Origin of the sequence: Flavobacterium soyangense, from assembly GCF_015277675.1 — a bacterium.
Taxonomy (GTDB): Bacteria; Bacteroidota; Bacteroidia; order Flavobacteriales; family Flavobacteriaceae; genus Flavobacterium; species Flavobacterium soyangense.
Window position 1 is genome coordinate 1 of sequence record NZ_JADHEC010000016.1, and the last position, 57,671, is coordinate 57,671.

The window sequence follows — 57,671 nt, forward strand, 5'->3', positions numbered from 1 at the left end:
TGCAATTCTTCTGAAATATAGGGAGGTAGGTTTTTTATTTTACAAAATAATCCTAGCATTTACTAGGGTTAAAAGGAATTTATTGCCTAAATCTTAGTTTTGTCGGTCGATAGTGATATAAAATACATGGTCAGTAACCGTTGTAAAATAGCAGTAAAAGAAGAGCTTAAAAATCTTGGACTCCATTATATCGTTGTTGATTTAGGCGAAGTTGAGATAATGGAAAATATTTCTATGGAGAAACGAAATTTATTAAAAGCTAATTTGCTTCATTCCGGTCTTGAATTGATGGATGATAAGAGAGCGATGCTGATTGAAAAAATCAAAAATGTTATCGTTGGAATGGTGCATCATTCGAATGAAATTATAAAAATAAACTTTTCGGATTATTTGAGTGAAAAAATGAATCACGATTATACCTATTTGTACAATTTATTTTCAGAGGTGCAAGGAACCACCATTGAGCAATTCATAATTTCCCATAAAATTGAGCGTATCAAAGAATTAATTATATATGGAGATCACAATATCACCGAAATTGCTTGGAAAATGGGTTATAGCAGTGTGGCACATTTATCGAGCCAGTTCAAGAAGGTTACGGGACTTTCACCTTCTCACTTTAAACAATTGAAAGATAAAAGGCGAAGTCCTATTGAGGATATTTAATTCTAAAACAGAATTAGATAATTGACAAAAATTTACTTTTACAAAAGCATTATGAAATTCATATTAGAAAAAAAATCGCAACTTTTTTATATTGTATCCTCTATTGTATTGATTACAGTTTTGGTAATTTTCTATGCAAACAGTCAAAAAGAAATAGCTTCAAGCAAAAAATTATTACACACTGAGGAAGTCATTGGCAAGAGTAATGAGGTCTTGTTGGATGTGCTTAATATTGAAACCGGTTTTAGAGGATATTTATTATCTGGAAATAAAGTTTTTTTAGAACCTTATAATGTATCTAAAACTAATGTAAAAGCTAATTTAGATACACTGGAAGTCCTAACCCAAGATAATCCTGATCAGCAAAACAATGTCTTTTTGTTGAAAAAAAAGGTTGTTGACCGGCTCGATTTTACAGAAAAATATCTTTCTGTCAAGAATCCTAGTTTATTGAGTAATTCTGAAAAAACAGGAATAATTAGCGAGGGAAAAATTATTACGGACAAAATTAGATCAGCAAAAAGCTCTATAACCGATAAAGAATCCAAACTGCTTAAAGGGCGAAAAATTGAAAACGAAAAAGACTATCATTTTTCTGAATTAATCTTTATTTTACTGCTTATTTTTCTTGCAACTATTTTTATTCTTGGATTTCTTATCATTAGAAGTCAAAAAGAAAAAAACAATGAATTAGAAAGCCATGCTGCTGACCTTAAATTGGCGTCTCATTATTCACTAAGTCTTATTGAAGCTAGTCTCGATCCATTAGTTACCATCAGCATCGAAGGAAAGATTATGGATATGAATCAGGCATTGGTAAACATTACAGGTCTTGAACGAAAAAAACTTATCGGATCTGATTTTTTTGATTATTTCACAGCACCACAAATGGCAAGGGAAGTTTATCAGGAAGTATTTGCCAAAGGTTCTGTTGCTGATTCTCCCCTTACACTTCGTCATAAAGAAGGTAAACTTACCGATGTTTTGTTTAATGGTTCCGTTTATAAAGATGAAAATGGAAATATCCTTGGAGCTGTTATAGTTGCCAGAGATATTGCTGAGCAAAAATGGGCATTAGATTTGCGAATTGCCAACCAAGAACTAGCTTTTCAAAACGAAGAGAAGGAAAAACGTGCTAATGAGTTGAGTATTGCTAACAATGAACTGGCCTTTCAAAACGGAGAGAAGGAAAAAAGAGCCAATGAATTAAGTGTTGCCAATGAAGAATTAGCATGCCAATATGAAGAAAAAGAGAGTCGGGCTGCAGAATTAATAATTGCCAATGAAGAATTAGCATTTCAAAATCTCGAAAAAGAAAATCGTGCAGCAGAATTAGTCATTGCTAACGAAGAACTCGAGTATCAAAACAAGGTTAAAGAAAAACGTGCAGCAGATTTAATCATTGCCAATAAAGAATTGGCATTTCAAAATGAAGAAAAAGAAAAACGTGCGGCAGAGCTGGTTATTGCCAACAAAGAATTAGCATTTCAAAATCTCGAAAAAGAAAATCGTGCTGCAGAGTTAGCCATTGCCAACAAAGAATTGGCATTTCAAAACAATGAGAAAGAAAATCGCGCCAATGAATTAATTATTGCGAACAAAGAACTTCAATTTCAAAGCGAAGAGAAGAAAAAACGTGCAGCAGAGTTAGTTATTGCGGATAAAGAGCTTGATTTTCAAAACATTGAAAAAGAGAAACGGGAAATAGAAAACAAGGAGCTTGAAGCACTCAGTTATTCGGCTAAATTAGCTTCCCAGTATTCTCTCAGTCTTATCGAGGCCAGTCTTGATCCACTAGTGACCATCAATATAGAAGGAAAGATTACTGATATGAATGAAGCAACGGTTAATATTACCGGAATGACGCGAAAAGAACTAATTGGATCAGACTTTTTTGACTATTTTACAGAACCACAAATGGCTCGCGGAGTGTATCAGGAAGTATTTGCCAAAGGTTCTGTCGCTGATTCACCACTTACACTTCGTCATAAAGAAGGCCAGCTGACCGATGTTTTATTCAATGGTTCTATTTATAAAGACGAAAATGAAAATGTAATGGGCGTAGTAATTGTAGCCCGTGATGTTACAGAACAAAAAAGAATTGAAAATGAGTTGATAGAAGCAAAGGTTTTTGCCGAACTGGCAACAGAAATTGCAGAACAAGCACAAACTAAAGCAGAAAGCGCCACAAAAATTGCCGAAAATGCCGTAAAAGCAAAACAACAATTTTTATCGAATATGAGCCACGAAATCCGCACACCGATGAATGCCATTATTGGATTTACAAAAGTGGTTTTGAAAACAGATTTATCGACCAAACAAAAAGAATATTTATCGGCCATAAAAATGAGCGGTGATGCTTTAATCGTGCTCATCAATGACATCCTTGATTTGGCAAAAGTAGATGCCGGGAAAATGGTTTTTGAGCAAGTACCTTTTAAAATGCATCAATCTATTAAAGCAATGCTTCATGTTTTTGAAACTAAAATTCAGGAGAAAAACCTGCAGTTGGTTACCCAATATGACAACTCTATTCCCGAGGTATTGCTTGGGGATTCTGTTCGTTTGCACCAAATCATTTTGAATCTGGTGAGTAATGCCGTGAAATTTACAACCAAAGGAAAAATTACAGTAAGTGTCCGCCTGTTGAATCAAAATGATGAGAAAGTAACCATTGAATTTGCTGTTTCGGATACTGGAATCGGAATCCCGGAAAATAAAATAGACAGCATTTTCGAAAACTTTCAGCAAGCTTCCAGCGGCACTTCGAGATTGTATGGAGGAACAGGATTAGGCCTTGCCATTGTTAAACAATTAGTAGAGCCACAAGGAGGAACGATTACCGTAAAAAGCAAAGAGGATGAGGGCTCTACCTTTAGTTTTATATTGGATTTTCCAAAGACGAATGCTGTTACTGAAACTGATGCAGCAATATTGGAATTAGATGCTGTAAATAAAGATATCAAAGTATTGGTAGTCGAAGATATGGCGTTGAATCAATTGTTGATGAAAACAGTATTGGATGATTTTGGATTTGAACGTGACATCGCTGATAACGGACAAATAGCCATCGATAAACTAAAAACCAAATCTTTTGATATTATATTGATGGACTTGCAGATGCCCGTAATGAATGGGTTTGAAGCCACAGAATACATCCGGAATACCTTAAATTCAAAAATCCCAATTATCGCTTTAACTGCTGACGTAACCACTGTTGATTTAGCAAAATGTAAAGCCGTGGGTATGAATGATTATATAGCAAAACCAGTTGATGAACGATTGTTGTACAGTAAAATAATTGGGTTGGTTAAAAAACCTGTCGCTTTAAAGGACAATAGACCTAAAGTAATGACCGACAAAGCCATTCCAAAAATAAAATGTATCGATCTGGACTATTTAAACCAGCGAACCAAATCAAAACCCAAATTAATGATGGAAATGATCTCGCTTTATCTGATACAAACGCCTCCATTAATCAGTGCGATGAAACAAAGTTTACTCGATAAAGATTATACCTTGTTACGCTCCTCGATGCATAAAATAATCCCTTCGTTTTCTATTATGGGGTTTAGCCCGGATTATGAAAATATGGCAAGAAAAATAGAGGAATCTGCTGATGGACAAGAGCTCAATGAAGACGTAAATGAAATGGCCATCAAATTAGAGGCTATTTGTGAGCAGGCCTGCGAGGAATTAGAAATAGAATTCAACATAATTAAAAACAACTTATCGTGAAAAACGAAAACAAAATTAAAATTTTCCTGGTTGATGACGATGCCTTCTATCTAAAATCATTAGAAATAGAATTTCTGGAACATGCCGATTTTATAATTGAAACGTATCCTACAGGAGAACTTTGCTTGAAAAATCTATCCCATAATCCGGATATAATTGTATTGGATTATCATCTTGATGGGATTGATAAAACAGCAATGAATGGACTGGAAACCTTGGATGAAATAAAGGCTGTTAATCCGGATATTCCAGTTATAATGTTGTCTTCGCAGGACAAGATTGATGTGGCAATTAAGTGTATGCACCACAGAGCTTTTGATTATGTGGTCAAAAGCGAAACCGCTTTTATGCGTTTGCAAAAAATCATCACAACTATTTTCAGCTACAAAAAAATGGAAAAAGAATTAAGCTGGTATATGGACAGAATGTAATCATTCCGGTCTTATTCTACCTCATTGTTTAATCTGTTTTCTTCCCTACTAATGTGCAATTTTTATAGAAGATTGCACCATTTTTATGATAGCATCTGATTTTTAATACCAAATCAGAACTCTTTTTTTCTTATTGTAAAATGTGTGAATGATGTAACTTATTCTAAAAATTATGTAAGCCTTTCTTTCCTAAATCCGGTCATATTTGTAATGTCCTGAAAATTCATTCATGGCAAAAAATAAAAAGAAATGGAAGACATAACAATCCTTATGGCATCAACCTAACCGCAGAATGCTATTACAAAAAATCAAACACTGAATATTGATTTAGAAAGTCTTGAAGTTACCCGCAAAGATTCAGTGATTCCGTATTATGCAAGCGTAAAATCAAATAGAAGAGGATTATTACGATAAAGTTCGCGGATGTTCTTTAAAAGCTCAGGAAAATATTTTTTTTTGATAATCGGGCCTATCAGAAAAACTAATAAAATGACATCCAGAAAATCACATTATGATATCGAAATAAAATGAGAAAAATACAAAAGATATACAGCTCCACCGAGAAAATTTTTGAAAGACTCGTTTCTTCGGTCACCTCCATTCTTGGTAACTCCATCACTTTTATTCTGGCTTTTTGTCTAGTGTTATTCTGGTGGACCAATAATCTGTTTACCACTCGGGATGTTCATCAAATAATTGGGGACATCATTTTTGGAACAACATTTTTGAGTTTGTTTATCATTCAAAAATCATTCAACCGATTTTCAGGCTCTTTGCATTTAAAAGTTAATGAACTGGTTTCCTCGCACGAACCAGCCAATAATTCAGTTATAAATGCTGAAGAAAAAACAGAACGAGAAATAACGGAACTTTCTAAAGAGTATGCTGAACTGGCTGAACAAGTCAGGGAACTTGAGGAAGGAAATACTTAAAATTAATTTTATTCACAAGGTTAAATTCGATCTGTAATTTCTGTAAATCCAATGCAGCGTTATTGTCGAATTTCTTCTAAAATGTGTGAATATTATAACTTCTTCTTAAAATTATATAACATTTTAAGGCTGTAAAGAAACCACCTTTGTATCGTTGTGAAAATGAATTTACATCTAAATTAAATACGATGAACACCACAGAACTAAAGGGGGATTGGGAACAGCAAAAGGGTAAACTAAAACAAAAATTTGCCGCTTTAACTGATAATGATTTGCTATTTGTAAAAGGCAAAAAAGAGGAAATGCTAGGGAAACTTCAAACGAAACTAGGTAAAACCAAAGAGGAATTATTCAAAATTATTGGACAACTATAATATTTCAACTTTAAAACTTAAAAAAAAACTTAAAAATTTATAATCATGAAAAAAAATATTTTATTGGCTGCTATGCTATTTGGTTTAGTAATTAGCGCACAGGCACAAGACATTTCGAAAAACGCACTTGGTTTACGATTGGGAGATAATGACGGATTTGGAACAGAAGTTTCTTATCAGGCAAGACTATCGCAAATGAATAGATTAGAATTGGATTTGGGGTTGAGAAGCAATAACAATGAAAATGATTTGAAACTAGCTGGTTTATACCAATGGGTTTGGAATATTGACGGTGGTTTTAATTGGTATGCCGGAATTGGTGGTGGTGTTGGAAGCTGGAAATACAATGATAATCATGGAGTAACTGACAGCGGTGCTTTTGCTTTTGCAGCCGGTGATTTGGGAATTGAATATAATTTTGATTTTCCAATACAAGTTTCATTGGATGTACGTCCTGAATTGTATTTTGCTTCAAATTCTTACGTAGATAATAATTATGGATCAGATTTAGCATTAGCAGTTCGTTACAGATTTTAAAAAACTTTTTGACAATAAGCTATTCAATCTCGTTGATGGTTTCAATTTTCAAATAAAACCCAAGATTCACCTTTTCGACAAAAAAAAAATTTTTTTGATATTGTCTAAAAGTGTGAATTTTGTAATTTTTATTTAAAATCATATAAAACAATGTAATTCAGTTATTTGCATCTTTGTATTGTTAAGAAAAAGTATTCTAAACATAATATAATTAAAAATGGACACTACAAATTTGAATGGTAGCTGCGAAGTACAAAAGAGTATACTGAAACAAAAATTTGCTGCTTTGACTGAGAATGATTTGCTATTTGAAGATGGCAAAAAAGAAGAAATAATTGAAAAAATTTAAATGCAATTGGGTAAAACCAAAGAGGAATTAAATAAAAATAATTGGAGACTAGATATTACGTTTGTCAAAAACAGCAAAGAGAAACGTTTTATCAATCAGTGAATTATACAAATCTCAACAATAAATGTGTAACATATCAAGTTTATATATTTTGCATCTTTACACTATAAATAATTAAAACTAAAAAACATGAAAAAATTACCTCTTTATTTAATGATAATGGTATTGTCATTAAGTATTTTCCCTTCGACAATTAATGCTGCAGAAAAAAATCCAACAGCTATTACTGCAAATACAAAAGAAATTCCAGCAGAAGTAACAGTAATGTATAATCGTCTGGAGGAAATAAAAGCAATGGATAAGTCTTCGATGAATTTTTCAGAAAAAAAAGCACTTCGTAAAGAAGTACGTGCAATCAATGCTACTTTAAGATCATCAAATAACGGAGTTTATCTATCAGTTGGTGCCATTATCATCATCATCCTTCTATTAATTCTTCTTTTGTAATTAATTAAAAAAACGAAAAGTCAATTAATTGTTAAAACTATGTTTTTGGAACAATTCTTGACTTTTATAAAAAATATTGAAATGATTTAATATAAAATACAAAAAAAATGAAAACTTTAAAATTAATTACCCTAGGAATAATGATGTTTTTCGCATCGAGTTCGATGCACTCACAAGTTTCAATAAGTGTCAATTTAGGATTGCAACCTTCTTGGGGGCCAGTAGGCTATTCTTCAGTAAACTATTATTATCTTCCAGATATTCAAGCTTATTATGATATACAGGCTTCTCAGTTTATTTATATCAGTGGAGGGACCTGGATTCGATCAAGATATTTACCAAGACAATATAGGAACTATGATTTAGACAGAGGCTATAAAGTCGTCTTGAATGATTACCACGGTTCAAGACCTTATTCTAATTACAGATATGATAGAGTAAAATATTACAAAGGATATAGCAGACCGCAAGAATCAATAGGTCATAGAGGTGAAAATCACGGAAATGGTGGAAACTATGAAAATCACGGGAATAATGGTAATAATAGAGGAAGAGGAAATGAAGGTCACGGAAATGAAGGTCATGGAAATGGCGGACACGGACACGGAAAAAAATAATTTCCAGTTTTTATAATATAGAATGAGATTTTCTAAACACACATAAATAATATCGGGAATTTAAAAACCCGATATTTTTTTTTATACTTTTTAAGGGATAAAGTAACTATTAATCTATTTTACTGTATTTGCAAAAACATGGTTGTGTGATTTATAAGAAAAAAATTAAGCGTTCTTGTATCTGTCATTTTCGGCTAATCGATTTTCTGAATGAAGAGGTTAAATTTCGCAAAATCAAAAGTTAGCTGTAATTAGAAAAATTGAATATTTAAGTTCAATAATCCGCCAATTTTGACTTATTTTTGTACCGTTTAAAATATATAAGAAACTTTCTATGTCTACTACAATCGAAAAAATTAAATGCCTTATTATAGGTTCTGGTCCCGCAGGTTATACTGCTGCTATTTATGCTGCAAGAGCAAGTATGAATCCTGTTTTATACCAAGGAATGCAACCTGGAGGCCAACTGACAACTACTAATGAAGTAGAAAATTTTCCTGGATATGTCGATGGAATTTCCGGCCCAGAAATGATGGTGCAATTACAAGCCCAAGCACAACGTTTTGGTTCTGATATCAGAGACGGTTGGGCTACTAAGGTTGATTTTAGCGGTGAGGTACACAAAGTATGGATTAATGACAGCATCGAATTGCATTGTGAAACTGTAATTATATCTACAGGGGCATCGGCTAAATATTTAGGATTGCCATCAGAACAACATTATTTAAAAATGGGTGGCGGCGTTTCTGCCTGTGCTGTTTGTGATGGATTTTTCTACAGAAATCAAGAAGTGGTAATTGTAGGAGCGGGAGATTCTGCTTGTGAAGAAGCCCATTATTTGTCAAAAATGTGTTCGAAAGTTACGATGCTGGTGCGCAGCGAAAAATTCAGAGCTTCAAAAATTATGGAAGCCCGTGTTCGCAAAACCGAAAATATCACGATTTTAATGAACCATGATACTGTTGAGGTTTTGGGAGATGGTCAAGTAGTTACGGGTGTAAAGGCTAAAAACAAAACAACTGGAGATATTTTTGATATTCCAGCCACTGGTTTCTTTGCAGCCATTGGGCACAAACCCAATACGGAAATTTTTAAAGATTATTTGAATTTAGATGAAACGGGTTATATTATCAATGTTCCAGGAACCTCAAAAACGAATGTTAATGGTGTTTTTGTAGCCGGTGATGCTGCGGATCACGTTTATCGTCAGGCTATTACTGCCGCTGGTACGGGTTGTATGGCTGCCTTGGATGCCGAAAGATATTTGGCTTCAAAAGAATAATCCTGAAAGGATAATGTATCGCATAAAAAAGTCCGAATTTTTTTAAGTTAGGACTTTTTTGTTTGTCATTATTTTGTTGGTTTCTTGCTCAAAGTTGCATTATCCATAAATCGTTTGATTTCGACTTTTTGCTCCCCATAAATTTTAATATCTGAATTTCCGGATGCTTCAATACTAAGGTTTGTATTTGCATTGATACTACAATTCGAATAACCTTCAGCTATTAATTCTGCGGTTTTTATGATAAGATTATTTCCTGTAAATTCGGCATTGTTATCCAGACGAATAAGCGCATTGGTAACGTCTCCTTCCAGTTTTGCTTTTGATTTTTGGTATAAGTCACAATTTAATTCAGCTGAAGCAATTAAGGCTTTCAATGTAGAATTTTTACTCAATTCGATTGTTGCTTTCTCCGATTTTAAATTGAGTTCCGTTTTTGAATCGTTGTCTGTCAGCAAGGTAAAATCTTTTGAATTCACATTTAAATTAAGCTTAGAATCACCGAAAGCTTTAAAAGTAATTTTGTTCAATTCAATTTCCTGAATCGCATTTATGATGGCTTCATTTTTTGAGGTTACCATTTTCAATTCATTTGTATACGTAACTCTTACAATTAATTTTTTGTAGTTTATTGCTTTTTTTGAAGTGTTTATTCTTAGTGTATTGGAACTTAAATCGATGTTGATGATATCGTGAAGATTATCATCAGCTTCAATTTTTAATTCACTTTTTTCGCCTTTATCCAAATAAATTTCAATATTGTCGCTTACTTCAAGTGAGTCAAAAACGCCAATTTTCTTTTGTTCTATCGTCACTATTTTAGAGCCTTTTATTTTTTCATTTTTTTGTGCCAAGGCTGATGTGGAAAAGAATAGGACAAGCAATACAATAGAATAATTTTTCATTTTTGATTGAATTTTGAATATTACAAATATAAAAAAACCATCCACTTTTGATGAATGATTTTTATGATTTTTTGGCAAAAAGCGTTTCTTATTTTTCGTCGACGCTTCCTCCTGATGATTCCTCTTTTGAGATTGTTTTTGGGCTTTTATGATAATTTATGGAACTTCCGCTTGAAGCTTTTGCATCCAGTTTCACAATTGGATAAACTGAAGTGCTGCTTCCGCTTGAGGTTTGCGAAATCACTTCGTTTGCCATTAAATTTTCGGCATTAATTTCACTTCCGCTAGACGAAGAAGTTTCTAATTTTAATGCTTTTCCACCTGCTTCAATACTGCTTCCACTTGTGCTTTCCAAAGAAATAGCATCGGCTTCCACATCAATATTTATTTGACTTCCGCTACTGGATTTTATATTGATATTTTCTGTTATTAATGCATTAGAACTTTCGATTTCAGAACCACTGCTGGCACTCAAGCCATTTATAACAGGCATTTTTACATTTACAACCGGTGTTTCGGTTGAATTGTAGTTTTTATCGGATTCAATTATCAAAACGCCATTTTCTATTTTGGTAATAATGTGTTTTTGCAAATTATCATCGGCTTCGACAGTTATAGATTTAGTGTCTGATTGTTCTACATTCACTTTAATTCCCTGACTCACTTCAATGCTTTTGAAATCTTCATTCACAGCTCTTGTTTCGGTTGTAATATTTCCACTTCCTTTAATTCCATTGCCAAAAGGGAATGAAGGATTGCAGGATGAAAATAGCAATGCAATTAGAGTTGCAACAATAAATTTAGTTATTATCGTGATGATTTTAATCATGGCTAATTCGTTTTGATTATTACTCCGTCTTTGTCTACTGATAAACCTTTTTTAGTACCCGTTTTATTAACTGTTACTACTTCTCCGTTTACGGTGACTGTTGTTGTAACAACGCTGTCTTTTTCTTGAGTACTGTCAACATCGTTAAGTTCATTTTTGTTGTCTTCATTTAGACAATTTTGGCATTTTATTTTATCAGTCTCTACTTTAAAAATTTCATTTTCATTAGGATGCCAATAAAAATAATCGCTATTCGTTTCGTCATATCGCCTTACCGAGTCATCCATTTTCAATAAAGTGCCTAAAGGTAAGAATAAAGTTATTTCAATTTCTTGATCACGGAATTTTTCTTTTAAATCGGTCAATAAATAATTATCAAAAACCAATTGATTACCAATAATTTTATAAGCGTATTTTATTTTCTCTGCTCTTTGTTTGGCTTCGAACAGAGTTTTTCCTTTCGCTTCCTTTTCGATTTGAATGTAAGCTGATTTAGTATCGCTTTGCGCAATTCTGAAACTCACATTGTTCGAATAAATGACATCATTTCCTGTTGAATCTATCGTGATTTTAAAATTGTCATTGTCATCAATATTCTTTGCAAAATAATCATTGTGTTTGAATTTGATCAAAAGTGTATCTGTTGGATTCAAGTTGAAGTTTTCTTTCACTACAACTCTTCCATCAATCGCAAAAGCCGATGCTTGTTTTAATCCAATGGCTATTGCCAAGGAAATAGCTATAAGCCAAACCGCTAATAACGTAGATTTCGCAATATTTCCTATTGATTTCAAGTTAGGCGACAATAATTTAAAGCCCAATAAAGACAAGAAAAAGAATGGAATTCCTATAGCAAAAAACATAATTAATCCAAAGGTCCAAACCGGATAATCCGTGAAATTTCCAGCCTCAATAAAACCTTGCCAAGGCACATCAATTACAGAAGAAGATCCTAAAGTAAATACACCGATGAACAAAGCAGCCAATACAAACAGTCCGGTAATAATCAAAATCACCCCCAGGAATTTAGAGAACGCTCTCAAAACTGCTATTATAAAATTCCCAAAAGAACTTCCTATTTTTTCAGCACCGGTTTTTACACGGTTTCCCATTTCGTCATAATTGGCATTTTTGAATTTCTCGGAAACCGTTTCAAATTCTTCACGGACTTTTTTTTCGATATTCGAAATAGTTACAGGTTCACCTGTCATTTCCAGTTTTTCGGCTGTTGTTTTTGCCTCCGGCATCACTATCCAAAGAATAATATAAGCCAAGAAACCAGTTCCCCAAGCAAAAATCATTATCAAAAGAAATACTCGAAGCCACACTTTATCAATTCCAAAATAATGACCCAAACCAGCAAGTACACCACCAACCATTCCGTTTTCAGTGTCACGGTACAGTTTTCGGGTTTTAGAAGAAGAAGAATAATTAGGCAAACTATTTTCGGTTCCTTCTTCATCAATTCTGTAATCTTCTGGTTGACCCATTACAGCAATTACTTCATCAACATCTTTCATCGCAACAACGTGATTGTCCGTTTTTTGCTTTTCATTCAACAATTCCGAAACACGCATTTCAATATCTTTTATGATTTCGTCTTGCCCTGATGAGTTGGAAAGAGAACGTTTTATGGCGTCAAAATAGCGTGTTAATTTTTGGTATGCATCTTCGTCAATATGGAAGAACATTCCGCCTAGATTTATGTTTACAGTTTTGTTCATGACTATAGTTTTTGTTTGGTGATTAGGTTTACAGCATCAGACAATTCAGTCCAGGTGCCATTTAATTCGTTTAAAAATGTTTGTCCAATTTCGGTTAGTCCATAATATTTTCTTGGTGGACCAGATAACGATTCTTCCCAACGGTAGTTGAGTAATCCGTCATTTTTCAATCGGGTGAGCAGCGGATAAACCGTTCCCTCCACAACCAATAATTTTGCGTTTTTCAAAGTGTCCAGTATTTCTGAAGTGTATGCTTCTTTGTCTTTTAATACTGACAAGATGCAAAACTCAAGAACACCTTTGCGCATTTGGGCTTTTGTGTTTTCAATGTTCATGATTCTCTTTTTGTTTTTTTGATTTAATTAAACTGTTCATTTTTTGATTAATTGATGATGATTATTTAATAAACGGTATCGTCAGCGGATACTTGTATTTTTCTCCATTAGATGCTTTTACCGAAGCATAAATGATTAAGAAGAATTCCGCAACTTTCAGGCCAACAAATATGAAAATGGCGATTATTGCAACTATTACAATTCCGGTTATATTTTCTACACTAAGATGATTCGCCACAAATTCATGGTCATTCATTATTGCGTTTAAAGGGATATTGCTAAAAATTGTAATTATGAAAATAGGAATAGCAATCATTGCCAGTACTAAGGAGTACAATAATATACTCAATTGAAAGTTAAGTACTTGCTTACCGTGATAATCCACAAATTCCGATTTATCTTTATTGGTACTCCAAATCAATATTGGAAAAATATAATTCCCAAACGGAATGCAGTATTGACTCAATGTGCTCAAATGTGTAAATGTGGCCAGGTTTTTCTCGTTCGTTGTTTCCATAGTGTAAAAGTATATAGTAATTTCTTATGCAAATATATGTCCAAAAGACAGTATCTTGTATCGCATAGTAGTAAATATTAACAAAACATTAACATTTTTATTTAATATGTTTTTCACTTTTTTACGCTAACTTCTTATAATACAGTTATTATGTGTGTTTTAATAAAATTAAGTTGTTCCATAAATTTTATGGGTATTATTTATTATTTTTACATAAACTTAATCATTTAAAATGAAAATTTCAGTATCTAAACTCAATAAATTTCTTTTTTTTAAATTGCCATCGGCATTTATATGTGGAGTCAGGGTAAAACATATTGATGATTCTAAATGCGAGGTAACTGTGAAACATCGTTGGATTAACCAGAATCCGTTTAACTCCATTTATTTTGCTGTTCAAGCTATGGCTGCGGAACTATCGACAGGAGCTTTGGTTATGAATTATATTCAAATAAGCGGTAAAAATATTTCGATGTTAGTTGCTAATAATAAAGGGAATTTCACTAAAAAAGCTACCGGAAAAATTACTTTCGTATGCAATGATGGTCATTTGGCAGAACAAGCCATTCAAGAAGCGATATCCACTAAGGAAGGACAAACATTTTGGATGAAATCAATTGGAACTAACGAAAAAGGAGAACAAGTATCCGAAATGGATTTTGAATGGAGTGTCAGAACAAAATTGGGTTAATTTTCTATTTATAAATCCAACAAAAAAAGCTTCGTTTATTAAACGAAGCTTTTTTTAAATATAGTACATAGTGAATTAATAATAATTTAAAGCCCAGAGCTAACCTTTTAGTTCGTTTTTTAAAATCTATTATAGAACATAATTTTCACAAATTTATACAAACTAAATCGTGATAGTCTTAAAATTATATTAAAATTTCAATCCGATAAAAAGACAGTTTTTTTAATTACAAAACTCATCCTAAAGTTTCGAGATCAAATCTTAATAATTAATAGTGACAATTTGACATTTTAAAAGATTTGGCAGTACTTTTGCAATCAATAGAACAGAATAAAAATGAAGTTTAAGAATTTTTTTAAAAATAACACAAGAATGACGACTGAAAACACGCTAAACAACGAAATTGTTGATCCAACTCCAATTGAAAACAATGAAATTGATTCCGATACCTTGGATGCTTCAATCGAAGAAAGAGTAGAGGAAATATCTAAAGAAGAACAATTAACACAAGATTTAGCCTCCGAAAAAGATAAATTCCTGCGATTATTTGCCGAATTTGAAAACTACAAACGAAGAACTGCAAAAGAACGTATCGAGTTGTTTAAAACAGCAAATCAAGAAGTGTTGCTTGCTATGCTTCCTGTTTTGGATGATTTTGACAGAGCATTAACTGAAATAAAAAAAACAGATGATAACATCTTAATTCAGGGTGTAGAACTCATTCAGGAAAAATTAAAAAGCACTTTAGTTTCTAAAGGTTTAGAAGAAGTCGAAATAAAAGCAGGGGATGTTTTTAATGCTGATTTTGCCGAAGCAATTACCCAAATTCCAGCTGCATCAGCTAAAATGAAAGGAAAAATTGTTGATGTAATAGAAAGAGGATACAAATTAGGAGATAAAATTATTCGTTTTCCAAAGGTTGTAATTGGAAATTAATTCCTAAATCCCAATCGTCACCCTGAGCTAGTCGAAGGGCTAAATCCTAAATTAAGAAATGAAAAAAGATTTTTACGAAATACTTGGTATTGCCAAAAATGCCGATGCTGGCGAAATAAAAAAAGCGTACAGAAAAAAAGCACTAGAGTTTCATCCTGACAAAAATCCAGGGAATGCTGCTGCGGAAGAAAAATTCAAATTAGCTGCCGAAGCGTATGAAGTGCTTAGTGATCCTAATAAAAAAACCAAATATGATCAATACGGTCATCAAGCCTTTGACAACGGCGGTGGTGGTTATGGCGGTGGCGGTCACATGAATATGGATGATATTTTCAGCCAGTTTGGGGATATTTTCGGAAGTGCTTTTGGCGGAGGCGGAGGTTTTGGCGGCGGAGGCGGAGGTTCCCGTCGTGTAAAAGGAAGCAACCTTCGTATCAAAGTAAAACTAACTCTTGAAGAAATAGCTAACGGAGTTGAGAAAAAAGTAAAAGTAAAACGCAAAGTTCAAGCTCCAGGAGTTTCTTATAAAACCTGTTCTACCTGTAATGGTCAAGGACAAGTAATGCGCGTGACTAACACTATTTTGGGACGAATGCAATCGGCTTCAACCTGTCCAACTTGTGGAGGTTCAGGTCAAATATTAGACAAAAAACCTTCGGAAGCGGACTCTCAAGGAATGATTTTGGAAGACGAAACCGTAACCATAAAAATTCCCGCAGGAGTAGTTGACGGAATGCAGTTGAAAGTTTCCAATAAAGGAAATGATGCACCCGGAAACAGTATTCCCGGGGATCTAATCGTAGCTATTGAAGAAATTGAGCATGAATTTCTCAAACGAGAAGGCGAAAATTTACATTTTGATTTGTACATCAGCTACTCCGAAGCAGTTCTTGGTATTTCAAAAGATATTGAAGCCATCAACGGAAAAGTGAGAATAAAATTGGAAGAAGGAATTCAGTCCGGAAAAATCCTGAGATTAAAAGGAAAAGGAATCCCAAGCATCAACGGATACGGAACAGGAGATTTATTGGTTCACGTGAATGTCTGGACTCCAAAAACTCTCAACAAAGAACAAAAACAGTTTTTTGAAAAAAATCTGACAGACGAGAATTTTATTCCAAATCCTGAAAAAAGCGATAAATCCTTTTTTGAAAAAGTTAAAGATATGTTCTCCTAATTTTTAATTAGTTGAATTTTTCCCATCCTTGTGAAAACAGGGGTGGGTTTTTTTATTTTATTTAACACCTTATTACGCCCTATTTTTCTATTTTTACAAACCCTTGACCGAAAGGTTAAAAAGATGAAATAAATCAAAAAGTCAGTATGAGTAATATACTTGAAGTAAAAAATGTTGTCAAGAAGTATGGTGATTATGTTGCCCTTAATGAAGTTTCTCTTACCGTTCCCAAAGGTAGTATTTATGGGCTTTTAGGTCCAAATGGTGCCGGAAAAACATCACTAATCCGTATAATCAATCAAATTACAATGCCAGACAGTGGCGAAATTATACTCGATGGTGAAAAACTAAGTCCAAAACATATTCAACAAATAGGATATTTGCCTGAAGAGCGTGGTTTGTATAAAACTATGAAAGTGGGTGAGCAATGTCTGTATTTGGCACAAATGAAAGGTCTTTCAAAAGCAGAAGCCAAAAAACAACTCGAATATTGGTTTGAAAGACTGGGGATTCAAGGTTGGTGGAACAGAAAAATCCAAGAACTTTCTAAAGGAATGGCGCAAAAAGTGCAATTTGTGGTTTGCGTTTTGCACAAACCAAAATTATTGATTTTTGACGAACCATTTTCCGGTTTTGATCCCGTAAATGCTAATGTTATCAAAGACGAAATTCTGGAATTGAGAAATCAAGGTTCTACTATAATTTTTTCCACACATAGGATGGAAAGCGTTGAAGAATTGTGTGACCATATAGCCTTAATTCACAAATCGAACAAACTCATCGAAGGAAGATTAGACGATGTGAAACGAAAATTCAGAACCAATAGTTTTGAAGTTGGTATCTTATCGGATAATGTTGAAGGTTTAATGTATGACATCACGCAAAAATTCAAAGTGGGTCAAACGAATTTCAAATCACTCAACAACGAAATAAAACTCGAAATTCAACTTGGTAATGCAACGCCAAATGAATTATTGCACATCCTGACTCAAAGGGGACAAGTAACCCATTTTATGGAGAAAATTCCAAGTGTGACCGATATTTTTATTCAGGCAGTTAGTGAAAAGTAATTTTTTTTGGAAACCCAAAACCTAAAAACCAAGATCTAAGATGAGCATCATATCATTAATAATAAAAAGAGAATTTATTGCCAAAGTCCGCAATAAATCATTCATCGTAATGACTTTTTTAAGCCCGTTGCTTTTTGTGGGAATAGCGGTTTTTGTTGGCTATCTAAGCTCTATGAAAGCCGATACTAAAAAGGTTGCCATTCACGATGAAACGGGTTTATTCGCTAATGAATTTAAAGCATTGAATAGCAAGGATGGCGAATATGTCTATCAGGATTTGTCCTCGATTGATATAAAATCACTGAAAGACAGTATCACAAAAGAGAGTTACGAGGGCTTGCTTTATATTCCAAAAGTGACCAACGACAAGGATTTAGAAAATAAAATCCAATTCATTTCGAACGAAAGTCCAAGCATTTCATTTATTGAAAATGTTCAAGATATAATTGCAAAAAAGCTCACCAAAGACAATTTTGAAAAAGCCAAATTAGACACATTGGCCATAAAAAATGCCGAAGCCAAGGTTAATATAAGTTTAGCCAAAGCATCCGGAGAAGAAAGTTTAAAAGGACTCAACGAAATCAAGATTGCCATTGGAGGCGCATTTGGTTATCTCATTATGATGTTTATCATTATTTACGGCAATATGGTGATGCGCAGCGTTATCGAAGAAAAAACAAATCGCATTGTCGAAATCATCATTTCCTCAGTAAAACCATTCCAATTGATGATGGGAAAAATCATCGGAACTTCATTGGCAGGATTGCTGCAATTCTTTATTTGGGCCATCATCGGATTGACCTTAATGATTGCCGCTTCCGCATTTTTAGGTATCGATGCCAGTCCAGTGGCGAAACTTCCTCCCACTATAATACAAAACGCCCATCAGGAATTTACCGGAACCGCACAAATGTACATCAAGGAATTATGGGGATTGCCTATCGCCACCATCCTTATAAGTTTTGTTATATATTTCATAGGAGGTTACTTTTTATATAGTTCATTCTATGCGTCAATAGGAGCTGCAGTAGATAATGAAACCGATTCGCAACAGTTTCTTTTGCCTATAATAATGCCATTAATTTTAGCCGTTTACATCGGTTTTTTTACTGTCATCAACGATCCTCACGGAACAATTGCCACAGTATTTTCAATGATTCCGCTCACATCACCTATTGTTATGCTGATGCGAATCCCGTTTGGTGTGCCTTGGTGGCAACTCGCAATTTCGATAGCTTTGCTTTTCGGAACCTTCTTTTTCGTAGTTTGGTTTGCCGCAAAAATATACCGAGTGGGAATATTGATGTATGGCAAAAAACCTACGTGGAAAGAATTATATAAATGGTTAAAATATTAAATTAATTTGGAGCCATTTCCCGCTATGCGTTACAATCCACGCCCAAAAGCCTGGGATTTCCACTGCTATCGGGGCTCAGGGAATCCTGTTATAAATAAACTTGTGAACTTTGTGAAAAACTTTGCAAACTTTGCGGTAAAATAAAAAAAGATGTCAAAAATACTAATCATAGAAGACGAAGCCGCTATTCGAAGAGTACTTACTAAAATACTTTCCGAAGAGAATGACACGTATCAGGTTGAAGATGCCGAAGATGGTCTTGCCGGACTCCAAAAAATAAAAAATAACGACTACGATCTTGTTTTGTGTGATATCAAAATGCCCAAAATGGACGGTGTCGAAGTGCTTGAAGCGGTAAAAAAAATTAAGCCTGAAATTCCAATGGTGATGATTTCCGGTCATGGCGATATGGAAACTGCTATCCAAACGATGCGTTTGGGTGCTTTTGATTATATCTCAAAACCACCGGATTTGAATCGATTATTGAATACCGTTCGCAATGCGTTGGACAAAAAACAACTTGTGGTCGAAAATAAAATTCTAAAGAAAAAAGTTAGCAAGAATTACGAAATGATTGGCGAAAGCGAACCTATCAATCACATCAAACTGATGATTGATAAAGTCGCCCAAACCGAAGCCAGAGTTTTAATTACAGGACCAAACGGAACCGGAAAAGAGTTGGTTGCCCATCAATTACACGAAAAAAGTCAAAGAGTAAATTTTCCGTTGATCGAAGTAAATTGTGCCGCCATTCCCAGTGAATTGATAGAAAGCGAATTGTTTGGCCACGTGAAAGGGGCTTTCACATCTGCGGTGAAAGATCGAGCTGGAAAATTTGAAGCGGCCGATAAAGGAACTATTTTCTTGGATGAAATTGGCGATATGAGTCTTTCGGCCCAAGCCAAAGTTTTGCGTGCTTTACAGGAAAATATAATTACCAGAGTAGGTGCTGACAAAGACATTAAAGTCGATGTTCGCGTGATTGCCGCCACCAATAAAGACTTGAAAAAAGAAATTGCCGAAGGTCGTTTCCGCGAGGATTTGTACCATCGATTAGCAGTAATTCTGATCAATGTTCCTTCGCTTAACGAAAGAAGAGACGATATTCCGCTTTTGATTTCGCATTTTGCCGAAAAAATTGCTTCCGAACAAGGAAATACAGTAAAACATTTTTCACCAAAGGCTATTAAATTATTGCAGGAATACGATTGGACTGGAAACATTCGCGAATTGCGTAATGTGGTTGAACGCTTGATCATCCTTGGCGGAAACGAGATTTCCGAAAATGATGTGAGGATGTTTGCAAGCAAATAAAATTAATTAAAAAGATTAAAAAATTTAGACATTTAAAGATCCGATTTAGGTATTTAATCTTTCAATCATTAAATTTTTTAATCTTTCAATCTTAAAAGATGAAACTAAAAAAAATAAACGAAAACCTTCAGCAAGCACTCATCGAAAACGGTTTGACCGAAGCTAATGAAATGCAGCAAGAAACATTTTCGACCCTGAAAAGTGGTGCCGATTGTATCGTTATTGCTCCAAAAGGAAGCGGAAAATCGACCACAATAGTGCTGAATGTTATCCAGCAATTAAAAGGAGAAGGAGAGGAATCGCCTCGTGCTTTGATTATTGTGGAAGACAAAACCAAGGTTTTAGAAATGGAAGACCTTTTCGAAAAGTTTGGGAAATATACCGATTTGAGAGTGTATGGCGTGCACGACAAAGGCGATATGGAATATGATAAGAATTATATTTCGACGGGAATCGATGTTTTGATTGGTACTCCTTTTAAATTGAGTGAAATGTTTACAACTGCTGGTTACAATGTAAACCGATTGAAAATGTTTATTCTAGATGATGCTGATCCAATTTTGAAACTGCGTCACGAAACCCGGATTATGCGTATTTCGAATAGCATCAACAAAACTCAACGCATTATTTTTTCGGAAGAATTTACAGAGCGAATTGAAATTCTTGCTGAGAAAATGCTAGTTGAACCGTTTGAATTCGATTTTGAGCAAGAGGAAGATATAGAAGAGGAAGAAGAAACAGAAGAATAATTAAAAAAAATAAAGATAAAATGGGATTAATGAAAGTGTTTTCAGGAAGTGAAATTTTGGCTTTGGCTTTGCAGGGAAAAATTGAAGAAATAGGCATAACCACCGTAATTAGAAACAATAATCAATCTAATGTTTTGCCTAGTATTGAAAATGCAAAAGCAGTGGAATTATTTATTCAGGAAACTGACTTTTCAAAAGCCAATCCTGTTATTGAGGAGTTTAGATTGAGTATTTAACAATGCTCCGCAAAGTCTTCGACTTTGAGGATGTGTTTTTCAGTCTCCGACTGAAGAATAAAAACAAATTAAAGTACATAGAATGAAATATAAAATGCTGGTCGTAGATATGGACGACACCTTGTTGACAGATGATCACGAAATTTCAATTGAGAATGCAACTATGCTTTTGAAAGCACAGGAGATGGGTGTTTACGTAGTTTTAGCTTCAGGAAGACCAACTTCCGCAATGTTAGCGTATGCCAAAGAATTGCAATGTGATATTAACAATTCCTATATGATTTCTTTTAATGGTTCTACAATTACTGACCTAAAAGCAGATGAGATTATTTTTGAGCAAAAGCTGACCAAAGAACAAATTCATTCTCTGTATGATTTTAGTCAGCAAAACAACACGCATATTATTACGTATTTAGATGGGAAAATCATTAGCGAAAGTAATTCAGAATATATTGATATTGAAAGAGATATTACAGGTTTAGAGCTTATAATTGTTCCAAATTTTAAAGAAGCAGTAACCACTTCGGCGGTAAAATGTCTTTTATTGGAAGAGCCTAGTTTTCTCAAAGGTGTTGAATCAGTATTAAAAGCCGCAATGCCCGATTTGAGTGTTTGCATGTCAAAACCCTTTTTTCTTGAAGCCGCACCAAATGGCGTCGACAAAGGTGCTGCTATTCAGATTTTAGCTAAAAAATTGAATATTCATCAAAGCGAAATTATAGCCGTAGGAAATGCAGGTAATGATTTAACGATGGTGCAATATGCCGGATTGGGTGTTTGGGTAGATAATGTTGATGCTGAATTAAGAGAATTTGGCGATGTCATTGTGGCTTCAAATAATAATCACGGAGTTGCCGAAGTGGTTAGGCGGTTTATTTTGAATTAACCTATCTTTGCACTTTCAAAAAATGTTCGGTTTTTTGCGACTTCAAACTTTTGAACATTAAACTTTAAACAAAAATTAATGATTACAGTTAACGATATTTCCGTTCATTTTGGCGGAACTACTTTATTTAGCGATGTTTCTTTTGCCATAAATGAAAATGATAAAATTGCCCTTATGGGTAAAAATGGAGCAGGAAAATCAACACTTTTAAAGATTATTGCAGGGCAAAGCAAGCCTTCCACAGGAAATATTTCGGCACCAAAAGATGCTGTTGTTGCTTATTTGCCTCAGCATTTATTAGCTCAAGACGGATCTACTGTTGTCGAAGAAGCTTCGAAAGCCTTTGGAGAAATTTTTTCTATGAAATCCGAAATTGACGAAATCAATGAGCAATTAACGATTCGTACCGATTATGAAAGTGATGCGTATATGAAATTGATCGAAAGGGTTTCCGACTTAAGCGAGAAGTTTTACGCTATCGAAGAAGTAAATTATGAAGCTGAGGTAGAGAAGATTTTACTTGGTTTGGGTTTTGTACGTGAAGATTTTACGCGTCAAACCTCTGAGTTTTCAGGTGGTTGGAGAATGCGAATTGAATTAGCCAAAATCCTTTTGCAAAAACCAGACTTGATTTTGCTGGATGAGCCTACCAATCATATGGATATTGAAAGTATTCAATGGTTAGAGGATTTCTTGATTAATGCCGCGAAAGCGGTTGTCGTGATTTCGCACGATAAAGCTTTTGTCGACAATATTACCAATCGTACCATTGAAGTTACTATGGGAAGGATATACGATTATAAAGCCAAATATTCTCATTATTTAGAACTTCGAAAAGACCGAAGAGTACATCAACAAAAAGCCTACGACGAGCAGCAGCGAATGATTGCTGATAATAGAACTTTTATAGATCGTTTTAAGGGAACATTTTCTAAAACTGATGCCGTTCAATCGCGTGTTAAGATGTTAGAAAAGTTGGTTATCGTTCAGGTGGATGAAGTGGATACTTCGGCATTGAAACTGAAATTTCCACCAGCGGCACGTTCGGGTCAATATCCGGTAATTGTCAAAGATTTATCAAAATCGTATGGCAATCATATTGTTTTTGAAAATGCCAATATGGTTATCGAGCGCGGCGAAAAAGTGGCTTTTGTAGGGAAAAATGGTGAAGGAAAATCGACCATGATCAAAGCCATTATGAAAGAAATTGAAATCAATGGCGGAAGTCTGGAAATAGGACATAATGCCCAAATTGGTTATTTTGCTCAAAATCAAGCCTCTTTATTGGACGAAAACGCAACAATTTTTGAAACCATTGACGACATAGCTGTGGGGGATGTCCGAACAAAAATCAAGGATATTTTGGGAGCATTTATGTTTCATGGAGATGATGTTACCAAGAAGGTTAAAGTGCTTTCGGGTGGGGAAAAAACACGTTTGGCAATGATAAAATTATTATTGGAACCTGTAAATTTATTGATTCTCGATGAGCCTTCGAACCACTTGGATATGAAAACCAAAGACATTATAAAAGATGCTTTACGTGATTTTGACGGAACTTTGATTCTGGTTTCGCACGACAGGGATTTCCTCGACGGATTGGCGACCAAAGTTTTCGAATTTGGAAATAAACGCGTAAAAGAACATTTTGAAGATATTGCCGGTTTCTTGGCACATAAAAAAATAGAAAATTTACGAGAAATAGAAAAGTAAAATCTTAAAAATAGATTTTGGATATAAGCAATCAATTATAAGAATATAACTTATGATTGATTGCTTTTTTTGTTTCATGAAATCCTGCATTTAAATAACTGAATATAAGTGTATTAAAAATATATTTTGTAACTTGTAGTTCGTTTATTTTTTAATATAAAAATGGTGAGTCATGAAAAAAATAATTTTTGTTTTAGTGTTTTTAACAACAAGTTTGTTATGTGCATCTGTGTTTTCCCAAATAGGAAATGAGCCTTTAGCTCTAGGTTTGCCTGGGGATAATTTAAATCTCTATGCTGTATTGGATGTTTTTCAAAAATCTCCAACATTGGAAGAATTTGAAAGAAGATTAAATGACAAAGAATCAAACATTAATAACCTCGATTTGAACAATGACAATGTCATAGATTATATTGAGGTGATTGGGAATAAGAATAATAACTCTTTTTCGGTGGTACTTCGAGTTGCCATAAACAATTATGAATACCAAGATGTAGCCGTTATTGAAGGACATAAAAACTATGCGGGAAAGGTTATTGTTCAAATAATTGGAGACGAAGACCTTTATGGAAAGAATTTCATTATAGAACCGTCTTTTTCAGAAAACCCAAACCCTGGTTATGTTGGGAATCAAAGGGTAATTGTTACAGGGAGTGCTATTTATTATGCCAATGATTGGCCAATAATCGCTTACTTGTTTTCTCCAGTGTTTTCGGTTTATATTTCTCCTTGGCATTGGGGTTTTTACCCAACTTATTGGCATCCATGGTCACCTATATTTTTCCATGTTTATTGGGATTTTCATAGACACTATTATACCAATAATTTTTACCGTCGATCGGGATATATAAGATACCCCATTAGCCATTCTTATTATTTTAAAAAAAGACAAACTTCTTCAATTGTCAGACAGTACAAAAGGGACGGTAGGTATAATGGAGTTTATGATGGTAGAACTTATAAAAAACCAATGGCTCCTGAGAGGAGAATAATAACACCCTCATCACCAACAAGATCTGTTGCTCCTTCTAGAACACAACCGGGAACTCCATCAGGGGCAAGACCTTGGATACATCGAATAACTCCTCCAACAACACGTCCAGCTACACAACCAGTCTCGCCTTCAACAACTCGTCAGGCAACAAAAAAAGTTGTGCCTTCAGCTACCCGTCCGGAGACAAGACCTTGGATACATCGAGCGGTACCTTCGACCACACGTCCGGTGGGAAAACCAGTGCCTCCTTCTTCAGACAAATCAGAAAGACCTGGGAACAGAAGGGACTAGGATTAAATGGTTGTGACATTTACATAAAAGAGGGGGGTGTTTTCTTTAAGAAATAGCCCTCTTTTATAGTCGTATTCCAGGAGGAAGCAGTTCTTTATAGACTGGATTTTTTTTGAAAAATACGACAATTTTGGGAAGTATGGGAACCACTTTCAGCTTTCTTTCCATAGCAATTGCCATAATATTTTTAAGTAGGTTTGATATGAAAATCTCATCGTCAAATAAATCTGGGACATTGATTTTTGTTAAAAATATTTTTTTCTCTTGAAAAGAATATTCGACCGTAACTAATCCTTGATTGGTTATTGTTTCAAATTGTCTGGCAAAAGTATTGTCCTTGATTTCAATGATGACTGCGGATTCCATAATAATTTATTTTAATTCATTGGCACTTCGACCAAAAGTATTTTTGATTTCGAATTGATTTTGATTTTAAATTGTTCAACATCAATAATTTCCATTGCGTCTCTTTCTTTCAAAATCTGATTGTCGACTTCAATTTCGCCTTCAATCAAAAAAAGATAAACGCCGTTTTGGGGGATATTTACTTTATAAGTGATGGTTGTGCCTTTTTCGAAAATTCCCAGATTAAAGAAAGTTTGCTGGTAAACCCATAATGCTTGACCATCATTTTTATCTTTTGGAGAAACAATATTTACAAAGGTATTGATTTGATTTTCAATATTAAACGATTTCTGTTCGTATCTTGGTTTTACGTCTTGCTTGTCAGGAAATACCCATAGCTGTAATGTTTTTGCCTGTTCTTTTTGGCTTGCATTCATCTCGGAATGTTGAATTCCGGTTCCTGCACTCATGACTTGCACTTCTCCAAAATGAATAACGCCTTCGTTGCCCATACTGTCTCGATGTTTTAAGCCTCCTTCAAGCGGAATCGTGATGATTTCCATATTGTCGTGTGGATGTGTGCCAAAACCTGTTCCGCCATCAATGGTGTCATCGTTTAAAACACGTAGCATTCCAAATTGAACTCGCCCCGGATTGTAATAATTTCCGAAGGAAAAAGAGAAATTGGCTTTAAGCCAACCATAATCTGCTTTGCCTCTTGAATTTGCTTCAAATAGTTTAGTTGTCATAATTTATAGATAATATAAAGTTGGAATCGAAGTTGGTTTTAAAATAATAATTAATTTTATACAAAATTCGTAATAATAAATCGGAATGCCCTTGTAAAATAGTAAAAACCCAATTATGAGCAAAATACATGTTTACATGATGCCAGGCTTGGCGGCCAATTCGTTGATTTTTGAAAGGATAAAATTACCGGAATCCACTTTTGAGATTCATTTACTGGATTGGGAAACTCCTAAAAACAATGAAACTTTATTGGAATACGCCAAAAGGATGTCAAAATTAGTCAAATATGAAAAAGCAGTTTTGATTGGGGTATCATTTGGAGGTGTTCTGGTTCAGGAAATGGCTCACTTTTTAGATTTGAGAAAACTGATCATTATTTCCAGCGTCAAATCAAATCTTGAATTGCCATTGACAATGAAAATTGCCAAAACAACTAAAGCCTATAAATTAATGCCTACCAGTCTGTTTCAAAATATGGAATCATTGGCAAAATTTTCTTTCGGTAATGTCATCAAACAGAGAATCAAGTTGTATCAAAAATACATGTCAATGCGAGAAAAGACGTATTTGGATTGGGCAATCGAACAAATGATCTTGTGGGACAGAGAAGAAATAGATAAAAATGTGATTCACATACACGGTGATGCGGATGCCATTTTTCCCATAAAAAACATTCAAAATTGTATCGCGGTAAAAGGCGGAACCCACATTATGATTTTGAGTAAATACAAATGGCTTAATGAAAATTTACCTAAAATTATTTTATAATAAAAAAATACCACAAACTTCACTAATCAAATTAGTATAGTTTGTGGCAAGTATAATCTTCCTATCCTTTGGAGTGGGTCGGGGAGAGGATTTATATTTTCTTCATTTGTTCTTTCATCATCTTGATTTGGTCAGCCAACATGTTCTGCTTATCTAATTTTTTAGCTTCATTGAGTAAGCTGGTCGCTTCTAGTTTTCTTCTTCTTGTCATAGCAACTCCGGCGAGATTTAATTTGGCAACAGCCAAATCCATATCCATAGATAATCCTAATTCAATAGCTTTCTTAAAATATTTTTCCGCTTGATTAATATTCGTTTGCGAAAGCATAATTCCGTGCAAATAATTGAAATATCCTTGTTGTTTTTGCACCAAAGCAGCTTCAGGATTTTTGATGTAAGCTAACCATTTTTTAGCACCTTCAAAATCTTGTTTTCTTAATTTAAGGAATGCCAATAAAATAAACTCGTTTTTAAAATAAAGAAAAATTGGAATTGCAGTCAATAATATAAGGAAGATTCCATTGCCAATATTAGATTCGGTAAATTGCCAAACAGCAGCAGCCACAATAAGTCCAGAGATAATAAGTTTAATGTTTTTATGAAACATGATGTATATATTTAAGTTTGCAAAGATAGTAAAAGGAATTAAAAAAAAATTTATAAAACCACTTGCCAGAAATAAAAGTCTTTGTATATTTGCACTCGGTTTTAGAATAACAAAATTCAAAACTATTAAGACATCGTAAATACATTTTTAAAGATACAAAGCAATGAGCAAAAGAACGTTTCAACCATCGAAAAGAAAAAGAAGAAATAAGCACGGATTTATGGACAGAATGGCTTCTGCAAATGGAAGAAAAGTCCTAGCTCGTCGTAGAGCAAAAGGTAGACACAAATTGACTGTTTCTAGTGAACCAAGACACAAAAAATAATGTTTTTATAAACATACATAAAGGCGTTACTGTTATTAGTATCGCCTTTTTTTATATCTTATCGTGAATAAAAGTTTAGGCTTAAGGTTTAAAGTTGCGCAGCTAACTGTAAACACTAAACTTTAAACAAATAGAAAAACAATAAATAACTGCACAATGCCAAAAGACAATTCAATAAAATCGGTTTTAATAATAGGTTCAGGTCCAATCGTTATCGGTCAAGCTTGCGAATTTGATTATGCAGGTTCCCAATCGGCACGTTCTATACGTGAAGAAGGAATCGAAGTTATCCTGATTAACTCGAATCCGGCAACGATTATGACCGACCCATCGATGGCTGATCATATTTATTTGTTACCACTTACAACCAAATCGATTATCCAAATTTTAAAAGCGCATCCGCAAATCGATGCGGTTTTGCCAACGATGGGAGGACAAACCGCTTTGAACTTATGTCTTGAAGCGGATGAAAAAGGGATTTGGGCAGATTTTGGAGTGAAATTAATTGGTGTCGACGTAAATGCCATTAACATTACCGAAGACAGAGAACAATTTAAACAACTTTTAGAACGAATTGGAGTTCCTACTGCACCTGCTAAAACAGCTACTTCTTTCCTTCAGGGAAAAGAAATTGCACAGGAATTTGGTTTTCCATTAGTGATTCGCCCTTCGTTTACACTTGGTGGAACTGGAGCGGCAATAGTGTACAAAAAAGAAGATTTCAACGAACTTTTAACCCGCGGATTGGAAGCTTCGCCAATTCATGAAGTCTTGATTGATAAAGCTTTGATGGGTTGGAAAGAATATGAATTAGAACTTTTAAGGGATAAAAACGATAACGTAGTCATTATCTGTTCTATCGAAAATATGGATCCAATGGGAATTCACACCGGAGATTCCATAACGGTTGCACCAGCGATGACTTTGTCGGATACCACTTTTCAAAGAATGCGTGATTATGCCATCTTGATGATGCGCAGCATCGGGAATTTTGCAGGTGGTTGTAACGTGCAATTCGCTGTTTCGCCTGACGAAAAAGAAGATATTGTGGCAATTGAAATCAATCCTCGTGTGTCTCGTTCATCGGCTTTGGCATCAAAAGCCACGGGTTATCCTATTGCAAAAATTGCTTCAAAACTGGCTTTGGGTTATAATCTGGACGAATTGCAAAACCAAATCACCAAATCGACTTCGGCGCTGTTCGAACCAACTTTGGATTATGTGATTGTGAAAATACCACGTTGGAATTTCGATAAATTCGAAGGTGCCGACAGAACTTTAGGACTTCAAATGAAATCCGTGGGTGAAGTAATGGGAATTGGACGTTCGTTCCAAGAAGCTTTGCATAAAGCGACGCAATCTTTGGAAATCAAAAGAAATGGGCTAGGAGCTGACGGAAAAGGATATACAAACTACGAACAAATTATCGAGAAACTGACTTTTGCAAGTTGGGATCGTGTTTTCGTGATTTATGATGCTATCGCAATGGGAATTCCGTTGAGTCGCATTCATGAAATTACCAAAATCGATATGTGGTTCTTGAAACAATACGAGGAATTATATACTTTGGAAAAAGAAATATCAAACTTCAAATTAGAAACTTTACCAAGAGAATTGCTTTTGGAAGCGAAACAAAAAGGTTTTGCTGACAGACAAATTGCACATATGTTGGGTTGTTTAGAAAGTCAAATTCACAATTTGCGTATCGAAATGAACATCAATCGGGTATTTAAATTGGTTGATACTTGTGCTGCCGAGTTTAAAGCGCAAACTCCTTATTATTACTCGACTTTTGAAGCTGAAATTGAAAAAGCAAACGGAGAACGTTACGTTCATAGCGAAAGTATCGTAACCGAAAAGAAAAAAATAATAGTTTTGGGTTCAGGTCCAAATAGAATTGGTCAAGGAATAGAATTTGATTATTCTTGTGTTCACGGAGTTCTTGCAGCCAAAGAATGTGGTTACGAAACTATCATGATTAACTGTAATCCCGAAACGGTTTCGACTGATTTTGACACTGCCGATAAATTGTATTTCGAACCGGTATTTTGGGAACATATTTACGATATTATCCAACACGAAAAACCAGAAGGTGTCATCGTGCAATTAGGCGGACAAACGGCCTTGAAAATTGCGGAAAAATTGGCCAAATACGGAATTAAAATTATTGGAACCAGTTTCGATGCTTTGGATTTAGCCGAAGACAGAGGAAGATTCTCGGAACTTTTGACTGATTTAAAAATTCCTTTCCCACAATTCGGGATTGCTGAAACGGCCGACGAAGCCTCTGCTTTGGCAGATACTTTGGATTTTCCCTTATTGATTCGTCCCTCATATGTATTGGGTGGTCAGGGAATGAAAATCGTGATCAACAAACAAGAATTAGAAGAACACGTTATCAATTTATTGAAAACGATTCCGGGAAATAAATTGCTTTTAGACCATTATTTAGACGGTGCCATCGAAGCCGAAGCCGATGCCATTTGCGATGGTGAAAACGTGTACATCATTGGAATAATGGAACATATAGAGCCTTGCGGAGTACATTCTGGTGACAGTAATGCCACTTTGCCACCGTTTAATTTAGGTGAATTTGTGATGACCCAAATAAAAGATCATACCAAAAAAATCGCTTTGGCTTTGCAAACCGTTGGTTTAATCAACATTCAGTTTGCGATAAAAGACGATATCGTTTATATCATTGAAGCCAATCCAAGAGCTTCTCGTACTGTTCCGTTTATTGCAAAAGCGTATGGCGAGCCTTATGTAAATTATGCCACGAAAGTAATGCTTGGGGTGAATAAAGTGACGGATTTCAAATTCAATCCGCAGTTGAAAGGATATGCGATCAAGCAACCGGTTTTCTCTTTCAGCAAGTTCCATAATGTGAACAAAGCGTTGGGACCAGAAATGAAATCAACCGGAGAAAGCATCTTGTTTATTGACGATTTGAAGGACGACCAGTTTTATGAATTATATTCTCGAAGAAAAATGTATTTGAGCAAATAAGCTTGAGTTTTGTATATTGGAAAAGCTTCGATTGGGGCTTTTTTTTTGTTATTGTATAAAAAATGGCGATGAGGTATAAGTGCTTTTTTTAATTTTGATACGCTCCAGAAGAGTAGGTTAATTCGTAGCTGTGTGTATAAATCTCGAACACTATTCCAAATGGGTCTTCAACATAAACCATTTTATGGTTTTTTCATTGGGATAATATTCTCTTATTGGCATACATTGTTTTTCCTACGTATTCAACAATTTTATTTGTCAATTCTTCAATATTTGGGTCTTGAACACAAAAGTGGAAAAGTACTGTATTGAAGGGTTAAATTCTAGTGCTTCTTTAATTCCATTAGGAAAGGAAAACAGCTCAATTCCTATTCCATCCGATGTTGACATATGGGCAATTTCAAAATTCTGGAATTCTCTCTCAAAACTTTACGATAACTCCATAGTGTTAATGGCAGGTACTCTGGATCCTGTCCTGGGTTTGTCGAAGGGTTCAACACGGGTTTGTTTCATTAAAGCAACAAAACTCTGGCTGTTGTTCGGTTTTATTTTTAGTTTTTTTCTAAATTATTTTTTATTTACAATTAAGCCTTGTTCAGGAATCCATTTATCATATTCGATAATTTTGGCGATTTTTTTAGCAAATTCTTCGCCTTTTATTTTAGCGACAAAATGTAATGCTCCGTCAATTCCAGCCGAAATTCCGGCAGTTGTAATTACATTTCCATTATCTACAAAACGTACATTTGGTAATACTTTGGTTGTTGGCAATGCTTTTTGAAGTGCTTCAATTTGGCTATGAAAAGTTGTTGCAGTAAGGTTGTCTAATATCCCTGCTTTTCCCATGATAAATGCGCCTGTACAAACTGATATAAAGTAGTCAGTATTTTTTTTACGAGATTTTATCCACGAAATCACGGCTGGGTCATTTGTAGGGGTACTGTGACTGCCTCCAAAGAAAACCATAACATCTGACTTCGGTGCGTCTTGGATGCTGTATTCTGGGATTATTGTTAACACTCCTTGGGAAGTAATTCTGTCTTTTGTTTTTGACACCGTAAACACTTTAAATCCTGCAGCGGTAAATACTTCCATTGGTCCCGCAAAATCTAATAACTCGACATTATCCTGCAAATAAAAACAGATTGTTAAATCCTTTTTGTTTGCATTTTTTTTAGTTCCTAAACTTGTTTTAGGGATCAATTTCATATCACAATACGGACAGATTCCTTCTTTTTCATAAGTTATACTATCATAACTTTCGCCACAAGGTGGACAAACGAAAATTTGTTTTTCTTTTTGAATATTTCCATGACCTATTGATTTATTACAACCAATCAATGTAATAAAAGCAATTAAAATTATTTTTCTCATTTTCTTTATTTTTGCTGTCGCTCGAAACTAACACGCAACATTTCGTCACCTTGTGTTTGTTGCGGTTTTTTAAGACCAATTTTTTTACGAATATACACAAAACCTTAATTAATCAGTGTGGTTTAAGAAAAATACCTAAACCGGCTATATTGTCAAACAACTGTTGATCTAAACCTTCGGTAGCAATCGATTTGAGAAACTACAAGTAAAAGTACAGAGAAACCCTTTCTTCCTAAATGTCCTTGTTGCAAAAACAGATAATTTGCATCGAATAGCTTTTTTTGACCACCGTGGTTTTCCTGCTTGGTATCTTGGCGGTAGCCAAAAATCCATTCCCTGTAAAAGCTAAATTATGGGTAAGGGCAAGTATGACCCAAAAGTGACCGAAGACACTATAAAATGACCTTCAAATTGTTCCAAAAAAAGAGGACTATAAATCCTCTTACTATTCTCTCTCAAAACTTTACGATAACTCCATAGTGTTGACGGCAGGTACTCCGGTTCCGTTCAACCGGAGTTTCATTGTTCGTGCTGCGCACGCAACGAAACTCTAGCTGTTGTAGGCTGTGCTTTTATTTAGTCTTGATGTCCATAATTTAATTCTTCATTTTTATCCCAAAACAACATAAAAAGCTCTGCAGAAGTTCCTTTTTTGCTTGTCCAGTCTGCAACAATCTTAATGGCAATCTCTAAATCGTCCATATAAGCCATTCTACCATCACTACCTCTAATTCCCTTTTCATCTTTTTTGGCTCCTCGATTTATAAGAATATTTTTTTCATCATATATGATTCTTCTAACATCTTCAAATTCTTTACCTTTTGGTAAATTATCTTTTAAAAGTTTAGTTAATCCATTGTAATAAAGCTGAAATTTAGTCACAGGGTCATCAATTTTTTGCCCTAATAATTTTTCAGCTTCGTTTTCTATTGCTAATTCAGAATCCATATTTAAGACTAACTGTTCGCCTTTAATTTCTTCGGATTTTTGGAGTAACTCTAATCTCTCAATGTCTTCTTTGGAGAGATTTCTTTCTATAATTTTCTTTTTATTTTCTTTCATTTTCGATTATGATACTGTTAATAATTCTCTTATTTTTAATGATGTTTCTTTTATTGATTCAACGTTCCAATTTGCGATATTTAAGTTTTTAGTTACAATTGAAATGTTTGGAAATTGGTCTTTAAAAGCTCCCCAATAATCATTGCCAATTTCAGATTGTCTCCATTGAAATTGCGAATAAATTATTGAAGGATGAATTTGACAATCATTGGCTAATTTTGTAACAACAACTTTATTATGAATTAACTTCTCAATATATCTCATTTTTTCACTAGAAAATAAATATTCAGAAGCAAATTCATTAGCTCGGTCTTCCTGAATTAAAAATAAATCTGGTTCACCTGATAAATGATAACTAGTTTTTTCAATAATTTCTAAATCATAAAGTACGTGATGTAATTCGTGAATTAATGAAAACCAAATTGTTGCATAATTTTTATTAAAATCAGTTATTACAATACAAGGTTTGTTGTTTACAATAAATGTTGCACCTCTAATTTGAGTTTTAGGTAAAGATGGTTGAAACACAATTGTAATTCCTATATTGTATAGGGCTTGAAAAACTGTTTTTAAACCATTTTCAATATTTTTTGTATAAGGTTTAATTTTAGGAATCAGTTCAATTAAACTTTTTCTGTCGAATTCGTTTGGATTATTTACAGATTCAAAGTATTTGTAACTGGATTTTATCCAAAAATCTTTCATTTTATCGCTGAAAGTTTTTTTTGTTCTACTGTATAATGCTTCATTTAACTGAATATCATAATCATAAATTGATTCAATTTCAAAAAAACGACAGATTCTCTCTTTTAATTGTTCTATGCTGTCATTTCTGCCGATAAAGCCTAAACTAGTTAATGTTTTTATATCGAAAAACTTATTTATAAATGTAATATCCATAGAGTCTTGTAACTCTTTTATTTCTTCTACAGGTCTTTCGTTGAAGTGTAATATTAATAAATCTTCAAGACTTATTTCTAGAAACTCTCCAAGTTTTACTAATTTCGCTATATCAGTTTGTTTTGAAGTTTTATTTAAAATTGAATCTAGACTTTTTCTCTCCATTCCAGCCAATTTTTCAAATTGAGTTTTACTTAAACCAGATTGCTCTAATTTAAATTGAAACAATTCTTCTAATGAATTTCCAGAATATTCAAGACTTTTATTTAAAATATTATTTATCATAGTTGTTAAGGTAAATTCACCTCAAAAGTATGTAATATTTTAATATAATCAAAATTATAGCGGTAAATTTACCTTTTTTTTTCTTGTGCGGAATTTTTGGAGCATTGCCACTAACTCGTTTATATACTCAGTTTTTAATCCAAAAACTGAGTATATCTTACTTTTTTTGGACGCTTTGCTCAACTAGAGTTGAGGTTTATTTTTATAAATCATCAAAAGGCGATTTAATGTTTTGTATGCTTTTTGTGCTTACGTGGGTATGTATTTCAGTTGTTTTACTACTGTTGTGGCCTAATAATTCCTGTATGTATCTTAAATCTGTTCCGTTTTCCAGTAAATGAGTGGCGTAACTATGCTGCAGCCAATGCAAACTTACGGGTTTATTAATTCCTGCCAATCTAATACTTTTTTTTAAAACTTCTTCTAAACTTCTGTCAGAATATTTTGTATTTCCTTGTTGTCCTTCAAAAAGCCATTTCTTGGGCTTATAGCTTTTATAATATTCTCTCAGTATTTCTATTATCTTGTCACTTAGAGACACGATTCTATCCTTTTTTCCTTTTGATTGTTTAATGATTAACAATTTTCTATCGCTTTGAATATCACCAAAAGTAAGATTCAATAATTCGCTTCGTCGCAATCCACAGGCATAAATTAAACTCAACATGGCTTTGTGTTTAACATTAGTCAATGCTCCTAAAATAGCCTTTATTTCTTCTTTGCTCAACACATTGGGCAATGGTTTAGATCGTTTTGGTCGGTGTATTTTATCTATTTCAATCTTTGTTGCTCTTCCTGTTGCGAAAAACAATTTGATAGCATTAACGATTTGGTTTTGGTACGAGGCTGATAGATAGTTCTTTAAAATAAATTCGTTATTGTAGATAATCACATCTTCATTGGTAATTTCAGCAATGGATTTATCACGATAGAAAATTAGGAATGATTTCAAAGCTTCGCTATATGTTTTTAGAGTGCTTTCGCTATACCGTTTGGAACGCAGCCATTGCTTGAATTTTTCGATTTGTTCCATTCCTTCAACCGAAGGCAACGAGTGGGAGTGGGGCGATAAGTTGAATCGTTCCCTGTTTTCCTGCGTGTCCGGAAGGTGCCAAGCCATCAGCGATTGACTCCATCTAGCCCCATCAAATTTTTTAATTCGGACGATTAATTCGGCATTTTTATCGAAATAAACTGCGATTCTTTTGCTGCCTTTATGCGTGATGATTTTGGAGCTCCAGTTCATAATTAATACATTTAGTGTACTAATAAAGTAACGAATTGCTTCTACTTATTCCATATTTCCCACGCTTTCTCCGCCTGAAAAATAAGCATATCTTGTCCGTTTTTAGTTTGTGCTCCAAGTGCTGCAGCTTTTTTAAGGAATTGGGTTTCCGCTGGATTGTAAATCAGGTCGTAAGCAATGTGCTTTTCGGTAAAATATTCGTAGGGAATCAAAGGGAAAGCCTCGGTATTTGGACTTGTTCCTACTGGTGTAGAATTAATGATGATTTGGTAATTGTCAAAAGTTGTGGCGTTGATTCGGCCGTAATCGATAATACCTTCTTTGGCTTCTCTGGAAACAAAGGTGTATAAAATACCCAATTCTTTCAAGGCATACGCCACGCCTTTTGATGCGCCGCCAGTTCCCAGAATCAGTGCTTTTTTGTGATGCGGTTGCAATAGCGGTTCCAATGATTTCATAAAACCATAATAATCGGTGTTGTAACCTTTCAGCCTCCCTTTTTTGGTAATCTTTATGGTATTTACGGCGCCAATTTCTGTTGCTTTTTCAGATAATTTATCCAAATAAGGAATCACCACTTCTTTGTACGGAATTGTGACATTCAAACCTTTTAAGTCGGGAGTGTTTTTTATGATTTCCTGAAAAGCCCTTATTTCTGGAATATCAAAATTCTCGTAAGTGCAACCTACAAAGTTTTCGTTGTTGAATTTTTCGGTAAAATACCCTTTCGAGAAAGAATAACTAATGTTGTGTCCCAGTAAACCAAAGCGTTTTCGTATTGTATCCAGCATTTTTATAGTAGTTTATTAAAACACAAATTTAGCTCATTTAATATTATTTATTTTGGTATTCGCTGATTTTTAATTCACGAATTTACACCAATTAATTAGTGTAAATTCGTGAAATTTGTGTCTGTTTTTATTTTAATAAAATTATTTTTTGTGTTTTGCAATGTAATTCTGCACCATTTTTCGTGCCCAAACCACTGGGAATAAATCTTCGATAAGAATATAATTGTCAAAATTCAAACGCATTGCATTGCTCAAATGAAATTTAGCTTTGGTCGTATCCTGAATCATAAAGTACAATCCCGCCAAACGATATTCGACTTCATTCTCTTCCGGGAAATATTCCGAGGCTTGCAACAAAGTTTGTATCGCGCTTTCGAATTCGCCCAAAAACAGAAGAATATCAACCCAAAACAACCAAGTATCCAGTTCGTAATCACCAAATTCAACCGCTTTTCGATAGCCAAATTCCGCTTCTTCAAAAAGGTTCAGCTGCTTATTTATAGAGGCATAACGTTTCCAATACAAACGATTTTGATTGTCAATCGCTAATGCTTTATTGACGAAAAATAAGGCTTTCTGATAGTTTTTTTGGCGAATGTAAAAATCGGTAATGGCAATCCAGCCTTTATCCAAAAGAGGATCCTCATGAACCGTTTTATTGAAATATTTTAAAGCCTGCACTTTGTTGCCTAACTTTTCGTAGCATTTACCTATTCGTAGCAAAGCATACGAAGTTGGCTCATCTAATTCGATGGTTCTGTTGTAGCTTTCAATTGCTTCTTTGTATTTTTTCAATCGTTCCAAAGCCTTGGCTCTTTCCATAAAAGCACCCAGGAATTCATCGTCAATTAGCGTAGCATAATCAAAGGCTCGAATGGCACTTTCATATTCTTTTACGCCATAATGCAAGCGACCCAATTGATGCCAAGCGATTTCGCTGTATGGATTTTGGTCAATGTATTTTTTTAAATAGTCAATTGCTTCCTGATTTTGGTCTAAAAATTCGAAACAATAGACCACGTTATACAAAGCCGATTGGTCTTCAAGATCTTCTTCCAGACATTTGATAAAGCTTTCTTTGGCCATTTCCAGATTGTCCATAAACAGATATTCCATCCCGATTAAATTGTAGACATCAGCTAAATCATCGGTATATTCTAAAGCAATTTTGAGTAATTCGACCGCTTTTTCGTGTTGGTCTCTTTTGGAACAAATATTTGCTTTTTGAATGTAGATTTCTTCGTTTGTTGGTTCGATGGCGTACAATTCGTTCAATAACTTTTCAGCTTGTTCGAGCTTGTCGTCATAAACCAGCATTTCAACCTGGACAAGTTTTAATCCAGTTGATTTCGGATGTTGTTCCAAAGCCAGTTTTAAGGCTTTTTTAGCCAGATTGGCTTTTCCCATATCGAGATAATGAAGAATAATTTCTTCAAATTCTTCGGAGTCAAAAAAGAGCACTTTGTTGGTTTTCAACATTGACTCAAATTTGGATAGGGATAAGTTATATTCTTCTTCCTCGTTGCTTAATTGCATACTTTATATTTTTTTGGTTTGCCCAAAATAAAATTAGGCAACCTAGGTATTAGTGTGAGGAAAATTTAGAATTGTTGTGAACAATTTAGTTAACAGATTTTCAATGACAATATCAATGGCAATTTTAATCTGAAATCAAAAATCGTTAATCTGCAATCTTAAATCATTATTTCATTCATTACCTCAATCATAATCTCGCAACCTTCCCGAATTTCATCTTCGGAAATTGTTAATGGCGGTGTAATTCTTATGGCACATTCTTCGAAAAGTAACCAAAATAAAATTAGTCCCCTGTCTTGGCATTTCAGAATCACTTCGTTAGTTACTGTTGCGCTTTCTGTCATTGCCGCCAACATTAATCCTTTTCCTCGAATTTCTTTTATCAAAGGATGTACCAAAAGTGATCTGAAGAGTTTTTCCTTTTCCAAAGCCTCCGTCATCAAATTTGTTTCGGTAATTTCCTGCAAAGTGGCCAAACAGGCTGCCGCAATGACAGGATGTCCACCAAAAGTCGTGATGTGTCCCAATTTGGGATCGTGGCTCAACAAATCCATCATTTCCGAGGATGCTGTGAAAGCACCCACAGGCATCCCACCACCCATTCCTTTTCCCATAACGACAATATCAGGAACGACATCGTAATTTTGGAATCCAAAAAGTTTTCCCGTTCTACCAAAACCCGGTTGGATTTCGTCGAGAATCATCATTGCGCCCACTTCCGTACAACGTTCTCTGACTTTTTTCAGGAAATCGTTCTGAGGTTGAATAAATCCGGCGCCACCTTGAATGGTTTCAAGAAGAATCCCGGCAGTTTTAGTGGTTATTTTTTCTAAATCAGCTTCGTTGTTGAAGGTGATAAATTCGACATCGGGAATCAAAGGACGAAAAATTCTCTTGCGTTCTTCAAATCCCATCATGCTCATAGAGCCCATTGTGTTGCCGTGATACGCATTGTGGCAAGAAATCAATTGGCTTCTGCCTGTTGTTCTTCTGGCGAGTTTTAAGGCGCCTTCAATGGCTTCGGTACCGGAATTGACGAGATAGGTTTTATCTAATGGTTTGGTCAGAAGAGAAGCCAGCAATTTGCAATATTCCACGGCCGGACTTTGCGAATATTCGCCATAAACCATCACGTGCGAATATTTGTCCAATTGGTCTTTAATAGCCTGATTTACTCTTGGCGGTTGATGCCCAAGCGTGCAAGCCGAAACTCCAGCCACAAAATCCAGGTATTTTTTATTGTTAGTATCGAAAATATAAGAACCTTTTGCGTGTGAAACTTCCATTCCTAAAGGATAGGGAGAAGTTTGGGCTTGGTATTTTATGAAATCGTTGTTCACGTTTTATGTTTTTAACCGCAAAGTTCTCAAAGATTTTCGCAAAGTTCACGGAGTTTTATTTTATGTATTTATTAGAATTGAATTCTGCAATTGACCACTGATCACTTTTTCTTCTTCTTATCGTAATTCAATGTTTCCTTCCGGATTTTCATCGGAACATTTTTCTTGTCATTTTCAGCTTTGCCTTGCTTGATGAGTTTATCGTTTTCTATATTTTCTTCGGGCGGAAAAATATCGTCTTTTGATTTTATTCTTTCATCGCCACGCCAAAACAACGCCCGCAGTCTTCGTGCGTTTTCGGGCAAGTCTTTTTCGGGATAAATATCTCCGTCAATTTGCTTGAAAAAAGTGATGGTTTCTATAGCATTCTTATTAAAAATAATATTGATTTTACTGCTCACGTTTTTGTTGATACCAATGAGATCGTGAGTTTCATTCCGCATATAATAAATAACTTCGGTGTTTTTTATGATATCGACATCGTGGAGTTTCCCGTCCTCGAATTTGCCGTAGAGATTTTGTCCTTTTACCTGGTTGAAACCTGTGCCGAGTGTGTCTTTCGAGACCAGAAACGTATTGTTGAGCACCTTGAGCGAATCGAGTTTTTTGGTGGTGTTGTTGCCAATGAGATGCATCACATCGCCTGTAATTTGGCTATCACCGTTCCAAAGAATTGGATTTCCCATGAGTTTTGTCAACGCTATTTTTGAGCTGGAATGCAGCGAATCACATTTTCCGCTCATATCGGTTTTATAAAAACGAACATTATTAAAAGCGCGAATAATTCGATTGCCTTCTGGACCCGTAACCATTAGCTTTTTTCCGTGAATATAAACAGAATCGTTATCGACAAAGTTGACCGCCACGGCTCTTTTAGTGACAAACATCGAGTCCTGATTTTTGTAAATTTCGGCATAATGGCCTTTAACAATTCCCCGATTTATGGAGTCGGTTATTTTTACATTCCGCGTTGCTGAAGCAAATTCCCGGTTTCGGTCATAATATAAACTATCGCCTTCAATCAATCGGTCATCGTATCTAATGTAGGACTTCCGAAGAAAATGCGCCACATTTTTTTTGGTATCATAAAATCCTTTTTCGGTATAAATATAATTGGCTTTACTGGTGATTGTTGACGGTCCAAAAAGGTATGAATGTCCAGAATTACTGTAATAATCCAAGTGATTTGACTTGATGACATATTTTGGATTCGTGATGGTAACCGCAGTCAGGAATTGAAATTTTTTTTCTGCAACAAAGTATTTTCCAGACATGCTTTTCAACGTATTTTCTCTGTTGGTAATCGTTCCATTCGAGTTGTAATAGACTTCTTGTGTGTTTCGATTGAAATTAATTGTATCTGTAATCATAGTTGATTCAGGCGAACGCATAACGGCATCTCCGGTAGCAAAAGCCTGTTTCATATTGCCATTGTATTCAGCATATTTGCTGTTGAGGTATAAAGTGTCGCCTTGCACTAATTGCACGTTTCCAAAGGCTTTTATGTAATTTTCCTTTTGGAAATAATAAGCTTTGTTGCAAGTCATAATTACACCGTCGTGATTGACACGCACATTTCCGGTAAGCAATACAGCATCTGGAGCTTCCACTTGGTTTACATCGAAATAATCAGAATGTTCTACAAGGATTTTTTTTGGTACTTGCGCCAAAAGGTTTTGGAAACTTAGAACTACTAAACAACAACTTATGAAAAATAGTGATTTCTTCAATGGATTTATTTTTTGCCAAATTTAAGAAAAAGGAAACAACCTGAATCCATATTATGATTTATTTATAACTGTCCAAAAATGATGAATGTTTCATACGATTTCGATTTTAAACTTATCAACAAAAAGGAATACTGTTTCGTTGTAGTTCCAATTCTAGTGAATAGTTCCAGATAAATCTTGAATGATTCTTAAATTGATAGCAAAAAAATAGTATTTTTAGAAGTTGTTAATTCATTTGGATAGGATTTCATAATTAGCAATAAAAATTAGGAAAAATAATTTACTATGATAAAAAAAATAACTATTGTTGCAGGAATAAGCATAATGCTTTTGGCGACAGCCTGTAAAACTTCAGCAACAAAAATGAATTCAGATAAGAAACGAATTACATCAGAAAATAAAATAGTTGTTTATCAGGTTTTTACCAGATTATTTGGCAACAAAAACAAGACCAACAAACCTTGGGGAACCATCGAGGAAAATGGAGTAGGGAAGTTTAATGATTTTACGGATAAAGCATTGAATGAAATCAAGGATTTGGGCGTTACTTATATTTGGTACACCGGAGTTCCGCATCATGCTTTGGTTCGTGATTATACTTCGATTGGAGTTTCAAACGATGATCCCGAAGTGGTAAAAGGTCGCGCTGGTTCGCCATATGCCGTTAAAGATTATTATAATGTAAACCCTGATTTGGCTGTAAATCCTGCTAATCGTTTGCAAGAATTCGAAGACTTGATTGCCCGAACCCACAAAGCGGGATTGAAGGTAATTATTGATATTGTTCCCAATCATATTGCTCGAAAATATGAAGGAAAAAGTAATCCAAAAGGCGTGAGAGATTTTGGTGCTGACGATGATACATCAGTAGAATACAAACGCGACAACAACTTTTATTATATTCCCAATACTCATTTTGAAGTCCCTGATGGCATTCATCCTTTAAACGGTGAAAATAACCCGCTAATTGATGGGAAATTTGATGAATTCCCAGCAAAATGGACGGGTAACGGTTCACGAATGGCAAAACCAGATAAAAATGATTGGTACGAAACCGTGAAAGTAAATTATGGAATTCGTCCTGATGGTTCGAAAGATTTTCCGGAACTTCCCGCCGGTTTTGACACCAAATCAAACCAAGAACATTTCGATTTTTGGAGGGATAAGGATGTTCCGAGTTCTTGGAAGAAATTCCGTGATATTGCCTTGTATTGGACAGCAAAAGGCGTAGATGGTTTTCGATATGATATGGCCGAAATGGTGCCGTATGAATTCTGGAGTTATATGAATTCAGCGATAAAAGTTAAAAATCCGGAGGCTTTCTTGATGGCCGAAGTGTACAATCCAAATGAATATCGCAATTATATTCGTCTCGGAAAAATGGATTATTTGTATGACAAAGTCGAAACCTACGACCATTTGAAAGCCGTAATTCAAGGAAAAACTTGGCCTGACGGACTTTCGGATATTGAACATCGAATGGCTGATATAGAACATCATATGCTTAAGTTTTTAGATAATCACGATGAACAACGTTTGGCTAGTCCTGAATTTGCCGGAACGCCAGAAAAAGGAAAGCCGCTAATGGTAGTTTCGGCAACGATAAGCACTGCGCCTATGATGATTTATTTTGGTCAGGAAGTAGGGGAAGCCGGAAATGAAAATGCCGGTTTTGGGACTCATTCCAGAACTTCAATTTATGATTATGTTGGTGTGCCAAATCATCAACGTTGGATGAATGGAGGGAAATTTGATGGAGGACAACTTTCGCAAGACGAAAAAGACCTACGTGATTTTTATAAAAGGTTGTTGAATTTTTCTATCAATAGTTCGGCTTTGATGGGGAAATTTCAGGAAATACAAACTGCAAATCGAAACATCACACCCGGTTATGATATTGCGATTTATGCTTATACGCGTTGGTCGGATACTCAAAAATTGATTGTTGTGACTAATTTTTATTCGTTGGCTTCCAGTAATTTCGACTTACGAATTCCTGCGGATATTATTCAAAAATGGAATTTGAAAGATGGAACTTATACCATCACCGATCAATTGTATCATAAAAAAACGACGCAATTGAAAGTGGAAAATGGTGAAGGAAAAGCCCAAATCAGTATTGGCCCTTCGGAATCGTTTATTTTTCAGTTGTAATACAATCTTGACTTGATTGTTTAACTGTAAACTTGTCATTTCGGCGCAGGAGAAATCGCATTAGTTGCTCTAGCTATGTGATTTCTCCCGTTGGTCGAAATGACAAATAAACCTTTACTTGATGAGTTATTGTGCTTGACAAAAGGGACTCTGTTAAGACTCTTGTTTCAAATTTGATCGAATTGCATAAATAATATCACTGTAATTCTCAAATCTATCAGGTGAAATAGATACCTGTTTGCCATTAACTAAGTTTAGGATACTTTGATGATAACCATCACTTATTGGCCCACTTCTAACCCATTGCTGAATTTTAACCCTTTCTATATTTAAAATATTATTATATTCTAATAGCTTACTTTTATTAAACAATAGATACTTGAATTCAATTCCTTTATCGGTTACACTTATAGTTTACAGCATTAGAATTGAAATGATTTCTAAAATTAAAAAAATAATTATTAATATTGCAATCCAAGTTGGTGCATATTGAAAATTTAATTTTCCATTATTGAAACATTGAAAAACATTGTAGCAAAAAAGATTCCAGCAACAAAACCGGTAATTAGTTTTGCCCAATACATTTGTCTGAATTTAGATGAGACATTCATTTATAATTTCGGTTTAAACCTTTAGAGTTGATTGATTTTTTGTGATATAACTTATTCAATCTTATTAATAAACTTCAAGTTTACTTCCTCAAAGCTTCCTCATAATTTTCACCCACTTTTTTCCAATCGATTATATTGAAAAAAGCATCAACATAATTTTTTCTTTTGTATTGATAATCCAAGTAGTAGGCGTGTTCCCAAAGGTCTAAAGCCAGAATCGGTTTGCCGGGTATTGTTGCATTTCGCATTAAGGGATTGTCCTGATTTTGAGTGCTGGTAATTTGAAGATTTCCCGATCGATCTACTATTAACCAAACCCAACCCGAACCAAATTGTTTTGTGGCTTCGTCTTTGAATGCAGTAGTAAAGTTGTCAAAAGAGCCAAATTTCTTATTGATGGCAGTTGCCAAAGTATCTTGTGGTTGTCCTCCAGCTTTTGGTGTCATACATTTAAAATACAAGGAATGGTTGTAATATCCGCCTGCATTATTTTTAATATCAAGGACACTCGGGTCTAATTTTGCCAATACTTCTTCGATGGTTAGATTCTCTAATGCTGTTCCCGCAATGGCTTTATTCAAATTATTGGTGTAGGTCAAATAATGTTTAGAAAAATGGTTTTCCATTGTTGATGCCGAGATACTTGGTGCCAAAGCATCGTAAGAATAAGCCAATTTTTCAAGTTGGAATGAGCCTTCAGTGGCTTTAATATCGTCAGGAACTCCCATTATTGTTGTTTTCTGTTCAACATCTGGCAACGGCACATCAACAACTTCAGTGTATTTTTTGTTGTTACAGGAAAGTAATAGTGAAAGTAGCAGTAAATTTGATAGTAGTAAACTTAACTTTTTCATACAAAGTTTATATTTGTTTTTTAAAGGAATATGGAATTGATTCTCCTGTTCACAAAAGCTCGGGTCACATTTCAACTTTTTTTTTCATATTGAGTTTTGGTTATGCCCATTTCATAATCAGAACTAATTTTCCAATATGGATTTTATAATTTCTATGTATTGTTCTTTTGCTTCATCAACGGATAAATGGCTAATTTGAATCCAGGCATTGGTTTTGAAAGCATTTCTTAAATCATAACTTTCAGAATGATTGTAACTTAATGTTCCATAAGTTGCCTGTTTGTAAAATGCATAAAGTCTTAGTTGGACATCTTGCGGTAATGATGCCTGAGTCATTTGTGAAGCAATTTCGACAGCTTCTTGAAACCGTGTATCTAAGTCTTTTTTATTCATTCAGTTTTGTTGCAATAATTGTTTTGCCTCCAATGGCTTTCTGATTAAGCACAACATTTATTTGCGTTCCCAAAGGTAAAAAAATATCAACTCTTGAGCCAAATTTAATAAAACCAGCGTCTTCACCTTGCTTGACTTGTTCACCTTCTTTGGCATAATTGACAATTCTTCGTGCCAAAGCACCCGCGATTTGACGATATAGCACTTCACCAAAAGTTTTATTTTCGATAACAATCGTTGTTCTTTCGTTTTCTTCGCTAGCTTTTGGATGCCAAGCTACTAAAAATTTCCCAGGATGATATTTACTGAATTTTACAAGGCCGCTAAGAGCATACCGAGTTACGTGAACATTTAATGGCGACATAAATATGGAAACCTGAATGCGTTTTTCTTTAAGGTATTCGCCTTCATACACCTCTTCAATTACCACTACTTTCCCGTCTACCGGAGCCAGAATTTGGTTTTCATTGAGAATGAAGTTGCGTTTTGGGTTTCTGAAAAATTGTAAAATGATAATTAATAATGCGAACATACTGATTTGTATGGTCATTTTAATCCAATTGGTGTCAATGAATTTATCGGATAATAAAAGCACAATGGCAGTAATAACTGTACCTATTAAAATTGATTGAGTGCCTTCTTTATGAAACATAGTTTAGAATTTGGTAAAATAAAAATATAATTGGTGCTACAAATATAACACTATCTAGTCGATCTAGGATGCCTCCATGGCCAGGCATAATTTTTCCGCTGTCTTTTACTCCTGCAATACGTTTAAATTTGGACTCGATTAAATCTCCAATAGTACCGAAAATTCCAACAATTAATGCAATAGAAGTCCAAATCATTATGGACCTTGCGCTAAATTGCGGGCTAGCTTTTATATAATATTTTGAAATTAAATAACCTGCCAAAATTGAAAAAACAATTCCTCCAATGAATCCTTCAATTGTTTTTTTTGGTGAAATTTTTTCAAATAATTTGTTTTTACCAATAGATTTTCCAACAATAAAAGCAAAGGTGTCATTTGTCCAAATGATAATAAATAATCCAATTATTATTTTAGGATTATAGTCTTTTATTCCGAAAGATATTTTTGTGATAAATATAAACGGAAGAATAATATACCCTAATAAGTATAGATATTTTGATGATATACTTGTGTTTTGAATTTTGTCATAAAATAAAAATAATATACACTTAATAGAAACTACAAGAGATATTACTAATAAAATGAGATCTAACTGTTTTGTATTGATTGAAAAATCAAAATCACTGTTAAATATTTTATTTATTGTATCAGTAGTGACCTTATTATAACAACTAAATAAAGTTACAGATGCATAAACTAATATTCCGAAAAGAATGGAAGGTGTTTTGTTTATTTGAATTAAATTGCAAAATTCATAGATTGCAATTATTAAGAATATTCCAAACAATATAAAAAAACTTTCAGACGAATACAGTATTGAAGCCAGCAATAAAATTATATATATAGCACCAGATATTGATCTCTTTAGTGTTTCATTCATTCTATTGATCTTCTAAAAGCAATAAGTATAGATTTTTTGCAGTGCTACCATATTGAGTAAAGTCTTCGTCTTCAACTTTTTCGAAATATTTTATTGTCGTTATATTTGTTGGATAATCTCTAATGTATTTCTTTTTTATAACACTCAAGCCGTCGCTTTTTGTTCCAATAATCTGGCTGGTGGTAGCTAAAACAATGATATTGGCTGGTAGTTCGTTTGGTTTATGTTGCTTGATTTGTTTGGATGAAAATAATATTGAACCTTCTTCAGTAATAAGGTTTTCACAGTTTGCCAAAAGAAAAGAAGGATGTTTTGGTTTTTGGTGCGTGACTTTATTTTCTTCAAGCATGCTAAAAAGTTCCGGTTCATAGCATAAAGCTTCGCTTTCGAACCAGTCGTTTTCTTCCAAAATATTTTCAAAATGATCTTTTACTTCTGCTTCATTTTCACAGTATAAAAATTTTCCGCCATTCTTCTTGAAATTATAGATAAACTGTTCTTCCAGAGGTGCATCATTATCCGGAGAGAACTTGCTGAATTCATTATCTTTTCCCCCTTCAGAATCTGGGTTATTTGAACCAAAAAATTTTCTAAAAAGACTCATATTTTTCTATACTACTTTATAAATTATTTGAAAACGTCCAAAGATAAAAAAATCTTAATTCAAAAGACACTTTTGAATTAAGATTTTAAAATAATATATGTTTTCTCTTATTAAGAGACTACTTCTTCTAGATTTGAGTCAAATGTTCTTTTTCCGAATATGGTTTCTAAGTCATCTTTAAAGATTACTTCTTTTTCGATAAGGATGTCTGCAAGCTGATTCAATTTGTCTTTATTGTCTTCCAATATTTTGATGGCTCTTTCGTATTGGCTTTCGATTAACAAAGATATTTCTTTATCAATTGTCTTGGCAGTTTCCTCGGAATATGGTTTTGAAAAACTGTATTCACTTTGGCCTGTTGAATCATAATAAGTAACATTTCCTATTTTTTCATTCAATCCATAAATGGTTACCATTGCTCTAGCTTGTCTGGTCACTTTTTCCAAATCACTCAATGCACCAGTTGAAATTCTGTCGAATGTTACTTTCTCAGCAGCTCTTCCTCCCATTGTGGCACACATTTCGTCGAGCATTTGATCTGTGCGAACAATCAAGCGTTCTTCCGGTAAATACCAAGCTGCCCCAAGGCTTTGCCCTCTTGGAACAATTGTTACTTTTATTAATGGTGCTGCGTGTTCGAGCATCCAACTTACAGTTGCGTGACCTGCTTCGTGGATCGCAATGGCTTTCTTTTCGTCAGGAGTTACAATTTTATTTTTCTTTTCAAGTCCGCCTACAATTCTGTCTACAGCATCTAAGAAATCTTGTTTGTCAACCGCAGTTTTGTTATTTCTTGCGGCGATTAAAGCGGCTTCATTACAGACATTAGCAATATCGGCACCCGAAAATCCAGGAGTTTGTTTGGCCAAAAAGTCGGTATCAAGACCTTCAATTTTTTTCAATGGAGCAAGGTGAACTTTAAAAATTTCAGCACGTTCGCGAATGTCTGGTAGGTCCACAAAAATTTGTCTGTCAAAACGACCAGCACGCATCAAAGCTTTGTCAAGTACATCGGCTCTATTGGTTGCGGCTAAAACAATCACATTCGAATTGGTTCCAAAACCATCCATTTCGGTCAATAATTGATTTAACGTGTTTTCACGTTCATCATTTCCGCCCGACATATTGTTTTTTCCTCTTGCTCTACCCACAGCATCAATTTCATCTATAAAGATAATTGCAGGAGATTTTTCTTTGGCTTGCTTGAATAAATCACGTACTCTTGAGGCACCGACTCCAACAAACATTTCCACAAAATCAGAACCTGATAAAGAGAAAAATGGCACTTGAGCTTCGCCTGCAACTGCTTTTGCCAATAAGGTTTTTCCGGTTCCCGGAGGTCCAACGAGCAGTGCGCCTTTTGGAATTTTCCCGCCTAGATTAGTGTATTTTTCTGGATTCTTCAGGAATTCCACAATTTCTTGTATTTCTTCCTTTGCGCCTTCTAAACCAGCTACATCTTTGAAAGAAGTTTTAATATCCGTTTTTTCGTCGAAAAGCTTGGCTTTTGATTTTCCAATATTGAAAATTTGGCCACCGCCGCCACCGCCACCGCCGGACATTCTTCTCATTATGAATATCCAAACTCCAATGATAATGATGATTGGCAATAGGCTTACGAAAATATCGGTCCAATTGTTTTTAGGCAAGAAATTAAAATCTTTTAATTTTCCTTCTGCAACCGCTTTCTCCAATTTAGTTTGAAAAAGTTGATCGTTACCAATGATAAAAGTATAATGTGGCCCTTTATTTGGACGGTCTAAAATATCTTTTGCCACTTTTTTATTTGCTGGATCTTTTAGTGCTGCAGTTGTTAAAAATACTTCAGCTTCCGATTTATTGTATACAATTACCTTTTCAATCTGCCCTTTTTCCAAATAAGCATTAAAATTTGAAGATGTTAATTGCGCAGGTTCTTGAAAACTTGAACCGCCTGTAAAAAAGCTTATAGTCAGGAAAACCAACAATATGGCTGTATAAATCAACCAAGGACTAACTTTGAATTTATTTGAATTTTGATTATTATCTTTTGCCATTAGAGGTATATTTCTTTAGTATTTATTCTCGATTTTAGTAATTTTGGCGTCACCCCAAAGACTTTCGATGTTGTAATATTCTCGAATGTGTTTTTGGAAAACGTGAACCACAATGCTAACATAGTCCATAAGAACCCATTCCGCATTATCAGATCCTTCAACATGCCAAGGTTTGTCTTTTAATTCTTTTGAAACTATTTTTTGAATGGAGTTAACAATGGCGTTTACTTGTGTGTTTGAATTTCCGTTACAGATAACAAAATAGTCACAAACGGCGGTGTCTATTTCTCTTAAGTCCAGAATATCGATGTCATTTCCTTTTACTTCTTCTATTCCCTTGATGATGTTTGCTAGTAGAACATCATTATTTACAATCTTTTTAGCCATGAATTATTTTTAATATAAGTTTGTAAAGTTACCATTTTTTGTGATTATTTTTGAACCTTAACATAATATTAAATTTTGTTCCACAAATAACTTCTTATGAAACTAATCAAACTCGATGCCATAGATTCCACAAACGAATTCCTAAAAGGATTATCGAGCAACCAAATACTAGAAAATTTTACTGTTGTTAATGCCGAAACTCAAACAAAAGGCAAAGGGCAAATGGGCTCTGTGTGGGATTCAGAGCCTAGTAAAAACTTAATAATGAGTGTTTTGGTTAAAGATTTTATAACAAATATTAATCGAATTTTTGACGTTAATATCGCAGTGTCTGTTTCTATAATTCAGGTATTAGAAGAGTTGAACATTCCTGAATTAAGTATTAAATGGCCAAACGACATTATGTCAGATACTAAAAAGATAGGCGGTATTCTTATTGAAAACAGCATAAAAAGCGATGGAAGTATTAATTCTATCGTGGGTTTAGGATTGAACGTCAATCAAATTAATTTTGAAAATTTGCCCAAAGCATCATCATTAGCAAGAATCTGCAACAAAACTTTTGACAAAGAAGAAATTCTTTTGAAGATTGTCGAAATGTTGGAACAAAATATATTGTCTTGGAACCAAAACTCACATTTGTTGTGGACTGAATACACCAATAAACTCTTTAAAATGGGAATTCCTATGCCGTTTGAAGACAAAAATAAGCAAAATTTTATGGGAATTATTCAAGGCGTTTCACCCATTGGAAAACTAGAAATACTTTTGGAAGATGATTCAATTTCTGAATTTGATATCAAAGAAATTCAAATGTTATATTAAGCCTTATAAACAAGAAAACCTTTTAGTACAAACTAAAAGGTTTTCTTGTTTATAAAGTATAATAATTTACAATTTTGACATATTTCCTGCCAAAGTTTCAATAAATTTCGATATAGGTCCTTTTATCATCATACACATCATCGCATTAAATTCGCCTTCAAAAAGTAATTGTACATTTGACGAATTATCTGAAGCCGAATTAATATCAGCAACCAAAGTAAAAGGTAATTTATCACTTGCAGCACCAAGAACAATTTTGTTAGGTGCTACTTTTTCTTTCATTTTTAGTTTTATTTCGGGCATTCCTTTTAATCCAAAAATAAAAGCATCGTCACCGATAACTTCAAATTTTGCAATGTTTTCAGGCATTAATTTCTCGAAATTTCGTACATCGCTTAATAAATCAAATAATTCTTGTGCTGATTTTTCAACAGTAACTGTAGGGCTTTCTAAGTTCATTTTTTATTTTCTTAATTGAATATTCAATAGTAATGGTCTTACTTTTTTGAAATTTTAAACTTTTACGATCCAAGTCGATGGACTCAAATTCCATTCTCTTAATGTTGCTTCTTCGTCTTCAGTAATGTATCTTTTGGCAACGGCCAAGTCTAATAAATTCTGATAATTACTCAAAGTTAACAAGTCAACATTGGCATTTTTAAAGTTTTCTTTGGCAACATCAAATCCATAAGTAAAGATTGCAGCCATACCTTTTACGTTTGCTCCGGCAGTGCGCAAGGCCTCCACAGCAAGCAAACTGCTGTTTCCGGTGCTTATTAAATCTTCAACAATTACTACATTTTGACCTTTTTGAAGAAAGCCTTCCACCTGGTTTTGTCTCCCGTGTTTTTTTGGTTCTGGTCGGACATAAACAAAAGGCAAACCCATACTTTCGGCAACTAAAATCCCAATTCCTATTGCTCCTGTGGCGACACCGGCAATAACATCGGGCTTTCCAAATTGTTTTTCTATATGTTTCGAAAATTCATCACGAACATAATTTCTTATGAGCGGAAACGACAAAATTAATCGGTTGTCACAATAAATTGGTGATTGCCATCCCGAAGCCCATGTAAAAGGATTTCTTGGATTCAATTTAATTGCATTTATTTGCAAAAGCAATTCGGCAGTTTTCTCGGCAGTATCTTTATTAAATATCATAATACAAATGTATAAAGTTTTTGTGAACGACAAACCACTTTTTTTGACAAATGAAATCTCCAAGGAGACAAATTTTCAGCTATTCTTATTGGAAAGTGTTGATATAGTTCAGCTTATCGTCAAAATTTTTCAAAACAAAATTCAAAAAGCTTATCTCTACCATCCTGATGAGAAAGAGATTATGAAAACTTTGAAATCTAAAATTCCTGTTTCTAAAGCTGGAGGGGGTTTAGTCTACAATAAAAAGGGAGAGGTTTTATTTATTTTCAGAGGCGGAAAATGGGATTTACCAAAAGGAGGAACGGAAAAAGGGGAAGAAATCGAAGCCACGGCAATGCGTGAGGTCGAGGAAGAAACTGGTGTAAACCAGTTAACAATAACAAAAAAACTTCAAAAAACGTATCATGTATTCAAACGAAATGGCATTTACAAACTAAAAATCACGCATTGGTTTGAAATGCATTCCGATTTTGAAGGAATTCCTATTGGACAAATAGAAGAAGGAATAGAAAAAGCGGTTTGGCTCAGTCCGAGTGAAATGCCGGAAGTTTTAAAAAATTCCTATGAAAACATAAAATTATTGTTCGAAGACGAAAATTCTATTGCGTAAGCAATTTTTAAATTCATAATTCATAACTCATAATTCATAATTCATTTTACCTTTGCAAAATGAATAAAAAGCACCATTCTAATAATTTACTCCTCAATTTAGGTATCGAAAGCCTAAACGAAATGCAGGTTGCCGCCCAGGAAACCATTTTGAGCGACAATAATATTTTACTGCTTTCGCCTACAGGTTCCGGGAAAACACTAGCTTTTCTGTTGCCCATTTTCGAAATGTTGAGACCCGAAATTCTATCTGTCCAATGTTTGATTCTGGTTCCTTCGCGTGAATTAGGCTTGCAAATCGAGCAAGTCTGGAAAAAAATGGGAACTGATTATAAAGTAAATGTTTGCTACGGCGGACATTCCATTGATACCGAAATTAAAAATTTAAGCAATCCGCCAGCCGTTTTAATTGGAACTCCTGGACGAATTGCAGATCACATGGACAGAGGCACTTTTCGATTGGACAAAATTGAAACCTTGATTCTGGACGAATTTGATAAATCTTTGCAATTGGGTTTTCACGAACAAATGTCATTCATCATTGGGAAATTATCTAAACTGAACAAACGGGTTTTGGTTTCGGCAACTTCTGATATCGAAATTCCAAAATATACCCGAGTTGTAAATCCTACGATTTTGGATTTTATTCCGAGTGAAGTAGAAGCCACCAATCTTGCTATGAAAATGGTGGTTTCGAAAGAAAAAGACAAAATAGGCAGTTTGTTCAACTTGATTTGCTCGTTGAAATCACAATCGGCATTGGTGTTTTGCAACCATCGAGATGCTGCAGAACGCATTAGCGACACTTTGAACGAAAAAGGAATTTATGCCACCTATTATCACGGTGGAATGGATCAAGACGAGCGGGAACGCGCTTTAATCCAGTTCAGAAACGGAAGTGTTAGTTATTTAATCACAACGGATTTGGCTGCACGTGGACTCGATATTCCCGAAATGAAACACGTTATTCATTATCATTTACCATCTAAGGAAGACGAATTTACACATAGAAACGGAAGAACGGCTCGAATGTTGGCATCCGGAACGGCTTATATTATCGCTCACGAAAGCGAAAAAAAGCTGGATTATATCGATTATGGAATGCCCGTTCTGAAAGTGGAAAACAGCACAACTTTGCCAAAACCTCCCGAATTTCAAACCATCTACATCAGTGGTGGAAAGAAAAATAAATTGAACAAAATAGATGTTGTGGGTTTCTTTTCCCAAAAAGGAAAACTCGAAAAAGGCGATTTGGGATTAATTGAAGTGAAGGATTTTATTTCATTCGCCGCCGTAAAATTCAACAAAGTAAAAGACTTGCTTCACAATATCAAGGACGAAAAAATGAAAGGCAAGAAATTCAAAATCGAAGTGGCCAGAAAAGTGATTAAGAAGGAGGAAGAGTAGATTTTAGTTCAATTTTTAAATAAAAAAGACTTGCAAAATTTAATTTGTAAGTCTTTTTTTGGTTAATAAGGCATTCAAAAAGAACTATTTTCATTTCTTAACTCAAGTCAATGATTTTAAAATAAGATAGAAATACTTTTGCAACCGCAATAAACCTAATAAAAATTATAGTCAAGATGAAATCAATAGTTTATAAAGAATATGGTTCTCCCGAAGTACTTCAATTGAAAGAAATTGAAAAGCCAATTCCAAAGCAAAATGAAATTCTGATTAAAATTAAAGCTACAGCCGTTAATTCGGGTGATGTGCGACTTCGAAAAGCAGATCCTTTTGCCGTTCGATTATTTTTTTGGACTTTTTAAACCAAAAACAAGCATACTTGGTAGTGTTTTTTCGGGTGAAATAGAAAGTATAGGTTCAAGCGTGCAACGTTTTAAAGTTGGCGATCAAGTTTTTGGTCATACGGATATGAGTTTTGGTACTTATGCCAACTATAAATGTTTTCCGGAAAATGGTTCTATAGCATTAAAACCTAAAACTATTTCGCATCAAGAAGCAGCAGTAATTCCATTTGGAGGAACAACTGCTTTGCATTTTTTGAAAAAAACTTCTATTCAAAAAGGTCAAAAAGTGCTTGTTTTTGGCGCTTCAGGAGCAGTTGGAACGGCTGCTGTTCAACTGGCTAAACATTTTGGAGCAAATGTAACAGGAGTTTGTAGTACTGCTAATGTTGATTTAGTGAAATCATTAGGAGCAGACAAGGTGATTGATTATACCAAAGAAGATTTTACTAAAAACGGACAAACGTATGATGTGATTTTTGATTCGGTAAATAAAATGCCGGTTTCAGATAGTTTACAGTCATTAAAAATTTACGGAACATTGATTTTAAGTGCCGCAGGATTTTCAGAAATGGCACAAGGTACTTGGGTATCTATAACCAGTAGCAAGAAAATAAAAGTGATAGCAGGTATGATTAATCATACTGCGGACGACATCAATTTTCTTAAAACGCTAATTGAATTAGGTGAACTTAAACCAATAATTGATAAAACGTATTCATTGGAGCAAATGGTAGAAGCGCATACTTATGTAGAAAAAGGACATAAAAAAGGGAATGTGGTTATTTCATTGTAGTCATTTTAAAATAGTAATTCAACTAAAAAATGTGAGGATGATTTATAAAAAATAAAAATTATGACGGACAGAAATTCAAATTTTAGAATAATCGAAAAACCTAAAAAAGAAGAATATCCAGAATACTCGGAAATGTATATGGAACTTTTAAAAGACGATGGAATGATTCTTCAAAATATGAGGGAAAACTTCGTAAAAATCAAAAAATTCATATACAATTTACCAGAAGAAAAACTGTATTACAGGTATGACGAGGGAAAATGGACCATTAAAGAAATTTTGGTTCATATAATAGACGATGAGCGAATATTTGCTTACAGAGCTTTGCGATACGGTAGAAATGACAATACGCCTTTGCACGGTTTTGAAGAGAATGATTACGCAAAATATTCATATGCCAATGAAAGAAGTTTGGATAGTATTTTTGAGGAATATGAATCTGTTAGAGACGCCACATTGTCTTTGTTCCAGAACCTTCCCGAAGATGCTTTTATGAGAAGTGGTGGTGGCATTGATAATGATGGTAGTATTATAAATAGTAGAACGGTAAGAGCATTGGCGTATCATCTTGCGGGACACGAGTTAAGACATATTAAAATAATAAAAGAGCGCTACTTGAATGTATCAACCAAGGAGAGCATCATTTAAATAAATCTATAAATCTATTTCATAAAATAGTAAACTTTGTTACGGTCGAAAAAATAAATAAATATGGCACTACGTTTTTTTTTAACTCCCGAAAAACAAATCCGAAGCATCTGGTGGGTGGTTCTGTTTTTCCTGATTCTGGCTTCTTTCTTATTTTCGTTAATTATTTTGGCGGATCGTTTTTCATTTGAAATAACAATGACACATCAAGTCATTTTGATTTCAGTTGTTTCTATAATTTGTCAAATGTTAAGGCGTAAATCAGTAAGTGACTTGGTTGGAAAATTTAATTCAACTTGGCTTAAAGAACTTTGTATTGGACTACTGATTGGTGCTTTACTAATGATTTTACCTGTTTCTATTTTGACAATTTTTGGTTTTATACATTGGCAGCTAAATGTTTTTTCTTTTTCAACTATTCTTTTTGGTTTTTCAATATTTCTTTTAGCAGCAATAGCTGAAGAGTTGCTGTTTAGAGGTTTTATGTTTCAACGATTAATTAAGGCATTTGGTGAGTGGCCAGCGCAATTCGTTCTTGCGGGACTCTTTTTACTAACGCATGTCAACAACCCAGGAATGACCGGTACAGTAAAAATATTGGCTTCAATTAATATATTTATTGCTTCCATTATGTTTGGGATTGCCTATATAAAAACTAAAAGTTTAGCGATGTCTTTAGGGCTACATTTTATGGCAAATTATATGCAAGGGACAATTCTTGGCTTTGGTGTTAGTGGCAGCAAAGAGCCTAGTTTATTTAAACCGGTATTTGATAATGCACCAGTGTGGCTTAGCGGAGGCGATTTTGGGATAGAAGCGAGTGCTCTGGGTTTGTGTTTTGTTATTTTGATTACTGTTTTGCTTTACATTTGGCCACCATCGTATTTAGGCCGCCAAATAACAACGAATATAAATTGATAGGATGAAGGAATCAATAAAACGACTTGAATTTTTATGTAAAACAGTACCCTCTTTATTAGAAAACATAGAAGAGGAAATATTTTCATATAAACCAGAAATAGAGAAATGGAGCAAGAAGCAAATCCTAGGGCATTTGATTGACAGCGAATGGGAATCAGCAAGACAAAAAATTAGTAATCAAATAAATGATAAAGCCTTATGAAGGACAATTGGATTAATCACCCTATAGTATTAAAAGGAGATAAAATAGAGCTCCTACCTTTAGAAAAAGAACATTTGGAAGATTTATTTCGTGCGGCATCCAATAAAGAAATATGGGAACTAACATCTGTAGACTACTCAGTTGAAGAAATATTTTATCCTAATTTCAACAACGCAATAAATGACAGAGAAAAAGGAACAGTGTATCCCTTCGTTATTGTTCACAAAGATTCCAACAAAATTATTGGAACTACCAGATTTCTTGAAATATATCCGAATGACAAAAAAATAGAAATTGGTGTTACTTGGATTATGAAAGAATATTGGGGGACAACTGTAAACCTAGAATGCAAATTACTATTGCTCAATTATTGTTTCGAAAATTTAAAAACCAATAGAGTTCAATTTAGAGCAAAAGAGAACAATGCACGTTCAAGAAAAGCAATTCAAAAAATTGGCGGAATATTTGAAGGGGTTTTAAGAAAAGATAAAATCGAACCAAATGGAATTCCGAGAAATACCGCTTTTTATAGTATTTTGGATAGTGAATGGGAAGATGTAAAACAAAGTATTAAAACCCAAATAGAGATAAAAGCCAACCGCTAAGCGCTGTTTTGAAATAGGACAGGTTTAGGCTTAATTTAAAGTTGATTTAATACTTGTGAATTGAGTGATTAACTGAAGGTTTAGACTTTCTTAATCGTACAAAATACAAAACCAAAATTTTTATCGAAAACATCCCCGCTTGTTCAGAGTGATACAAATTACGTAAATAGTAAATTCATAAATTAAAAAAACATAAAATGACAATAGAACAAATTGTAGAGAAACAGATGCGTGCTTATGAAGAGAGAGATATTGATAGTATGATGGCTGTTTTTAGTAAAGAAATTAAAGTTGTTGACTTTTCAAACAATAAAACAATTATTGAAGGTATAAACGATTGTCGAAAAATGTACGCTGAAC

The 57,671-nt window shown here is 34.3% G+C and carries 60 protein-coding genes and 2 pseudogenes (1 of these 62 running past the window's edge); 36 read left to right on the forward strand and 26 right to left on the reverse strand.

Annotated features, from left to right (window positions below):
• Positions 1-126 precede the first annotated feature (126 nt).
• The 10 genes from IR213_RS08445 (at position 127) to trxB (ending at position 9,433) form a co-directional block, all read left to right on the forward strand.
• The gene (locus IR213_RS08445) at positions 127-666 is read left to right on the forward strand and encodes a helix-turn-helix domain-containing protein (RefSeq protein WP_194311945.1); all 540 of its coding nucleotides are present in this window, start codon (positions 127-129) and stop codon (positions 664-666) included.
• A gap of 51 nt (positions 667-717) precedes the next feature.
• Positions 718-4,404, forward strand: a complete 3,687-nt coding sequence (locus tag IR213_RS08450) for an ATP-binding protein (protein ID WP_194311871.1) — start codon at positions 718-720, stop codon at positions 4,402-4,404.
• Entirely contained in the window at positions 4,401-4,835 is a 435-nt protein-coding gene (locus tag IR213_RS08455) for a response regulator (protein WP_194311872.1), read from the forward strand. The genes IR213_RS08450 and IR213_RS08455 overlap by 4 nt, the downstream gene beginning before the upstream one ends.
• A gap of 527 nt (positions 4,836-5,362) precedes the next feature.
• On the forward strand, positions 5,363-5,767 hold the full coding sequence (locus IR213_RS08460; RefSeq protein ID WP_194311873.1) for a low affinity iron permease family protein: 405 nt from the start codon (positions 5,363-5,365) through the stop codon (positions 5,765-5,767).
• Positions 5,768-5,955: 188 nt separating this feature from the next.
• Entirely contained in the window at positions 5,956-6,141 is a 186-nt protein-coding gene (locus tag IR213_RS08465) for a CsbD family protein (protein WP_194311874.1), read from the forward strand.
• 45 nt (positions 6,142-6,186) lie between these two features.
• Positions 6,187-6,678, forward strand: coding sequence for a hypothetical protein (locus IR213_RS08470; protein WP_194311875.1), 492 nt, complete (start codon positions 6,187-6,189; stop codon positions 6,676-6,678).
• 217 nt (positions 6,679-6,895) lie between these two features.
• Positions 6,896-7,027, forward strand: a complete 132-nt coding sequence (locus IR213_RS08475) for a general stress protein CsbD (protein WP_194311876.1) — start codon at positions 6,896-6,898, stop codon at positions 7,025-7,027.
• 189 nt (positions 7,028-7,216) lie between these two features.
• Positions 7,217-7,534, forward strand: a complete 318-nt coding sequence (locus IR213_RS08480) for a hypothetical protein (protein ID WP_194311877.1) — start codon at positions 7,217-7,219, stop codon at positions 7,532-7,534.
• Between the two features lie 107 nt (positions 7,535-7,641).
• Positions 7,642-8,151 (forward strand): hypothetical protein, encoded by a 510-nt coding sequence (locus IR213_RS08485; RefSeq protein ID WP_194311878.1) that lies wholly within the window; start codon positions 7,642-7,644, stop codon positions 8,149-8,151.
• Between the two features lie 334 nt (positions 8,152-8,485).
• Entirely contained in the window at positions 8,486-9,433 is a 948-nt protein-coding gene (gene trxB / locus IR213_RS08490; protein ID WP_194311879.1) for a thioredoxin-disulfide reductase, read from the forward strand.
• A gap of 68 nt (positions 9,434-9,501) precedes the next feature.
• Here the strand turns inward: trxB and IR213_RS08495 are convergent, their stop codons facing one another.
• The 5 genes from IR213_RS08495 to IR213_RS08515 all read right to left on the reverse strand — a co-directional run bounded on the left by IR213_RS08495 (position 9,502) and on the right by IR213_RS08515 (position 13,743).
• Positions 9,502-10,338 (reverse strand): GIN domain-containing protein, encoded by an 837-nt coding sequence (locus IR213_RS08495; protein WP_194311880.1) that lies wholly within the window; start codon positions 10,336-10,338, stop codon positions 9,502-9,504.
• 88 nt (positions 10,339-10,426) lie between these two features.
• Complete coding sequence (locus IR213_RS08500; RefSeq protein ID WP_194311881.1) at positions 10,427-11,167, reverse strand: head GIN domain-containing protein; 741 nt, start codon at positions 11,165-11,167, stop codon at positions 10,427-10,429.
• 2 nt (positions 11,168-11,169) lie between these two features.
• Entirely contained in the window at positions 11,170-12,891 is a 1,722-nt protein-coding gene (locus tag IR213_RS08505; RefSeq protein WP_194311882.1) for a PspC domain-containing protein, read from the reverse strand.
• Positions 12,892-12,893: 2 nt separating this feature from the next.
• Complete coding sequence (locus tag IR213_RS08510; RefSeq protein ID WP_194311883.1) at positions 12,894-13,226, reverse strand: PadR family transcriptional regulator; 333 nt, start codon at positions 13,224-13,226, stop codon at positions 12,894-12,896.
• A gap of 61 nt (positions 13,227-13,287) precedes the next feature.
• Positions 13,288-13,743: a DUF4870 domain-containing protein gene (locus tag IR213_RS08515; RefSeq protein WP_194311884.1), complete on the reverse strand. Its 456-nt coding sequence runs from the start codon at positions 13,741-13,743 to the stop codon at positions 13,288-13,290.
• A gap of 232 nt (positions 13,744-13,975) precedes the next feature.
• On the opposite strand from IR213_RS08515, the gene IR213_RS08520 reads away from it, so the two are divergent.
• The 11 genes from IR213_RS08520 to IR213_RS08570 all read left to right on the forward strand — a co-directional run bounded on the left by IR213_RS08520 (position 13,976) and on the right by IR213_RS08570 (position 25,157).
• Positions 13,976-14,434 carry a DUF4442 domain-containing protein gene (locus tag IR213_RS08520; RefSeq protein ID WP_194311885.1) on the forward strand — a complete coding sequence of 153 codons (459 nt, stop codon included), beginning with the start codon at positions 13,976-13,978 and terminating at the stop codon, positions 14,432-14,434.
• A 372-nt stretch (positions 14,435-14,806) separates the two neighbouring features.
• A complete protein-coding gene (locus tag IR213_RS08525) occupies positions 14,807-15,370 on the forward strand; it encodes a nucleotide exchange factor GrpE (RefSeq protein ID WP_394354910.1) in 564 nt (187 codons plus the stop codon).
• A gap of 58 nt (positions 15,371-15,428) precedes the next feature.
• Positions 15,429-16,547 carry a molecular chaperone DnaJ gene (gene dnaJ / locus IR213_RS08530; protein ID WP_194311887.1) on the forward strand — a complete coding sequence of 373 codons (1,119 nt, stop codon included), beginning with the start codon at positions 15,429-15,431 and terminating at the stop codon, positions 16,545-16,547.
• 146 nt (positions 16,548-16,693) lie between these two features.
• Positions 16,694-17,617, forward strand: coding sequence for an ABC transporter ATP-binding protein (locus IR213_RS08535; protein WP_194311888.1), 924 nt, complete (start codon positions 16,694-16,696; stop codon positions 17,615-17,617).
• Between the two features lie 40 nt (positions 17,618-17,657).
• Positions 17,658-18,974: an ABC transporter permease gene (locus IR213_RS08540; protein WP_194311889.1), complete on the forward strand. Its 1,317-nt coding sequence runs from the start codon at positions 17,658-17,660 to the stop codon at positions 18,972-18,974.
• A 150-nt stretch (positions 18,975-19,124) separates the two neighbouring features.
• Positions 19,125-20,288, forward strand: coding sequence for a sigma-54-dependent transcriptional regulator (locus IR213_RS08545; RefSeq protein WP_194311890.1), 1,164 nt, complete (start codon positions 19,125-19,127; stop codon positions 20,286-20,288).
• A 98-nt stretch (positions 20,289-20,386) separates the two neighbouring features.
• Positions 20,387-21,037, forward strand: coding sequence for a DEAD/DEAH box helicase (locus tag IR213_RS08550; RefSeq protein WP_194311891.1), 651 nt, complete (start codon positions 20,387-20,389; stop codon positions 21,035-21,037).
• 20 nt (positions 21,038-21,057) lie between these two features.
• Positions 21,058-21,273, forward strand: a complete 216-nt coding sequence (locus IR213_RS08555; protein ID WP_194311892.1) for a putative signal transducing protein — start codon at positions 21,058-21,060, stop codon at positions 21,271-21,273.
• An 82-nt stretch (positions 21,274-21,355) separates the two neighbouring features.
• Positions 21,356-22,159 carry a Cof-type HAD-IIB family hydrolase gene (locus tag IR213_RS08560; protein WP_194311893.1) on the forward strand — a complete coding sequence of 268 codons (804 nt, stop codon included), beginning with the start codon at positions 21,356-21,358 and terminating at the stop codon, positions 22,157-22,159.
• A 78-nt stretch (positions 22,160-22,237) separates the two neighbouring features.
• Positions 22,238-23,872, forward strand: a complete 1,635-nt coding sequence (locus tag IR213_RS08565; protein ID WP_194311894.1) for an ABC-F family ATP-binding cassette domain-containing protein — start codon at positions 22,238-22,240, stop codon at positions 23,870-23,872.
• Between the two features lie 172 nt (positions 23,873-24,044).
• The gene (locus IR213_RS08570) at positions 24,045-25,157 is read left to right on the forward strand and encodes a hypothetical protein (protein WP_194311895.1); all 1,113 of its coding nucleotides are present in this window, start codon (positions 24,045-24,047) and stop codon (positions 25,155-25,157) included.
• Positions 25,158-25,220: 63 nt separating this feature from the next.
• Here the strand turns inward: IR213_RS08570 and IR213_RS08575 are convergent, their stop codons facing one another.
• Together IR213_RS08575 and IR213_RS08580 are read right to left on the reverse strand one after the other, a co-directional pair.
• Positions 25,221-25,505: a GNAT family N-acetyltransferase gene (locus IR213_RS08575; protein ID WP_194311946.1), complete on the reverse strand. Its 285-nt coding sequence runs from the start codon at positions 25,503-25,505 to the stop codon at positions 25,221-25,223.
• 29 nt (positions 25,506-25,534) lie between these two features.
• Positions 25,535-26,251, reverse strand: a complete 717-nt coding sequence (locus IR213_RS08580) for a pirin family protein (protein ID WP_194311896.1) — start codon at positions 26,249-26,251, stop codon at positions 25,535-25,537.
• A gap of 115 nt (positions 26,252-26,366) precedes the next feature.
• Here IR213_RS08580 and IR213_RS08585 point away from each other — a divergent pair, with 115 nt between their 5' ends.
• Positions 26,367-27,020, forward strand: a complete 654-nt coding sequence (locus IR213_RS08585) for an alpha/beta hydrolase family protein (protein ID WP_194311897.1) — start codon at positions 26,367-26,369, stop codon at positions 27,018-27,020.
• 91 nt (positions 27,021-27,111) lie between these two features.
• Here IR213_RS08585 and IR213_RS08590 read toward each other — a convergent pair whose 3' ends face one another.
• Entirely contained in the window at positions 27,112-27,627 is a 516-nt protein-coding gene (locus IR213_RS08590; protein WP_194311898.1) for a DUF2892 domain-containing protein, read from the reverse strand.
• A gap of 163 nt (positions 27,628-27,790) precedes the next feature.
• Between IR213_RS08590 and rpmH the strand changes: the two genes are divergently transcribed.
• Both rpmH and carB read left to right on the forward strand, forming a co-directional pair.
• Positions 27,791-27,952: a 50S ribosomal protein L34 gene (rpmH, locus tag IR213_RS08595; protein WP_008464848.1), complete on the forward strand. Its 162-nt coding sequence runs from the start codon at positions 27,791-27,793 to the stop codon at positions 27,950-27,952.
• 156 nt (positions 27,953-28,108) lie between these two features.
• Positions 28,109-30,961 (forward strand): carbamoyl-phosphate synthase large subunit, encoded by a 2,853-nt coding sequence (gene carB, locus IR213_RS08600; protein WP_194311899.1) that lies wholly within the window; start codon positions 28,109-28,111, stop codon positions 30,959-30,961.
• Positions 30,962-31,049: 88 nt separating this feature from the next.
• Here carB and IR213_RS16300 read toward each other — a convergent pair.
• Together IR213_RS16300 and IR213_RS08605 are read right to left on the reverse strand one after the other, a co-directional pair.
• A pseudogene (locus IR213_RS16300) lies at positions 31,050-31,369 on the reverse strand (glyoxalase); the annotation flags it as partial.
• A gap of 159 nt (positions 31,370-31,528) precedes the next feature.
• Positions 31,529-32,335 carry a DJ-1/PfpI family protein gene (locus tag IR213_RS08605; protein ID WP_194311900.1) on the reverse strand — a complete coding sequence of 269 codons (807 nt, stop codon included), beginning with the start codon at positions 32,333-32,335 and terminating at the stop codon, positions 31,529-31,531.
• Between the two features lie 207 nt (positions 32,336-32,542).
• Here IR213_RS08605 and IR213_RS16720 point away from each other — a divergent pair.
• Positions 32,543-32,684: pseudogene (locus IR213_RS16720) on the forward strand (IS91 family transposase); the annotation flags it as partial.
• A 227-nt stretch (positions 32,685-32,911) separates the two neighbouring features.
• Here IR213_RS16720 and IR213_RS08610 read toward each other — a convergent pair.
• The 7 genes from IR213_RS08610 to IR213_RS08640 all read right to left on the reverse strand — a co-directional run bounded on the left by IR213_RS08610 (position 32,912) and on the right by IR213_RS08640 (position 41,225).
• Entirely contained in the window at positions 32,912-33,397 is a 486-nt protein-coding gene (locus IR213_RS08610; protein ID WP_194311901.1) for a hypothetical protein, read from the reverse strand.
• 6 nt (positions 33,398-33,403) lie between these two features.
• Entirely contained in the window at positions 33,404-34,582 is a 1,179-nt protein-coding gene (locus tag IR213_RS08615; protein WP_194311902.1) for an ImmA/IrrE family metallo-endopeptidase, read from the reverse strand.
• A 202-nt stretch (positions 34,583-34,784) separates the two neighbouring features.
• Positions 34,785-35,828: a tyrosine-type recombinase/integrase gene (locus tag IR213_RS08620; RefSeq protein ID WP_194311903.1), complete on the reverse strand. Its 1,044-nt coding sequence runs from the start codon at positions 35,826-35,828 to the stop codon at positions 34,785-34,787.
• A gap of 41 nt (positions 35,829-35,869) precedes the next feature.
• Positions 35,870-36,619 (reverse strand): shikimate dehydrogenase family protein, encoded by a 750-nt coding sequence (locus IR213_RS08625; protein WP_194311904.1) that lies wholly within the window; start codon positions 36,617-36,619, stop codon positions 35,870-35,872.
• A 141-nt stretch (positions 36,620-36,760) separates the two neighbouring features.
• On the reverse strand, positions 36,761-38,155 hold the full coding sequence (locus IR213_RS08630; RefSeq protein ID WP_194311905.1) for a tetratricopeptide repeat protein: 1,395 nt from the start codon (positions 38,153-38,155) through the stop codon (positions 36,761-36,763).
• Positions 38,156-38,313: 158 nt separating this feature from the next.
• The gene (locus IR213_RS08635) at positions 38,314-39,495 is read right to left on the reverse strand and encodes an aspartate aminotransferase family protein (protein WP_194311906.1); all 1,182 of its coding nucleotides are present in this window, start codon (positions 39,493-39,495) and stop codon (positions 38,314-38,316) included.
• Positions 39,496-39,596: 101 nt separating this feature from the next.
• On the reverse strand, positions 39,597-41,225 hold the full coding sequence (locus IR213_RS08640) for an OstA-like protein (protein ID WP_194311907.1): 1,629 nt from the start codon (positions 41,223-41,225) through the stop codon (positions 39,597-39,599).
• Between the two features lie 285 nt (positions 41,226-41,510).
• Here IR213_RS08640 and IR213_RS08645 point away from each other — a divergent pair, with 285 nt between their 5' ends.
• Positions 41,511-43,379 (forward strand): alpha-amylase family protein, encoded by a 1,869-nt coding sequence (locus tag IR213_RS08645; RefSeq protein ID WP_194311908.1) that lies wholly within the window; start codon positions 41,511-41,513, stop codon positions 43,377-43,379.
• Positions 43,380-44,070: 691 nt separating this feature from the next.
• Here the strand turns inward: IR213_RS08645 and IR213_RS08650 are convergent.
• From IR213_RS08650 to rsfS, 7 genes are all read right to left on the reverse strand, one after another.
• On the reverse strand, positions 44,071-44,844 hold the full coding sequence (locus IR213_RS08650) for a superoxide dismutase (RefSeq protein ID WP_194311909.1): 774 nt from the start codon (positions 44,842-44,844) through the stop codon (positions 44,071-44,073).
• A gap of 123 nt (positions 44,845-44,967) precedes the next feature.
• Complete coding sequence (locus tag IR213_RS08655) at positions 44,968-45,237, reverse strand: acyl-CoA-binding protein (RefSeq protein ID WP_194311910.1); 270 nt, start codon at positions 45,235-45,237, stop codon at positions 44,968-44,970.
• On the reverse strand, positions 45,230-45,889 hold the full coding sequence (locus IR213_RS08660; protein WP_194311911.1) for a phosphatidylserine decarboxylase family protein: 660 nt from the start codon (positions 45,887-45,889) through the stop codon (positions 45,230-45,232). The genes IR213_RS08655 and IR213_RS08660 overlap by 8 nt, the downstream gene beginning before the upstream one ends.
• The gene (locus IR213_RS08665; protein WP_194311912.1) at positions 45,879-46,769 is read right to left on the reverse strand and encodes a phosphatidate cytidylyltransferase; all 891 of its coding nucleotides are present in this window, start codon (positions 46,767-46,769) and stop codon (positions 45,879-45,881) included. Before IR213_RS08665 ends, IR213_RS08660 begins: the two co-directional genes overlap by 11 nt.
• 1 nt (position 46,770) lies before the next feature.
• Positions 46,771-47,373 (reverse strand): LUD domain-containing protein, encoded by a 603-nt coding sequence (locus tag IR213_RS08670; protein WP_194311913.1) that lies wholly within the window; start codon positions 47,371-47,373, stop codon positions 46,771-46,773.
• A gap of 110 nt (positions 47,374-47,483) precedes the next feature.
• Entirely contained in the window at positions 47,484-49,409 is a 1,926-nt protein-coding gene (ftsH, locus tag IR213_RS08675) for an ATP-dependent zinc metalloprotease FtsH (protein WP_194311914.1), read from the reverse strand.
• 15 nt (positions 49,410-49,424) lie between these two features.
• The gene (gene rsfS, locus IR213_RS08680; protein ID WP_194311915.1) at positions 49,425-49,796 is read right to left on the reverse strand and encodes a ribosome silencing factor; all 372 of its coding nucleotides are present in this window, start codon (positions 49,794-49,796) and stop codon (positions 49,425-49,427) included.
• Between the two features lie 96 nt (positions 49,797-49,892).
• Between rsfS and IR213_RS08685 the strand changes: the two genes are divergently transcribed.
• A complete protein-coding gene (locus IR213_RS08685) occupies positions 49,893-50,621 on the forward strand; it encodes a biotin--[acetyl-CoA-carboxylase] ligase (protein ID WP_194311916.1) in 729 nt (242 codons plus the stop codon).
• A gap of 66 nt (positions 50,622-50,687) precedes the next feature.
• On the opposite strand, the gene IR213_RS08690 is transcribed toward IR213_RS08685, so the two are convergent.
• Together IR213_RS08690 and pyrE are read right to left on the reverse strand one after the other, a co-directional pair.
• Positions 50,688-51,080 carry an SRPBCC family protein gene (locus tag IR213_RS08690; protein WP_194311917.1) on the reverse strand — a complete coding sequence of 131 codons (393 nt, stop codon included), beginning with the start codon at positions 51,078-51,080 and terminating at the stop codon, positions 50,688-50,690.
• A 54-nt stretch (positions 51,081-51,134) separates the two neighbouring features.
• The gene (gene pyrE / locus IR213_RS08695; RefSeq protein WP_194311918.1) at positions 51,135-51,782 is read right to left on the reverse strand and encodes an orotate phosphoribosyltransferase; all 648 of its coding nucleotides are present in this window, start codon (positions 51,780-51,782) and stop codon (positions 51,135-51,137) included.
• Positions 51,783-51,789: 7 nt separating this feature from the next.
• On the opposite strand from pyrE, the gene IR213_RS08700 reads away from it, so the two are divergent.
• From IR213_RS08700 to IR213_RS08735, 9 genes are all read left to right on the forward strand, one after another.
• Positions 51,790-52,392, forward strand: a complete 603-nt coding sequence (locus IR213_RS08700; protein ID WP_194311919.1) for an NUDIX hydrolase — start codon at positions 51,790-51,792, stop codon at positions 52,390-52,392.
• Between the two features lie 59 nt (positions 52,393-52,451).
• Complete coding sequence (locus tag IR213_RS08705; protein WP_194311920.1) at positions 52,452-53,798, forward strand: DEAD/DEAH box helicase; 1,347 nt, start codon at positions 52,452-52,454, stop codon at positions 53,796-53,798.
• A gap of 176 nt (positions 53,799-53,974) precedes the next feature.
• The gene (locus tag IR213_RS16305) at positions 53,975-54,160 is read left to right on the forward strand and encodes a hypothetical protein (RefSeq protein ID WP_228479136.1); all 186 of its coding nucleotides are present in this window, start codon (positions 53,975-53,977) and stop codon (positions 54,158-54,160) included.
• Positions 54,129-54,935 carry an NAD(P)-dependent alcohol dehydrogenase gene (locus IR213_RS08710; RefSeq protein WP_228479137.1) on the forward strand — a complete coding sequence of 269 codons (807 nt, stop codon included), beginning with the start codon at positions 54,129-54,131 and terminating at the stop codon, positions 54,933-54,935. The genes IR213_RS16305 and IR213_RS08710 overlap by 32 nt, the downstream gene beginning before the upstream one ends.
• Before the next feature lie 60 nt (positions 54,936-54,995).
• On the forward strand, positions 54,996-55,583 hold the full coding sequence (locus IR213_RS08715; protein ID WP_194311921.1) for a DinB family protein: 588 nt from the start codon (positions 54,996-54,998) through the stop codon (positions 55,581-55,583).
• A 198-nt stretch (positions 55,584-55,781) separates the two neighbouring features.
• Complete coding sequence (locus IR213_RS08720) at positions 55,782-56,501, forward strand: CPBP family intramembrane glutamic endopeptidase (protein ID WP_194311922.1); 720 nt, start codon at positions 55,782-55,784, stop codon at positions 56,499-56,501.
• Between the two features lie 4 nt (positions 56,502-56,505).
• On the forward strand, positions 56,506-56,706 hold the full coding sequence (locus IR213_RS08725) for a DinB family protein (RefSeq protein WP_194311923.1): 201 nt from the start codon (positions 56,506-56,508) through the stop codon (positions 56,704-56,706).
• On the forward strand, positions 56,703-57,311 hold the full coding sequence (locus tag IR213_RS08730) for a GNAT family N-acetyltransferase (RefSeq protein WP_194311924.1): 609 nt from the start codon (positions 56,703-56,705) through the stop codon (positions 57,309-57,311). Before IR213_RS08725 ends, IR213_RS08730 begins: the two co-directional genes overlap by 4 nt.
• 197 nt (positions 57,312-57,508) lie before the next feature.
• Positions 57,509-57,671 carry the 5' end (the start) of a nuclear transport factor 2 family protein gene (locus tag IR213_RS08735; RefSeq protein ID WP_194311925.1) on the forward strand. Its footprint extends 185 nt past the window's final position, so the window shows 163 of its 348 coding nt (coding positions 1-163); it begins with the start codon at positions 57,509-57,511; the stop codon falls past the right edge of the window.

Bases quoted from the DNA above. Each gene is read 5' to 3' on its own strand.
- IR213_RS08445 (WP_194311945.1), top strand. From the start codon at position 127: ATGGTCAGTAACCGTTGTAAAATAGCAGTAAAAGAAGAGCTTAAAAAT.
- IR213_RS08450 (WP_194311871.1), top strand. From the start codon at position 718: ATGAAATTCATATTAGAAAAAAAATCGCAACTTTTTTATATTGTATCC.
- IR213_RS08460 (WP_194311873.1), top strand. From the start codon at position 5,363: ATGAGAAAAATACAAAAGATATACAGCTCCACCGAGAAAATTTTTGAA.
- IR213_RS08465 (WP_194311874.1), top strand. From the start codon at position 5,956: ATGAACACCACAGAACTAAAGGGGGATTGGGAACAGCAAAAGGGTAAA.
- IR213_RS08470 (WP_194311875.1), top strand. From the start codon at position 6,187: ATGAAAAAAAATATTTTATTGGCTGCTATGCTATTTGGTTTAGTAATT.
- IR213_RS08475 (WP_194311876.1), top strand. From the start codon at position 6,896: ATGGACACTACAAATTTGAATGGTAGCTGCGAAGTACAAAAGAGTATA.
- IR213_RS08480 (WP_194311877.1), top strand. From the start codon at position 7,217: ATGAAAAAATTACCTCTTTATTTAATGATAATGGTATTGTCATTAAGT.
- IR213_RS08485 (WP_194311878.1), top strand. From the start codon at position 7,642: ATGAAAACTTTAAAATTAATTACCCTAGGAATAATGATGTTTTTCGCA.
- trxB (WP_194311879.1), top strand. From the start codon at position 8,486: ATGTCTACTACAATCGAAAAAATTAAATGCCTTATTATAGGTTCTGGT.
- IR213_RS08495 (WP_194311880.1), bottom strand. From the start codon at position 10,338: ATGAAAAATTATTCTATTGTATTGCTTGTCCTATTCTTTTCCACATCA.
- IR213_RS08500 (WP_194311881.1), bottom strand. From the start codon at position 11,167: ATGATTAAAATCATCACGATAATAACTAAATTTATTGTTGCAACTCTA.
- IR213_RS08505 (WP_194311882.1), bottom strand. From the start codon at position 12,891: ATGAACAAAACTGTAAACATAAATCTAGGCGGAATGTTCTTCCATATT.
- IR213_RS08510 (WP_194311883.1), bottom strand. From the start codon at position 13,226: ATGAACATTGAAAACACAAAAGCCCAAATGCGCAAAGGTGTTCTTGAG.
- IR213_RS08515 (WP_194311884.1), bottom strand. From the start codon at position 13,743: ATGGAAACAACGAACGAGAAAAACCTGGCCACATTTACACATTTGAGC.
- IR213_RS08520 (WP_194311885.1), top strand. From the start codon at position 13,976: ATGAAAATTTCAGTATCTAAACTCAATAAATTTCTTTTTTTTAAATTG.
- IR213_RS08525 (WP_394354910.1), top strand. From the start codon at position 14,807: ATGACGACTGAAAACACGCTAAACAACGAAATTGTTGATCCAACTCCA.
- dnaJ (WP_194311887.1), top strand. From the start codon at position 15,429: ATGAAAAAAGATTTTTACGAAATACTTGGTATTGCCAAAAATGCCGAT.
- IR213_RS08535 (WP_194311888.1), top strand. From the start codon at position 16,694: ATGAGTAATATACTTGAAGTAAAAAATGTTGTCAAGAAGTATGGTGAT.
- IR213_RS08540 (WP_194311889.1), top strand. From the start codon at position 17,658: ATGAGCATCATATCATTAATAATAAAAAGAGAATTTATTGCCAAAGTC.
- IR213_RS08545 (WP_194311890.1), top strand. From the start codon at position 19,125: ATGTCAAAAATACTAATCATAGAAGACGAAGCCGCTATTCGAAGAGTA.
- IR213_RS08550 (WP_194311891.1), top strand. From the start codon at position 20,387: ATGAAACTAAAAAAAATAAACGAAAACCTTCAGCAAGCACTCATCGAA.
- IR213_RS08555 (WP_194311892.1), top strand. From the start codon at position 21,058: ATGGGATTAATGAAAGTGTTTTCAGGAAGTGAAATTTTGGCTTTGGCT.
- IR213_RS08560 (WP_194311893.1), top strand. From the start codon at position 21,356: ATGAAATATAAAATGCTGGTCGTAGATATGGACGACACCTTGTTGACA.
- IR213_RS08565 (WP_194311894.1), top strand. From the start codon at position 22,238: ATGATTACAGTTAACGATATTTCCGTTCATTTTGGCGGAACTACTTTA.
- IR213_RS08570 (WP_194311895.1), top strand. From the start codon at position 24,045: ATGAAAAAAATAATTTTTGTTTTAGTGTTTTTAACAACAAGTTTGTTA.
- IR213_RS08580 (WP_194311896.1), bottom strand. From the start codon at position 26,251: ATGACAACTAAACTATTTGAAGCAAATTCAAGAGGCAAAGCAGATTAT.
- IR213_RS08585 (WP_194311897.1), top strand. From the start codon at position 26,367: ATGAGCAAAATACATGTTTACATGATGCCAGGCTTGGCGGCCAATTCG.
- IR213_RS08590 (WP_194311898.1), bottom strand. From the start codon at position 27,627: ATGTTTCATAAAAACATTAAACTTATTATCTCTGGACTTATTGTGGCT.
- rpmH (WP_008464848.1), top strand. From the start codon at position 27,791: ATGAGCAAAAGAACGTTTCAACCATCGAAAAGAAAAAGAAGAAATAAG.
- carB (WP_194311899.1), top strand. From the start codon at position 28,109: ATGCCAAAAGACAATTCAATAAAATCGGTTTTAATAATAGGTTCAGGT.
- IR213_RS08605 (WP_194311900.1), bottom strand. From the start codon at position 32,335: ATGAGAAAAATAATTTTAATTGCTTTTATTACATTGATTGGTTGTAAT.
- IR213_RS08610 (WP_194311901.1), bottom strand. From the start codon at position 33,397: ATGAAAGAAAATAAAAAGAAAATTATAGAAAGAAATCTCTCCAAAGAA.
- IR213_RS08615 (WP_194311902.1), bottom strand. From the start codon at position 34,582: ATGATAAATAATATTTTAAATAAAAGTCTTGAATATTCTGGAAATTCA.
- IR213_RS08620 (WP_194311903.1), bottom strand. From the start codon at position 35,828: ATGAACTGGAGCTCCAAAATCATCACGCATAAAGGCAGCAAAAGAATC.
- IR213_RS08625 (WP_194311904.1), bottom strand. From the start codon at position 36,619: ATGCTGGATACAATACGAAAACGCTTTGGTTTACTGGGACACAACATT.
- IR213_RS08630 (WP_194311905.1), bottom strand. From the start codon at position 38,155: ATGCAATTAAGCAACGAGGAAGAAGAATATAACTTATCCCTATCCAAA.
- IR213_RS08645 (WP_194311908.1), top strand. From the start codon at position 41,511: ATGATAAAAAAAATAACTATTGTTGCAGGAATAAGCATAATGCTTTTG.
- IR213_RS08650 (WP_194311909.1), bottom strand. From the start codon at position 44,844: ATGAAAAAGTTAAGTTTACTACTATCAAATTTACTGCTACTTTCACTA.
- IR213_RS08655 (WP_194311910.1), bottom strand. From the start codon at position 45,237: ATGAATAAAAAAGACTTAGATACACGGTTTCAAGAAGCTGTCGAAATT.
- IR213_RS08660 (WP_194311911.1), bottom strand. From the start codon at position 45,889: ATGTTTCATAAAGAAGGCACTCAATCAATTTTAATAGGTACAGTTATT.
- IR213_RS08665 (WP_194311912.1), bottom strand. From the start codon at position 46,769: ATGAATGAAACACTAAAGAGATCAATATCTGGTGCTATATATATAATT.
- IR213_RS08670 (WP_194311913.1), bottom strand. From the start codon at position 47,373: ATGAGTCTTTTTAGAAAATTTTTTGGTTCAAATAACCCAGATTCTGAA.
- ftsH (WP_194311914.1), bottom strand. From the start codon at position 49,409: ATGGCAAAAGATAATAATCAAAATTCAAATAAATTCAAAGTTAGTCCT.
- rsfS (WP_194311915.1), bottom strand. From the start codon at position 49,796: ATGGCTAAAAAGATTGTAAATAATGATGTTCTACTAGCAAACATCATC.
- IR213_RS08685 (WP_194311916.1), top strand. From the start codon at position 49,893: ATGAAACTAATCAAACTCGATGCCATAGATTCCACAAACGAATTCCTA.
- IR213_RS08690 (WP_194311917.1), bottom strand. From the start codon at position 51,080: ATGAACTTAGAAAGCCCTACAGTTACTGTTGAAAAATCAGCACAAGAA.
- pyrE (WP_194311918.1), bottom strand. From the start codon at position 51,782: ATGATATTTAATAAAGATACTGCCGAGAAAACTGCCGAATTGCTTTTG.
- IR213_RS08700 (WP_194311919.1), top strand. From the start codon at position 51,790: ATGTATAAAGTTTTTGTGAACGACAAACCACTTTTTTTGACAAATGAA.
- IR213_RS08705 (WP_194311920.1), top strand. From the start codon at position 52,452: ATGAATAAAAAGCACCATTCTAATAATTTACTCCTCAATTTAGGTATC.
- IR213_RS16305 (WP_228479136.1), top strand. From the start codon at position 53,975: ATGAAATCAATAGTTTATAAAGAATATGGTTCTCCCGAAGTACTTCAA.
- IR213_RS08715 (WP_194311921.1), top strand. From the start codon at position 54,996: ATGACGGACAGAAATTCAAATTTTAGAATAATCGAAAAACCTAAAAAA.
- IR213_RS08720 (WP_194311922.1), top strand. From the start codon at position 55,782: ATGACACATCAAGTCATTTTGATTTCAGTTGTTTCTATAATTTGTCAA.
- IR213_RS08725 (WP_194311923.1), top strand. From the start codon at position 56,506: ATGAAGGAATCAATAAAACGACTTGAATTTTTATGTAAAACAGTACCC.
- IR213_RS08730 (WP_194311924.1), top strand. From the start codon at position 56,703: ATGAAGGACAATTGGATTAATCACCCTATAGTATTAAAAGGAGATAAA.